Below are 54,930 nucleotides of genomic sequence, written 5' to 3' on the forward strand. Positions count from 1 at the left end.
CCTGGTGCGCGCCCGGGCGCGCGGGGTTCTCGGCGTCCACGCCGTGACATCCCTTCGTCAGCACTACCTGCGTCAGGTTCGACGGGTGTGATCTCAGCCCCTCGCGGGGCACCCCGTGTCACGGGCGAACCTAGCACCGCCGGCGAACCCCACCCCGGGGGCCACCCCGCCCACCCCTCCCCTCTCCTCCCCACCTGCGGTGACCTTGCACGGNCCGCGCAAGGTCACCGCGGGTGGGGGCGGGTCCGGGGGCGGGTCAGGGGACGGGGTCAGGGGACGGGGGCCGGAGCGGGGGACGCGTCGCTGACGACGGTGCTGACGACGGTGGTGTTCCGCCCGGCCTCCTTGCCCTCGTACAGGGCCAGGTCGGCCAGGGCGATCACCTCGGCGGCGCTCAGGCCCGGCTGCCACTGGGCGACGCCGATCGTGCAGGTCTGCCCGCGCGGCACCGCGGCGCGGATGCGGTCGGCGACGGCACGGGCGCCGGCGACGCTGCACCCGGGCAGCGCCAGGACGAACTCCTCCCCGCCCCAACGGGCCAGGGTGTCCACCTCGCGCAGGCACCCGCTCGCGGCGACGGCGAACTCCTGCAGCAGGTCGTCGCCGGCCAGGTGCCCCTGCGTGTCGTTGTAGCGCTTGAAGTGGTCCAGGTCGATGAGGCAGAACGACAGCGGCAGTCCGCTGCGCACGGTGCGGGCGATCTCCTTGGAGGTGGCCTCGTCCCAGCGGCGGCGGTTGGCCAGGCCGGTGAGCGGGTCGCGCTCGGCGGCCACGGCCAGCTGGGCCAGCAGGTCTGCGCGCTCGATGCCGTGCGCGGCCTCCTGGGCCAGGGTCGCCAGGACGACGCGGGCCTGTGCGGGCAGCTCCTGCACCCGGGTGCGCCAGACGCTGGCGAGCAGGCCGGCGGTCTGCCCGTCGGCCGTGGTGATCGGCTGGTAGGCGACCGAGACGGCGCCCAGCGCGTCGCGCAGCCGCGCCGCCGCGCCGGTGCACCCGGCGAGGTCGCTGACGAACAGGGGTTCACCGCGCCGGAACGCGTCGGCGAGCACGGTGGGCTCACCGACGGGGACGCTCACGGGGACCATCCCCTCGCCCCAGACCGCCCGGCTGACCAGGGCGCCGCGGCCGTCGGGCTCGGCGAGGTACACCCCGTCGGCGCCGGTGATGCGGGCCGTGGCCTCGCACAGCGCCTCGCGGGTGTCCGCGGCGGCGTTGAGGGAGCGCAGCGCACCGGTGAGCAGCTCGGCGGTCTCGGCCTGCCGCTGCGCGTCGGCGGCCTGGCGGCGCACCTCCGCCAGGAGCGCGTCGCGCTCGTCGCGGCCGAGCGCGAGCACGAGGCCGATGACGGCGGCCACGGCGGCGTGCCCCTGCACGAGCAGGGCCCGCGCGGTGTGGTCGGCCACCGCCGCGAACGGCCCGTGCCCGTGCAGCGTGAAGACGACGGCGCAGGCGCCGGTGAACAGGCAGTGCAGCACGACGGTGCGGCTGCGCAGGCGCAGCGCCACCCACACGGTGAGCACCGGCAGCAGGAACGTCACGGGCAGGCTGCCCAGCAGCGCGAACTGGGCGGTGTAGGCGGCCCCCGAGACCGCGAAGGCGAGCACGGTCTCCGCGGTGCGCGGGCGGCGGGTGCGCGCCGTCACCAGCCGCAGGCCCGCGCAGCCGACCAGCAGCACGGCCAGGCCGTTGCGCGCCACCCACGTGAGCAGGTCGACCCACCCGGTGCGGTCGGTCTCCCAGGCGGCGGCGGAGGCGGCGAGGACACCGCCGACGCTGACGGCGATGCCGCACGCGGCGAGCAGGCGCGCCAGCTGCAGCACTCCGCGCAGCGGCTGCCCGGGCCCGGCGCCGGGGCACCAGCGACGCAGCAGCGCCGTGAACAGGAGGGTCTGGACGAGGGTGGCCACGGTGGCGGCGACGGCCAGGAGGGGGGTCGCGCCGGTCGCCAGGTGCACGAGGACGCCGGGGACCACGAGCAGGGCGGCGTCGAGCGCGCGACCCGCGACGCTGCGCGGGGCGTTGAACCAGACGGCGGCGACCCCGGCGCAGGGCGAGACGAGCGCCAGCGCGCTGCCCTCGGGGACCGTGTGGCGGCCCACCACCATCGTGGCGGTGAACAGCGCCGCGAACAGGACGCTGGCCCGGGTGGGGTTCGCGAGCGCGCGGAGCGCAGCGGCACCGGGTGCCCGGGCGCCTGGGTGGTGCACGTCCTCCGCCCTCCCGTCTGTTGATCGGCGGAGCGCGACCGGGGCTCACTGCCGAACCGCGCCGTGGTGGTCATCGGCACCGGGGCAGCCGCCTTGAGCCCGGGATGGTGACGGTGCGTGACCGTCCGCCCGTCCGGGGGCGTCGCCGGACGGGCGGACGGACGACGCTTCACCCCAGCGCCACCGCTGCCGATGACTGGGGCGTCAGGTGCACCCGATCGCTGCGGCGGTGGTGCACGGGCCGGTGCGGGGGCGTGACCCCGGCACCGCCGAACCGCCGAAGGAGGACCCGGTCATGGCCAAGGTGCTGGTCGTCGAGGACGACGCGGACATCCGCACGCTGCTCGACCTGCGGCTGCGCGCCGCGGGGCACCGGGTGATCGGGGCGGAGTCGGCGCCGGCGGCCCTGGCGGTCATCGCCGAGCGCGGCGCCCCGGACGTCCTGGTCAGCGACGTGTCCCTGCCGGGCACGACGGGCCTGGAACTGGTCGCGGCCCTGCGCGCCCGGGAGGACTACGCGCACCTGCCGGTGGTCTTCCTCAGCGGCCGGGTGCAGCCGGCGGACATCGAGGCCGGCCGGGCGCTGGGTGCGGTCTACCTCACCAAGCCCGTCGTGCTGACCGCCCTGTGCACCGCCATCGAGCAGGCGCTGGCGACCACCGGCGCCGGCGCCACCTGGTGACCACCGCCCCGCGCGCGACCAGCACCCCGCGCGCACCGCGCACCCGGTCCTCGATCGCGCGGATGCTCACGGCGGGCCTGCTGCTGACGATCACGACGGTCCTCGTCCTCGGCGGCAGCTCGTACGCGCGCATCGAGACGCTGCTGGCCGAGCGCGCCGACGTCGACGCCACCTACGCGGTGCTGGACGACATCAGCGCCCTGCGGGTGCTGGTGCGCGACGCCGAGCGCGGTCAGCGCGGGTACGTCATCACGGGGCGCGAGTACTACCTGGAGCCGTACGAGCAGGCCGTCGGCGACCTCGGCGACCTCGTGGGGGTGCTGGAGGGCGAGACCGGCACGAGCGCCGCGGCCGCGGCCGCGCGGGCCGAGCTGCGCAGCGCCGTGGCGACCAAGCTGTCGGAGATGCAGAACACCATCGCCCTGCGCCGCGGCGCCGGCTTCCCGGCCGCGCAGGCGCTGGTCAGCACCGACGACGGTCGCCGGGCGATGCAGCGCATCACCGCCGCGCTGGACGTCCTGGAGGCCGGCGAGCGCGCCCTGCTCGCCGAGCAGCAGCGCACCGCGACGCTGAACGCCGCCCGCACCCGCGCCCTGATCCTGGCCGGCACCACCTGCCTCGTCCTGCTGCTGGCCGCCGGGGCCCTGTGGGTGGACCGGCGCATCGTGCGGCCCGTGCAGCGCGTGGCCGCCGCCGCCCAGCAGCTCGCCGCCGGGGAGACCACCGAGCCGGCCGCCGTCACCGGCCCGGCCGAGGTCGTCGCCGTGGGCGAGGCCGTGAACACCGCGCTGGCGGTCCTGGTGGACTCCCGCGACAAGGCCGTCGAGGCGGACCGGGCCAAGTCGGCGTTCCTGGCGACGATGAGCCACGAGATCCGCACGCCGATGAACGCCGTGATCGGCATGACCGACCTGCTGCTGGACACGCCCCTGGAACCGCACCAGCGCGAGCTGGCCGAGACGGTCCGCGACAGCGGCGAGACCCTGCTCGTCGTCATCGACGAGGTCCTGGACTTCTCCCAGCTGCAGGCCGGCAGCCTGCGCCTGGCCGACGAGCCGTTCGACGTGCGCGACTGCGTCGCGGGCGCCGTGGCGCTCGTGCGCCACGAGGCGGGCGCCAAGGGCCTGGAGCTGGTCGTCGAGGTCTCCCCCGCCGTCCCCGCGGCGCTGCGCGGCGACGCGCCCCGCCTGCACCAGGTGCTGGCGCACCTGCTGCGCAACGCCGTGACGTTCACCTCCCGCGGCGAGGTGGCGCTGAGCGCCGTCATCGTCCCCGGCGGGCGCGGGACCGTGCAGCTGGTGCGCTTCTCGGTGCGCGACACCGGGACGGGCATCCCCCCCGAGCGCATCGGCCAGCTGTTCCGCTCGTTCGCGCCGCTGGACCCCTTCACCCGCCCGCAGGGCGGTGTGGGCCTGGGCCTGGCGATCTGCTCGGGCCTGGCGGGTGCCATGGGCGGCGACCTGCGGGTCGACAGCACCCCCGGCATCGGCTCCACGTTCACCCTGGACGTCCCGCTGGCCGAGGCCACCGGCGCGGTCGCCGCACCGGCCCGCCCCGTCGACGACCTGACCGGGCGCGACGTCCTCGTCGTCGACGACAACGCCACCAACCGCCGCGTGCTGCAGCTGCAGCTCCAGGGCTGGGGCGCCACCTGCACGGGTGTGGCGTCCGCCGGCGAGGCGCTCGCCCTGGTCGCGGGCGGCCGGGCCTTCGACGCCGCGCTGGTGGACATGCACATGCCCGGCACCGACGGCGAGCAGCTGGCGAACGCGCTGCGGGCGCTGCCCGCCGGCCGCGACCTGCCCCTGGTGCTGCTGAGCAGCGGGCAGCGGCATCCCTCCGCCACGGCGGACGGCGTCGTGGACGCCGTCCTCAGCAAGCCGGTGCGCACCGCCCTGCTGGAGGGTGCGCTGCGCGGGCTGCTCGGCGCCGCGCGACCCGCCACCACCAGCCCCACCACCACCGGCCCCACCACCACGGGCCCCATCACCACGGGCCCCACCACCACGGGCGCGGCCGCGGCGACCGCGGCGCGCGGCACCGCCCTGCGCGTGCTGCTCGCCGAGGACAACGCGGTCAACCAGAAGGTCGCCCAGCTCCTGCTGGCGAAGTTCGGCCACGAGGTCGACACCGTCGACGACGGCCTGCAGGCCGTCGAGGCGGCGCGCGCCTCGCGCTACGACGTCGTCCTGATGGACCTGCACATGCCCGGGATGGACGGCCTGCAGGCCACCCGGCTCATCCGCTCCGAGGTCCCCGCGGAGCTGCAGCCGCGCATCGTCGCGCTGACCGCCAGCGTCCTGTCCGAGGACCGCGAGGCGTGCCGCGAGGCCGGCATGGACGACCACCTCACCAAGCCGGTGCGGGCGCGCGAGCTGGAGAACGCGCTCGCCAGGGTGCTCTCGGCGGTGCGCGACGACCCCGCCGGTGCGTGGTCGTCGCAGGGCACAGGGGCACCGGTCCCGGAGGCCCGGGTCCCGGTGACGGTCCCGCTGGAGGTGGCCGTGCGCGCCCGCATCGCCGACCTCGGCGGCGCGGACACCGACGCCGACCGGGCCCTGTTCGCGCAGCTGCTCACCTCGTTCGTCGAGCGCGCCCCCGCGGCCGTCGCCGACCTGGAGGACGCCCTGGCGGCCGGGGACGCGCGTGAGCTGGAGACCCGCGCGCACAGCCTGAAGGGGTCCGCGGCCAACCTGGGCGCGGAGGTCCTGGCGCAGCTGTGCGCGGACCTGGAGGCGCGGGCGCGCGCCGGCGAGGCGCCGGTCGGCCGGTCCCTGAGCGGGTTGCGCGAGGAGCTGGAGAGCACGTGCCGCACCTTCAGCGCCATCGCCGGGGAGTTCACCGCCGCCCTGCGGAGCACCACCGGGGCGGTGCCGGTCGACGAGAGCGCGGGGTGGTGAGCCGGGTGAGCGGACAGGTGGGCACCGGGCCCGCGCAGACAGGACACGGGCGGACAGGACACGGGAAGGTGGTTGGAGCGGACGTGCAGGAGGGTTCCGCGGTGGTCCCGCGCACCGCTGCCGGCCCGGGGCGGGCGCTGGCCGGCACCGAGCGGGCGGAGCTGGAGGCGCTGCGGCAGGCGCTGGCCTGCGCCCCGGACGCGTTCGTCTCCATCGACGACGACGGGTCGCTCACCGACTGGAACCAGGCGGCCGCCGACCTGCTGGGCTGGGAACGCACCGAGGTGCTGGGCCTGCCGATGACGCAGGTCGTCGTCCCGCCGGAGCTGCGCGGAGCGCACCGGGCGGGCCTGGCCCGCTACCGCGCCACCGGCGAGCGGACGGTGTCCGGGCGCCCCGTGGAGGTCGAGGCGCTGCACCGCGACGGGACCCGCGTGCCGGTGGAGATCACCGTCTGGCCGACCTGGGTGGCCGGTGAGCGGCGCTGCCACGCGTTCCTGCGCGACCTGCGCCCGCGCCGCGCCGCCGAGCAGGCGCTGGCCCGCAGCGAGGAGCTGGCGCGCGCCGAGCAGGAGCGGACCCGCCGCCGCAGCCGCGTGCTGCTGACGACGGTGCAGGTGCAGCAGGCGGTCGCCGCCGCCGGCACCGACCGCGCCGCGGTGCTGCAGGCCGTCGCCGACGGTGCGGTGGCCGCGTTCGAGGCCGCCGACGGGGCCGTCGTGGAGCTGCTCGAGACCGGGCAGCTGCGCTACGCCGCCACCGCCGGCGCGCTGGTCGCCCACGCGGGGCTGCGGCTGCCGGCCGCCGGGTCGCTGTCGGGCACCGCGATCGAGCAGGGGCTCCCCGTGCTGTGCGAGGACACCGCGACCGACCCGCGGGTGGACGCCGAGGCGTGCGAGCGCATCGGCGTCCGCGCCACGTGCACCGCCCCGCTGGTCAGCGGAACCCGGACGGTGGGCGTGCTGAAGGTCTCCAGCGGCACCACCGGCGCCTTCACCGCGGAGGACGCCCAGCTGCTGCAGCTGCTCGCCGGCAGCCTGGCCGCGGGGCTGCGCCACGCCGACGACGCCGCGCGCAACGCCACCCTGCTGGCCGAGTGCACCGCCGCGCTGGAGGCGCTGGAGATGAGCGAGCAGCGCTTCCGCATGATGTTCGACGGCTCCCCGCTGGGCATGGTCCTGACCAGCCTGGACGCGGCCGACGCGGGCGACCTCCTGCAGGCCAACGCGGCCATGGCCGAGATCACCGGCCACTCCCCCCAGCGCCTGTCGCGCATGGGGCTGCGCGACCTGCAGCACCCCTGGGACGCGGCCGACAGCGCCGAGCTCACCGCCCGCCTCGTCGCCGGGGAGCTGGACACCGCGACGACCGAGACGCGCTTCGTGCACGCCGACGGGCGCACCCTCTGGGTGCGTCTGCGCAGCGCCGTGGTCCGCGACGAGCACGGGGCACCGCTGTACCTGGTCGCGCAGGTGGAGGACGTCACGCAGCGGCTGGCCGAGCAGGCGCAGCTGGCCGAGCGCAACCGGGAGCTGGAGGCCGCCAACCAGCTCAAGCTGGACCTCATCGGCATGCTCGGGCACGAGATCGCCAACCCGCTCGCCTCGATCCAGGGGTACTCGGAACTGGCCGTGCAGTGCTGGGACCAGCTGGAGGAGGCCGACCGGCGCAGCAGCGCCGAGGCCGTGCACCGCGGCGCGCAGCGCCTGGACACCATCCTGCGCGAGGTGCTGACGATGGTCAGCGTGGACGCCGGGCAGCTGAGCGCCACCCCGGAGCGGGTGCGCGTGCGCGCCGTCGTCGAGGCCGCCCTGGCCAGCGTGCCGGGCGCGGCCCCGGGCGTCCACTGCCCGCCGGGCCTGGCGGCGTCCGTGCAACCGGGCCACCTGGAGCAGGTGCTCGTGAACCTGCTGTCCAACGCGGCGAAGTACGGCGGGGGTGCCACCGCGGTGCGCGCCGGGACGGTCGGCGACCGGGTGCTCGTGAGCGTGGAGGACGCCGGCCCCGGCGTGCCGGAGGAGTTCCGCGACCGGCTGTTCGAGCGGCTGGCCCGCGCCGACGCCACCGCCGGCACGGTGCGCGGCACCGGCCTGGGGCTGTACATCGTGCGCGAGCTGCTGCGCGCCAACGGCGGGGACGTGCGCCACGCCCCGCGCCCCGACGGCGGCTCGGTGTTCACCGTCGAGCTGCCGGCCGCGCCTCTCGGCTGAGCGAGGGGGCGGTTTCAGCCGGGGCCGGGCGGGGCACCTGTCCTGCATGAGCCTGAACATGGCGGGGAAGGTGTCCGTGGAGCGCCCGCGCACCACCGCGGGGCAGCACCTGTCGCTCCTGGTCGGCGCCCTGCTGATCGTCCTGGGCCTGGCGGGGTTCGTGGTGACCGGCTTCGGCGACTTCACCGGCGGTACCCACGAGCAGCAGGTGATCGGTTTCGCGGTGAACCCGCTGGCGAACGTGCTGCACCTGGTGCTGGGCGCGCTCGGGCTGCTGGCGCGCACCGGTGCGCGCCGGGCGCGCTGGTACGGCGTCCTGCTGGTCGCCGCCGGGGCCGGGTTGTTCGCGTACTCCAACAACGCCGACGTGAACGTGCTGAACGCGAACTGGCCCACCAGCGCGCTGCACCTGGTGATGGCGTTCGCCGGCCTGGTGATCGCGTTCGTGCCGGTGCGGGCGGGGAAGCGCCCCGACACCGCGGAGCTGCGCTGACCCGAGCGGTCCCGGCCCGTCCCGGCCGGGTGCCCGTGCGGGGCGCCCGGCCGGGACGGTGCGCCGTCAGGACGCCGTGTCGCCCGCCTGCCGGGCCTGCGCCCACAGGTCGACGCCGGAGTCGACCGCGAACTCGTCGATCGCGCGCAGCTCCTCGTCGGTGAAGTCGAGCTTCGCGACGGCGGCGACGTTGTCCTCCACCTGCTGCACGCTGCTGGCCCCGATGAGGGTGGTGGTGACCCGGCGGTCGCGCAGCACCCACGACAGCGCCAGCTGCGCCAGGGTCTGCCCGCGGCCGGCGGCGATCTCGTTCAGGCCGCGGATGCGGCGCAGGTTCTCCTCGGTGAGGATCCCCGGGTCCAGGGACTTGCCCTGCGCGGCGCGCGAGTCCGCCGGGACGCCGTCGAGGTAGCGGTCGGTGAGCAGCCCCTGGGCCAGCGCGGTGAACGGGATGCAGCCGACACCCTCGGCCTCCAGCACGTCCAGCAGCCCGGACTCGATCCAGCGGTTGAACATCGAGTACGACGGCTGGTGGATCAGCAGCGGCGTGCCGAGGTCGCGCAGGATCCGCGCCGCCTCCAGGGTGCGCTCGGGGCCGTAGGAGGAGATCCCCACGTACCGGGCCCGCCCGGAGCGCACGATGGTGTCCAGCGCACCCATCGTCTCCTCCAGCGGCGTCCCGGGGTCGGGCCGGTGGTGGTAGAAGATGTCGACGTGGTCGAGGTTCATGCGCTCCAGCGAGGCGTCGAGCGAGGCCATCAGGTACTTGCGCGAACCGCGGTCTCCGTACGGCCCGGGCCACATGTCCCACCCCGCCTTGGAGGAGATCACCAGCTCGTCCCGGTAGGGGGCGAGGTCCTCCTTCACCAGCCGGCCGAAGTTCGTCTCGGCCGCGCCGTAGGGCGGCCCGTAGTTGTTCGCGAGGTCCATGTGCGTGATGCCGAGGTCGAACGCGCGCCGGACGATGTCGCGCTGCGTCTGGAACGGCTTGTCGTCGCCGAAGTTGTGCCAGAAACCCAGCGAGAGCGCGGGCAGTTCCAGGCCGCTGCGGCCGCAGCGGCGGTAGGGCATGGAGTCGTAACGTCCAGCGTCTGCGGTGTAGGTCACGACCGGCGACTCTAGGGCAACGGCTGAGGCGTCGCGCGGTGCCCGGGCGGGGAGTTCCGCCGGGGGCCCGGCGCAGCTCGTGGCGGCGGCGCGCGGTGGACGCTCAGGCGGTGGTCGTGGCGGTCGGCTCGGCGGTCGGGCTGGCGGTCGGCTCAGCGGTCGGCTCAGCGGTGGGCTCAGCGGTGGGCTCAGCGGTGGGTTCGCCACCCTCCTCCCCGTCGCCCTCGCCGCTGTCGGCGCTGACGCGGGTGGCGGTGGGGCCGTCGGTGCCGCGGGTGCCCTTGAGGTTGACGTGGTCGCCGACGGCGATCCCGGCCAGTTCGGCCGGGGCGTCGTCGCGGACGATCTTCGCGCCCTCGGCGACGGTCACGGTGAACTCCGTGCCGCGCAGGTCCTTGGCGCGGCCGCCGCGCACGGTGATCGTCAGGGTGCGCGCGGCGGTGTCGACGGCGCTGACCGTGCCGTGGACGACGAGGACGTTCTTGGCGCCGCGGGAGCCGCGGGTGATGCGCGGGGCCGGGGCGCTGGTGCTCGTGGCGGTCGGCGTGGCGGTGGGGGCGCCGGTCGGGGTCGCCGTGGGCTCCGCGGTGGCGGTGGGCTCCGCGGTGGCGGTGGGCTCCGCGGTGGCGGTGGGCTCCGCGGTGGCGGTGGCCGTCGCGGTGGGGCTCGCCGTCGGCTTCGCCTTGGGTGCCGCGAGCGCGGCGCCGGTGGTGGGCACGGCCAGGGCCGCGGCGAGGACGGCGGTGAGGGTGAGGGTGGTGGTGCGGCGCAACGTTCTTCCTCCTGGGTAGCCGGGCCGCCTCAGCGGGTGAGGCCCCTGTGCTTTGCGTCCCCGCCTCGCGGCGGGTTTGCCCTTGTCCGGTGGGCACGTGGAGGTGCCCACCGCCCACCGTGCGGGACGGGAGGGGGTGGTGTCGAGCGGCCTCACCCGGTCGGGGGTGCGTCGTGCTCCGGGGGCACCGCGTCGCCGCTGCCGGTGGCCGCGCGCACGGCGGCGGCGCGGCGGACGGGGTCGACGAGCACGTCGACGGCGTCGACCCACTGCTCGACGGCCCCCACGCCCGGCGGCAGCGCCCGCGCGGCCGCGTCGCGCACCGCGCCCAGCACCGCGGGGACCAGGCCGGGGTCGACGCACCGGAACGGGCGGTCGTGGAAGGGGACGGTCGCGGTGGGGGTGGTGGGCAGGCCTGTGGTGCGCTGCAGGTGCAGCAGGTGCTCCAGCGCTTCGCACAGCGCGGCCTGCCGCTGCGGCCAGTCGCCGGCGGCGAGGGCCGCCGCCAGCGCGGGTACGGCGACGGACGCGCGGGGCAGCGCCGTGAACGCGGTGCCGGCCCACTTGGGGTACGGCGGCCAGCGCTGTTCGAGGAGGAAACCCAGGTGGACGGCGGTGCGCACCAGCCGGGCGGTGACCACGCGGGAACCGAGGTCGTCGCCGACCTGCCCGGTGCGGCCGACGAACGGCAGTTCCTGGTCGAGCCGCTGCCAGTCGCAGGCCACGACGTGGTGCTGCACGTCGTCCGGGTAGCGGGCGAGGCGTTCGCGCAACCGGGTGGTGCGCCCGTCGGTGTCGGCGAACAGCGGGCCCGCGGTCAGTTCCAGGACGGACTGGCCGGTGGGGACGAGCCAGTCGGCCGGGCTCCAGGGGCGGGTGACGTCCACGCCGAGGCGTGCGGTGGCGAACGCGTCGGGGTCGGCGACCTCGACGCGGTGCGCGGGGCGCGGGTCCCAGGTGGTGGGGAACCGGGTGGGCAGGCCGGCGAACTCCTCGGGGAGCTCCGCCGCGAGGAACTCGTCCACCTCGGCGACGCGGGCGGCGGGCACCAGCAGCGTCAGCCGCAACCCCCAGTCGTGGTCGCGGGAGGTGGCGTCGTCCAGGCCGAGGACGTCGGAACCGGTGCCGAGGCGGCCCGCGGCGTGCGGCAGGCCGGGGAACGAGCGGTGCAGCAGGGGGCCGACGGCCCGCTCCCAGTAGGCGCGGGCGAGGTCGGCCCCGTTCGCGACGGTCACGCCGGGCGGGGCGGCGGGTCGAAGCGGCCCAGCCAGCGCCCCACGACCCGACTCATCCCGCCCTCCTGCGGGGAGAACCCCAAGCCCCCGTAGAACTCCCCCGCGTCGTCGGTGAACAGGGCGACGTGCTGCCCGGGCACGGTCTGCACCAGCCGCCGCACCACCTCCGAGCCGATCCCGCGGTGCCGGTGCGCGGTGGCGGTCCACACGTCGACGAGGTAGGCGTTGCCGACCCCGTCGCTGAGCAGGCGGCCCATCGCCACGACGCGCCCGCCGTCGAGGGCGAACACCGTCGCGTGGGAGTTCTCGCACGAGCGCCGCAGCTCGTCGGGGGTGCGGCCGTTGTGGAAGCCGTCCTCGCGCAGCGCCGCGTCCAGGGCGCCGAAGTCGACGCGGGCGAGGTCGGCGGTGAGCTCCGGGTCGGTCACGACGCGAGCGTGGCGGCCGCGCGGCGGGGTGGCAACCGGGTTTCCCACCCCGGGTGCCGGGCCGCGTCACCCCGCGGCCACCACCCGCACCACCCCGGTCATGTGCGGGTGGACGCTGCACACGTAGGGGTGCTCACCGGCCGCGGTGAAGGTGTGGCGGAAGGTGCCGCCCCCGACGATGCCGCTGTCGAAGCCGTCACCCCGCACCTGGTGCAGGATCCCCCCGTCGTCGAAGACCCACTCGACCGCGTCGCCGCTGCGGACCTCGACCTCGGCGGGGTCGAAGGCGATGTCCCGCACCACGACGCTGACCGCCGGCGGTGCCGGCGCCGCCGCGCTCCCCCGCCCGCAGGACGCGGCGGCGGCCGCGCCCGGGGCCGTCAGCAGCGCTCCCAGCAGCGCCCGGCGCCTCACCCCTCGACGGTGACCGTGCCGGTCATGTCCGGGTGGGGGGTGCAGTGGTAGCCGAACTCCCCCGCCTCGGTGAACGTGTACGTGTAGGTGCCGCTGGTCAGCAGTTCGCTCTCCAGGCCGGGCAGGTCGTCGCCCACGACGTCGTGCGGCATGCCGCCGTCGTCGAAGACCCACTCGACGGTCTGGCCCTCCTGCACGGTGATCTCCGCGGGCGTGAACCGCATGTCCTTCACCTCCACGCGCACCACCGGCTGGCCGTCGCCGTCGGCCACGGCGTCGCTGCCGCCGCAGGCGGTCAGGGACGCGGCCAGCAGCAGGGCGGGGAGGAGGACGGGCTTCTTCACGTGGGGACCTCTCATCGGACGTAGCGCATGTTGGCCGTCATGCCGGCCTCGAAGTGGTAGACGTTGTGGCAGTGGAACATCCACTCACCGGGGTTGTCGGCGTCGAAGTCGATGCTCATCGACTGCCCCGGCAGCACGAGGGCGGTGTCCTTGCGCAGCCCGCCGTACTCGGGGATCGCGAAGGTGTGCCCGTGGGTGTGCATCGGGTGCCACATGGACGTGGTGTTGTTCATGGTGATGCGGACGCGCTCGCCCTCGCGCATGACGAGGTTCCCGGCGTCGGCTCCCGCCATGCCCCAGGCGTACCGGCCCTCGACCTCGATGAGGTCGATCGAGTAGGAGCGGTCGGGTTCGCGCTGCTCCAGCACGGACCGGGCGGCGGGGCGCATCGCGCTCTCCAGCACCAGCCGGCCGGACAGTTCCGGCAGGTCCGGCACCGTGGCGAGGGAACCGGCGGAGCCGGTGGCGTCCCGGGTGCGCAGGACGGCGGCGGCGTGCCCGCTGCGGCCCTCGACCACCGCCACGACGGGCCAGGCGCCCGAGCGCGCCGTGACGAGCACGTCGTAGCGCTGCGCCGACCCGATGACGAGGGCGTCGGTGACCACGGGTTCCACGTCGAAGCCGTCCGCCGCGATCACGGTCATCTCGTGCCCGGCCACCGCGACGCGGTAGGCGGTCTCGGCGGCGGCGTTGACCAGGCGCAGGCGCACGCGGGCGCCCGGTGCGGCCTCCAGGACGGCGGGGTCCTCGGGGGGACGGCCGTTGACCAGGTGCAGCGGGTAGGTGATGTGCCCCGTCATGCCGCCGAGCGCGTCGGAACGGCCGTGGTCGCCCGCGACGAGGCCGGCGGCGGTCGCGGCCTCGCTCGCCGAGGGGGTGGCCGGCGCGGCGGCGCCGTGACCGGCGTGGCCGGCGTGGCCGCCGTGCCCGCCCGTGAGCGCGGGGTTCAGCGCCTGCAGGACGGCGTCCGGGGTGGTCCCCAGCCCGTCGACCCAGTCGTCGAGGACGACGACGAACTCCTCGTCGGCACCGGAGGAGTCCTCGGGGTCCTCCACGACCAGCGGGCCGAGCATCGCCCGGTCGGACTGCATCCCGGAGTGCGAGTGGTACCAGTAGGTCCCCGGGTCGGGGACGATGAAGTCGTACGTGAACTCCGCGCCGGGGGCGATCGCCTCCTGGGTCGCGGGCGCGGCGCCGTCCATGTCGTTGCGGCAGGCGATGCCGTGCCAGTGCACCGTGGTGCTCTCGGCGAGCTCGTTGCGGACGACGGCCCGCAACCGGTCACCGCGCCCGACGCGGATCTCCGGGGCGGCCAGGCCGTCGCCGTACACCCACGTGTCCACGGCGCGTCCGGCGAGGTCCACGGTCGCCGCCCGCGCGACGAGGCCGACCTCGACGGTGCGCCCGGAGGCGCTGCGGCGGGCCTCGGCGGCGGCGACCTCGGGGTCGGTCGCGGCCACGAGGTCCAGGGCGGGTGCGCTGGGGCCGGGATCGGCCCGTCCCTCGCTGCCGCAGCCAGCGAGCGCGACCCCGGTGCCGGCCGCCCCGGCGAGCAGCAGGCCGCGACGGCCCACGAGGGGTCCTGCCGGCAGCAGCGGGGAGCGTCCCCACCGCTGCCGGCGGGCGGCTGCCCTCATCCGCGGGCCTCGGGCGCGAGCAGGCCGGACACGTCGTCGACGTTGCCGGTGACCTCGACCGAGCTCTTCTCGGTGCCGGTGGCGGCGTCGAACCCCTTGAGCAGGGTCGGTGCCTCCCCGTCGGCCTCGGGGCCCTCCCCCAGCACGTAGAGGGTGGTGCCGGCGGTGTCGAACGCGAAGGAGTCCAGGGAGCTCATCCCCAGGGACTCCAGCGTCAGGGTCGCCACCGGGTCCAGGCCGGCCGCGTCGCGCAGCTGCACCTGCACGACGTCGCCGCCGCGGGCGGAGTGCGGGTGGACGGCGCTGTCGGTGTAGGCGACGGCGATGCGCGTGGCGTCCGCGTTCACGGCCGTGTCCGCGAACCGGCCGGAGTCGACGCCGACGTTGCCCAGGGGCGCCTGGGGCTGCTCGGGCAGACCCCGGGAGAAGTCGAACAGGTAGGCGTCGCCGTTCGCGCCCACCAGCAGCCCGGCGTCCACGGCCCCGGCGGTGCTGGCCTCCCGGTTGCTGACGAAGTCCTCGGGCAGGACCTCGGCGCGGCCGGCTTCGACGGGCACGCCGTCCTCGCCGATGGTGATGCGCACGAGTTCCCGGGAACCCTCGCAGACGGAGTAGACGTCGTGGCCCACGACCCACGTGAAGGGGCCGCACCCGACGAGCGGCAGCATGCCGCTCTGCTCACCGGCCGCCAGGTCCACGACGCGCAGGCCGTACATGCCGTCGTCCCAGGTCACGAAGTACTGGCGGTCGGCCGTGACGGCGTGCGAACCGTCGCGGGAGTGGACCCGCGCGGTGTCGGGCAGCTCGATCTCCTGCGGGTCCAGGAGGTCCCCGGAGTAGCGCGAGACGACGAAGTCGGCCTGCCCGCGGTTCCCGCGGGGTCGCCACACCTCGGCGGCCAGCACCGCGGGCTCGTCGGAGGACTCGGTGACGAAGGCGTGCACGACCGGGTCCCAGATCCCGGGGCCGGTGGCGATGCGCGACTCCACGACACCGGTGGCCGGGTCGACGACGTCCCACACGTACTCCAGACCGCCGGAGCCGCTCTCCCGGGTGACCATGCGGTCGGCGGGGACCGGGGGGATCTCGCTGACGTGCAGCGGTTCGGGGATCGTGTCGCCGATCTCCTGGTCGTTCGCGCCGAGGGAGATCCCCTCCCCCGGCGTGGTGTACGGCGGCGGGCTGAACGTCGGTTCGCCGGCGGCCGGCGCGGCCGCCGCGGCGGATCCGGCCGGTTCGTCGTCGCCGGTGCAGCCGGTCGCCAGGACCACCGCCACCAGGGGCGCGGCCAGCGCCGCGGCGCGTGCTCTGCTGAGCTTCACGTGGGGGACACCTTTCGTCGGTCGAGGGGCCGCGGCCGGCGGGTGGTCGCCCGCCGGCCGCGGTTCACAGCACCGCTGCCGCTGCGGCGCCGGCCAGCAGCGCCAGGGCCGCCCCGCCCAGCAGGCGGGCGGGGTTGTCCAGCAGGAGCGTGCGCCCCAGGTGCCGGTCGAGCTCCCCGCGGCGGGCGCTGGGGAGCGCCGCCCAGGAGGAGACCGTGCGCCCCAGGGCCATCAGGGCCCAGCCCAGGGCTCCCCACCACGGGGAGCCGGCGAGCAGGACGGCGAGGGTGAGCAGGTAGAAGGCGGTGGTGCGGATGAAGATGAGGTACCCGGGGCCGATGAGGGCACCGAACCCGAGGGCGACCAGGCGCGGCTGGTACCGGCGCCGCCACCCCGCCGGGACCTGCCGGGAGCGCTGCGGGTGGGGCAGGGTGACCAGGCGCATCTCGTGCAGCGCGTACGCGGCGGCGACCGCGGCCCAGCCGAGGAAGCCCCACGACGTCGGGACGCGCGCGACGAGGTCCTGCAGGACCCCGCCGAGCGCACCGACCGCGGCTCCCGTGGGGATCGCCGTGAGCAGCAGTCCCAGCGTGTACCAGAGGATCCGTCGTGCGGGTGTCGAGCGCCCGCGGACCGCGGGCTTGGGCGCCACCGTGGTGGCGACCAGCGAGTAGCCTCAAGGCGACCAGCTGGCCCCGATCCCCGAGAGCAGCGCGGCGGGCAGGACGAGCAGTCCCCACGAGGGGTGCGGCTCCACCAGCGCCGCCAGGACCAGCCCCGCCACCAGCGCCGACGCCCACGCACCGAGCCTGGCCCGGCGGCCGTACGCCGCCGCGACGGGGGGTTTCGAGAACGCCTGCGCCGGGCGCGTGCCGGAGGGGATCACGCCCCGGCACCGACCTTGGGCCGGGCCGCCGGCCGGGGGGTGCAGTCCTCACCGATGATCGGCGCCATGGTGCAGGTGTAGGACTGCGACTCGTCGGAGACGCACCAGATGATCTCCTGGTCGTAGCTGCCGGAGACCGGGTTGTACATGACGGCCTGCGCGTCGGGTTCACCGCAGTAGTTCGTCGAGCACGAGGAGGCGCCGCAGCAGTCGTAGTAGGCGATGAGGTACGTCTTGCCGGTGGTGGGCTCGGTGCAGCACCCCACCCAGAACTCCGCGCCCGGCTTGCTGCCGGGGGCGCAGGTGGTCACCCCCCCGCCCGTGCAGGAGGAGCACGGGCGGCCGTCCATGTTGCACCAGCGCCAGTACTCGCACTCGGCGGGGTTGCCGCCGTCGTAGACGGGCAGCAGGGGCTCGGTGCCCGGTGCGGCCGGTGCCCCCGGTGCCGCCTGCGCGGACCGGGTGACGGGCAGCGCACCGATCATCGCCACCCCCGTCAGGCCCATCGTCCAGGCGCCCAGCTTGCCCAGGGCCGAGCGGCGCGAGACGCGCTCGGACAACCGCCGGGCCACCCTGCTGGTGCGGGTGCCGCCCTGGCCCGCCAGCCAGTCCGCCTGCTCCTGCACGGTCCTCTCGTCGACGGCGAACTTCTTCTCGTGGGTCTCGTCGGGGTCTCGCACGGTTCTCCTCTCATCGGTCCTGCCGCTGGTCCCCGCGGGAGCGCGGGTGTCGCCGGGTTCAGCCGGCGAGCTCCACCCGGGCGTCGCGGTGCAGGTGCTGCACGGAGGGGGTGCCGGTCTCCAGGGCGTTGAGCAGGCTCTCCACCTGCTGCAGGTGGTTGCACAGGCCCTTGGCCCGGATGACTCCGTGCTCGTCGAGGACGACGCCGTAGGGGGTGGTGCCCACCTGGTAGGCGACGCCCACGTCGCGGGCGTCGACGTAGCTGAGCTCGTCGGAGATCCTCCCGGCGGCGAGGAACGCGGCGTGCTCCTCGGGCGTGCCGTCGGAGACCATGACGACCTCCAGGTCCCGCTCGGCCCGCGCCAGGGCGCGGATCCCCGGCAGCAGGCTCTTGCAGGTCGAGCAGTTGGGCCCGGTGAACATCAGCAGCTGCGACTTGCCGCGGTGACCGCCGACGCTCACGGTGCGGCCGAGGTGGTCGGTCAGCCCGCTGAACGCCGGGCCGGTCTCCTCGACCTTCGGGCCGGAGTCCATCATCCGGGCGCCGAGCGGCCCCAGGCGAACCTGCACCCGGCCGACCTCGCGGGCCAGCGCGAGCACCATCAGCAGCAGCCCGGTCACCGCCAGGGTCAGCACGCCGGTCATCACGAGCAGGAACGTGGTCATCGGGGTCTTCCTCGTCTCGTCGCGCCCGCCGAACGGGCCGGGGAGTGGGGTTTCGGGAACCTCAGCGGGCGGTGCGGGCCAGGGCGGCGCGGTAGCGCACCGACGCGTCGGCGAGGTGGGTGTCCGCACGGGTGGGCCGGCGGTCCACGACGCGGGCGACGCGGGCCACCACCAGCGCCAGCAGCAGGACCACCACCGCCAGGCACGCGCCCTGGAACCTGTCGGCCGCCGCGGGGGCGGTGGGGGCTGCCAGCAGCAGAGCCGCGGAGGCCGCTGCGAGGGCAGCGGCGCGCAGGGCGTGCCACGGGCCGATGCGAGCCACCTCACCGGCGGGCGGGTCCGTGAAACCGAAGCAACCGCAGTCGATGTCACGACGCCCGCGGGCGAGGTTCACGACCAGCCCGGCGGTGAACGCCGCGAACAGGGCGGTGGCGGCCGCCGCGGCCGCCGGGGCGGCGACGCCGGCGACGAGGGCCGTTCCGGCGAGCACCTCTGCGACGGGCACGACGCGCGCCACGGGGCGGGTGAGGGCGCCCGGCAGGACGCGGAAACCCCGCACGACGCGCGAGAAGGCCCGCGGTGCGAGGAGTTTCGGGGTTCCGGCGAGGACGAGCACCAACCCCACGAAGGCGCTCACAGCGCTCCAGGCCACGGCTGCCCTCCTCTTCTTGAGCGATCGCTCAACACGCGGAACTCTCACGGCCCGGGGTTTCCCGACAGTGTCCCGTGTGTAAGGCCTGTGTTAACACCCGGAGCCGTCGTAGGATCCGGTGGTGCCCCGCGCGGTGGACCGGCAGCAGCGCCGTGACGAGTTCGTCGACGCGTTCCTGGCGATCGTCGCCGACGGCGGTCTCGAGGCGGCGACCTCCCGCGCGGTGGCTGCGCGCGTGGGGGTTTCGGTCGGGGCGCTGTGGCACTACTTCGGCACCTTCGACGAGCTCCTCGCCGAGGCCGCCCAGCGGGTCAGCCGCCGGGCGGGGCAGCGGCGCGACGCCCGGGTGGCGGGCAGGCGCGGCCTCACCGCTCTGCAGGTCCTGCTGGAGGAGTTCTTCCCCCTCGATAGGACCACGCAGGACGAGGCGAGGGTCCTCATCGCCTTCTGGGGGCGCGTCGCCCACCACGAGCACCTGCGCGACGTCTACGAGGCGGACTCCGACGAGTGGTTCGGGTGCGTGCGCAGGTGCCTGCGCGAAGCCGTGGAGGACGGCGAGCTCGTGGCCTCCGCCCCCGTCGACGAGCTCACCGCCGTGGTGTGGCACCTGGGCGTCGCCGGCCAGACGGACTCCGTGGTGTTCCACCCGGACGCGGACCCCGTCCAGCGCCTGCGGGTCGTGCGGACCGTCCTGGCCCCCCACCGTCCGGGCCCGGGTCCCGCCGGCGGAGCCCTCACCCGTGCCGCCCGCCCGCGCGGGCCCCGTTCCACGCGGTGACACCGGCGGGACCGAACAGCCGCGCGGTGGGCCCGTCGCGCCCCAGCAGTTCCGCGGGGGTCCCCGTCTCGGCGACCCTGCCACCGGCCAGGCACCAGACCTGGTCGGCGCGCTCGACGAGCGCGCGGCGGTGGGTGACGACGACGGCGGTGCCGCGGTGGTCGGCCAGGACGCGGTCCACCACGTCGGCGGCGGCGGCGTCCAGGTGGGCGTCGGCCTCGTCCAGCACGAGCAGCGGCGGGCGGCCCAGCGCGGCGCGGGCGATGACGACGCGGGCACGCTGCCCGGCGGACAGGCGGGAACCGCCCTCGCCGACGTCACCGTCCCAGCCGCCCGGCAGCTCGGCGGCCAGCGCGTCCAGGTCGCACAACCGCGCCACCCGCCGCAGTTCCGCGTCCTCGCAGCGCGGCAGCCGGTAGGTGACGTTGCGGCGCAGGCTGCCGCGCAGCGGCGGCAGGTCGGTCGCGGCCGTGCCGACGGCGCGGCGCACCGAGGCGGGGTCCACGTCGCGCAGGTCCTGGCCGTCGACGAGGACGGCGCCGGTGTCGGGGTCGGCGAGGCGGGCGAGCAGCGCCACGAGGGTGGACTTGCCGGCGCCGTTGGGGCCGACCACGGCTGTGAACACGCCGGGCGCGGCCCGCAGCGTGACGTCCCGCAGGGCGCCGCGAACGCCGATGCGTTCCAGGCGCACCTCCCCCGCGGTGACCTCCAGGTCGCGGGCACCGCGGGCGACGGGGAGCGTCGGCACGGCCAGGAACCGCAGCGCCGCCTCGCGCGCCACCCGGGCGCCGGTGGCGAGCTCGGCGACCCGGCCGAGGTCACGCAGGTGCCCGGCGAGCAGGCCGGCGACGGTGGTGGCGGCCACGACGCTGCCCGGTGTGGTGTCGCCGGCGCGCACCGCGAGCGCGCCGGCGCCCAGGGCGGCCACGGTCGCGAGGGCCGCGGTGGCCTCGGCGGTGCCGCGGGCGGCGCCGACCGCCGCGGCCCGGCCGGTGGCGGCGTCCACGGCCCGCTCCCCCAGGCGCCGCACGCGACGCTCCTCGCGCCGCTCCTGCCCGGCGGCCTGGACGACGGCGATGCGCCCCAGGCGCTCGGCGACCTCCCCGGTGAGCTTGGCCCGCCGGTCCCGGGCGGTGCGGGTGGCCGCCGTCAGGCGCGGCTGCACCCACCGCGTGCCGGCGGCCCCGACGAGCAGGACGGCGCCGACGGCGACGCCGAGGCGCCGGTCCAGCACGCACAGCGCCGCGGTGGACAGCACGACGACGCAGCCGCCGACGAGCAGGCGCGCCAGCCCCAGGCTGACCCAGCTGCGCAACGCGGACAGGTCGCCGACGAACCGCAGCAGCATGCCGCCGCGGCCCAGCCGGCCCACCTCGCGGGCCGGGACCCGCACGAGGTGGGCGAACAGGGCATCGCGCACGTGCAGGGCGTAGTCCTGCCCGAGACGCTCGGCGGTGACGCGCTCGGCGGCGCGCAGCACCCCGGCGGTCACCGCGCACAGCACCAGCCCGGCGAGGAGGACGAGCACGGCCGCGGGCCGCACGGGCACGGCGGCCTGGTGGACGAGCACGTCGAACGCCCGGCGCACCAGCAGGGCCGTCGAGATCGTGCACGCCGCCTGCCCGACGCCGACGGCGAGCAGTTGCGCGAACAGGCGCCGGCGGGCGCCGGTGACCAGCGGGGGCAGGACGGGGGTGCTGCTCACGCCGGGACCGGGAGGGACGCGGCCGCCGCCTCCGCGCGCTGGAGCGGGGCCGGGTTCCGGGCCGGGTCCGAGGCCGAGTCCGAGGCCGGGTCCGGCACCAGGTGCGGGACCAGGCGCGCGGCGGTCGCGAGCGCCTCGGCGGGGTCGGTGAGGTGCGCGAGGTCCCACACGGGCACGCCGGTGGCCACGCGCGCCTCGCGCACCGCGAGCGGGCTCGCGGTCAGCACCCCGGAGACGGCGAGCGGCGGCAGGGCGTGCCGGCGCATCCACTCCACGCCGGCCACGGCGCCGAGCGCGTCACCGGCGGCGAAGACGACGGCGCCGACGCGCTCGCGGAAGAGGGGGTCGGTCACCAGTCGGGCGGTCTCGTCCTGGAAGACGCCGTCGGCGATCTCCACGACGCCGAGGTCGCAGCCGGCGAGGGCGTCGGTGACCTCGGTGAACACGCGCAGCACCTCGGGGTGCCCGGCGCGGTAGGTGCTGGGCAGGCCGGCGTCGGTGAAGTCCACCACGGGCCGGGCCCCGGAGTCGGTGAGCAGCCACAGGTCCCCGCCGGCGCCGGTGCCGGTGGCCTTGGCGGCGCCGACGCGCAGGTCGGCGGCGGTCAGCCCGCGCACGAGCGCTGCCGCGGTGGTGGTCTTGCCGGAGTTCATGGACGCGCCGACGACGGCGATGAGCGGCGGCAGCGCGCCGGTGCCCGCCGGGCGCGGGGGCCGGTGCCCGCGCAGGTTCAGCACGTGCCCGCCGGCGTCGGCGAGCAGGCCCACCGGTTCCAGGGAGGTGGCCGGCTGCACGGAGGTGTGCGCGCACTGCACGCGGGCGGCGAGACCACCGGCGGCGACGAGTTCGCAGGGGCCGAGGTCGCTCGGGACGACGGCCTCGAACTGGTCGGGGGCGTAGCGGTGGCCGTAGGCGACGACGACCTCGTCGCCGGGGAACAGGACCGCGCGGCGGCCGTGCGGGCTCTCCAGGCGCTTGTGCTGGCCGACGGCGCTGACGCGGGCGAGGACGACGTCGCCGGGGAGCGGGCCGGTGTCGCCGACGACGCGGTGGGCGGCGGTGAGGTCGACGTGGCGGGTGCTGAACGCCCGCTTGGCGTGCAGCAGCCGCTCGGCGAGGGCGCCGGCGGGACGTTCGGTGAGAGCGGTCACGGGGTCCTCCTGGTGGGTGGGGGCCGGCGGTCCTGCCGGCACCGACCACGTTGCCCGGGCCGCGTGAGAGGCCCGTGAGGCGCGGGTGAGGGCGTTCCCACGTTCCGCTCCCCGGGGGTTCACCCGTGGTTCAGCGGTGCGTCACCCCGGCTCGGGGAGGGGTGGCGAGGTCCCGCGCGTAGCAGACGGACAGCGGTTCGCCCGCGTACGGGCCGAACCCCTCGATGCGCTCGTACCCCTCGCGCTCGTAGAAGCGCACCGCCTCGGGTTGCGCGGTGCCGGTCTCCAGCAGCAGGCGCGTGACGCGCAGGCCGGTGGCGGCGCGTTCCAGTTCGCGCAGCACGGCGGTGGCGACGCCGCTGCCGCGGTGCTCGGGGCGCACGTACATCCGCTTGACCTCGGCGGAACCCGGCGCGAGGGGGCGCAGGCCGCCGCAGGCGATCGCGGTCCCGCGCTCGTCGCGGGCGACGAGGAACACCGCGACGTCCGCGGCGGTGGGGGCGGTTCCGGGTTCGTGGTCGTCCGAGCCGTAGCGCGCGTCCAGCTCGGCGCGCTGCGCGGCGCGCAGGGCGGCGCCGTCCGGTGCGTCCCAGTCCTCCACGTCGATCCGCCAGCTCCCCACGGGAACTCCTCCGCTCAGTCCGCTCGTAACGGTCGTTACGGTAACACCCGTTCCGGTACGGTGGGCCGGTGCCCAGGCGACGCGACGTGGACTCCCAGCGCGAGATGCTCTCCGAGGCCGTGTGGTCGGTGCTGGCCGAGCAGGGCCTGGACGGGTTCACGGTGCGCGCCGTCGCCGAGCGGGCCGGTTGCACCACCGGCCTGGTCATGCACGCCTTCGCCGGCAAGCGCGAACTCCTCGTCCACGCCCGCCGCCTGCTGCACGAGCGCGCCGCCGCGGCCTTCGACGCCGCCGAGGCCTCGGCGGACGCGCCGGCGGAACGGCTGCGCGCCGTCCTGCGCCGGGCCGCCTGCCTGACGCCGGCCGAGCGCGACGGCGCCCGCGTGTGGGTGGCGTTCCTCGCCGCCGCGGCCGCCGACGAGGAACTGGCCCGCGTGCACCGGGAGAACAACCGCGCGTTCGTCCGCCGCGTCGAGCGGCTGCTGGGGCGGGTGGCCCCGGACCTGCCCCGGGCGCAGCGCGCGGTGCGCGCCCGCGGCCTGGTCGCGCTCGTCGAGGGCTTCAACGCGCTCGCGGCCGCGGACCCCACCACCTACCCCGCGCGCACGCAGGGGACGGCGATCGACGACGCGGTGCGCGCCGCCGCGCTGTGAGGTGCGGCCCGGGTGCGCCATCGCCGGTGCGGAGGCAGGCTGGGCACGACCGCATCCGCGAAGCAGGAGGAGGAAGACACGTGCAGATCCCCAAGGAGATGGTCCTCCAGCTCATCCGGGAGAAGTTCAACGACGACGGCAAGGCGCAGGAGGCCGACTCCCAGCTCCCGGGCCAGGTCGACACCGAGCAGCACTCCGGCCTGCTGGAGAAGTTCGGCATCAACCCCTCCGAGCTGATCGCCAAGTTCACCGGCGGTGGCGGTGGTGGGGGCGGCGGCCTGGGCGGCATCGCCGGCAAGATCGGCCTGTAGCGGCACCGCGACCCCCGCACCCCGGCGCACGTCCGCCCGGGGTGCGGGGGTCGCGCCGTCCAGCCGGGCCCAGCCGGGTCCGGAAGGGCTCAGCCGGGTTGTTCAGCCGAGTTCCGCGGACGTGGCCAGCACCGACCCGCGCAGCGCGACGCCGTCGTCGGTGACCGCGAGGTCCTGCACCCGCACCTGACCGGGCAGCTCGTCCAGGGTCACGGTCCACCCGTCCAGGACGTCCACGCCGGCCGAGCCCAGCAGCTGGCGCGCCCGGCTCAGCGGCACCTCGCGCCCGGCGGCCTCCGCGGACACCGGCACCAGCCGCACCTCCTCGCCCGCCAGGCGGGGCTCGACGGTCAGCCCCACCTCGACGCCGAAGCCGAGCACGCCCACCGTGGTCACCGCCCGCACGTCGTCACCGTCGCGCGTCAGCGTCACGTCCAGCGACCCGGCGTCCACCCGGGTGACGAGCTCGTCGAAACCCACCTCGGCGCGGAAGGTGCCCGCCGCCACGTCCACGGTGCCCGCCCCGCCGGCCAGCGCACCCAGGGGAGCCCGCACGGCGGGCAGGTGCACCCGCACGTCGTCGAGGACGAGGTCGTCGGTGGGCACCTGCTGCGCGGTGACGGTGACGTCCTCGTAGCGGCCGCGCAGCGCCTGCCACAGGAAGGAACCGCCCGCCAGACCCACCTCCGGCGGCTGCGGCAGCGCCAGGCGCTCCTGCAGCTCCCGCTCGGCCCGGCCCACGGCCCAGCTGCGGGCGGCGAGGTCGGCGGCGACGAGGACCACCGCCAGCGCCACGAGCGTGACGACGACGCGAACGAGGGTGCTCCGGGACCGCGCCACACCCCCACTGTGCCGCAGGCGGGCACGCGCCGGGCCGCCTACCCTGCCCGGGTGGGCGGCGGAGCCGGGGCGCGCGAGCGCACGCTGGTGGTGTGCGCCGCCTTCGACGCCCCCCTGGGCGCCGCGCTGGAGCAGGTGCGCCGGCGGTTGCGCGCCGCCGGGGTGCGCGCTCCGGCGGCCCCCCGGCACCGCCCGCACCTGACCGTCCTCGGCGCCCCCTGCCCGCCCGGGGGCACGGCGGCGTTCGCGGACGCGGTGGCGCGGGCCGCCGCGGAGGTGCCCGCGGTGGACGTGGTCCTGGACGAGGCGGGCACGTTCGGGCGCGGCGCCGTGCTGTGGGCGGGCTGCCGCGAACCCGGCCCCCTGCGCGACTGGCACGCCACCGCGAGCGCCGCCCTGGCGTCGGCCGGACTGGTCAACACCTTCGCCACGGCCGCGCCGGGGCGCTGGGTGCCGCACTGCACGCTGGCGCGGCGGGTGCGGCCCGCGGCAGCGGTGGCGGCGCTGCGCGAGCACCTGCCGGTGGCCGGGCGGGTCGAGGCGCTGGCGGTCGTGGAGGTCGGCGGTGCGGGCGACGTGGCGCTGGCACCGCTGCGCGACCGGCCGCCCGGATGAGAGTCCTCTCACGCTCGCCTCACGTCCGGTTCACGCTCGGGTGCGAGCCTCCCGGCATGCGAACTCCACTGGTCGTGACCGCGCTCACGGTCAGCGCCGCGGGTGTCGCCGCCCTGGGGCTGTCGATGGCCTGGGCGGATCGGCCCGGCGAGGACCTCGGCGACGCCGTCGTCGTCGCCTCGCCCAGCGCGCCCGCGAGCACCCCGCCCCCGGAGCCGTCCGCGTCGCCGTCGCCGTCGGACGTCCCCGCGACCGGCACCGCCCCTCCCCCGGCGCCCGCCCCGCCCGCGCCCGCTCCCGCCGGCGGCGGCAGCAGCGGTGGCGGTGGCAGTGGCGGTGGCGCTCCCGCCGGTGGCGGCGGCGACGTACCGTCGGTCCCGGACCCCGCCCCGCGCGCGGGAGGCGGCGAGAGCGTGGTCCCGGTGGCTCCGCCGGGCCCGGTCGTCGTCGGTGGCGACGACCGGCAGGACGACGACGGGGACGACGCGGGTGACGACCAGGACGACGACGGGGACGACGGGAACGACGACGGCGGCGGGGACGACGACGGCGACGACGGCTGAGGGGGCGCCGCACCGGCGCGCGCCGCTGCACCGGGCCCGGGCACTGCTGCGCCCGGTGCGGGCGAAGGTGGTGCTCGCCGTGGTCGGGGCGACCGCCCTGGGCCTGGGCCTGACCGGTGTCGTCTCGCACGTCGTGCAGCGCGACGCCACCGAGGCGCGCGTGCACGCCTCGATGCGCCAGGAGGTCGCCGAGCTGCGCGAACTGGCCGCCCGCGGCTTCAACGGGCAGCAGTTCACGTCCGTGGACACCCTGCTGGCGGCGAGCATCCGCAACGACATCGCCGACGCGCACGAGTCCGCCGTGGGGATCGTCGTGGGTGGCAACACCTACGTGCCCGGTCGGCGGCCGCCGTTCGCGCTGCAGGAGAACCCCCGCGTGCAGGAGCTGGTGCGGTCCACCACGCCGGACAGCGCCCCGGTGCAGGAGACCGTGGAGACCGAGGCGGGCCCCACCCGGATCATCGCGGTGCCCGTCTCGCTGCCCGGCGCGGCACCCGGCGAACCGGCGCTCGGCCTGTACGTGGTGGGTCACGCGCTGGACCCGGAGTTCGCGGTCGTCGACGAGAACGCCCGCACGTTCGCGGTGCTGAGCCTGGCCGCGCTGCTGGTGGTGGGCACCGCCGGGTGGCTGACCGCGGTGCGGCTGCTGCGCCCCCTGGACGACCTGCACGCCACGGCCGTCGGCGTCGGCGCCACGGAGCTGTCGCGGCGGGTCCCCGTCCACGGCGACGACGACGTGGCGGACGTGGCGCGCAGCTTCAACGCGATGCTGGAGCGCCTGGAGACGTCCTTCGACACGCAGCGCCGGTTCCTCGACGACGTCGGCCACGAGCTGCGCACACCGCTGACGATCGTGCAGGGCCACCTGGAGCTGGTGGACGACACTGACCCGCGCGACGTCGCGGAGACCCGCGCGCTGGTGCTGGACGAGCTGACGCGCATGACGCGCCTGGTGGACGACCTGACGCTGCTGGCGAAGGCGCGCCAGCCGGACTTCGTGCACCCGCAACCCGTGGACGCCGGCCGGCTGCTGGACGACGCGTTCGACAAGGTGGTGCCGCTGGGCGACCGGGGGTGGCGGGTGGACGCGCGTGCCGACGTGGAGGTCGTGGCCGACCCGCAACGGGTGCAGCAGGCCCTCATCCAGCTGGTGTCCAACGCCGTGAAGTTCTCCGCCGCCGGTGACGTCATCGCCCTGGGCAGCGCCGTCCACGACGGCGAACTGCTGCTGTGGGTGCGCGACAGCGGGCCCGGCATCGCCCCCGAGGACGTCGAGCGCGTCTTCGAGCGGTTCGGCCGGGCGGACTCCGGCCGGGGCGTGGAGGGCTCCGGTCTGGGGCTGTCCATCGTGGCCGCCATCGCCGAGGCGCACGGGGGGCGGGTGGAGGTGGCGAGCCTGCCGGGCGCGGGCGCCACCTTCACCCTGGCGCTACCGCTACCGCTGCCCGTGGAGGAACTCCCCGGCGACCCCGAGGCGGCCGGCCCGATCCCCGCCGCACCACCCACCGAGCACGCCCGGGAGGGCCGTTGACCAGCATCCTGATCGCCGAGGACGAGGCGCGCATCGCGGCGTTCGTCGAGAAGGGCCTGCGCGCCGGCGGGTACGCCACGACCATCGCGTCCGACGGGCGCACCGCGCTGGACCTGGCGGGCAGCGGCGCGTTCGACCTGCTGCTGCTGGACGTGGGGCTGCCGGAGCTGGACGGTTTCTCGGTGCTGCGCCGGTTGCGGCAGGCCCGCAACTCCCTGCCGGTCATCATGCTCACCGCCCGCGACGACGTCACCGACACCGTGGCCGGCCTGGAGGGCGGTGCGGACGACTACGTCACCAAGCCGTTCCGGTTCGAGGAGCTGCTGGCGCGCGTGCGGTTGCGGCTGCGCCCGGGCGAGGACCGCAGCGGGGAGGTGACGGTGCTGGCGTCCGGCGAGCTCCAGCTGGACCTGCTGACCCGTACCGTCGCGGTGGCGGGGCGCTCGGTCAGCCTGTCCAGCCGGGAGTTCTCCCTCGCCGAGGCGTTCCTGCGCCACCCCGGCCAGGTGCTCTCCCGCGAGCAGCTGCTGAGCTCGGTGTGGGGGTACGACTTCGACCCCGGTTCGAACGTGGTGGACGTGTACGTGCGCTACCTGCGCAAGAAGCTGGGCGCGGAGCGGTTCGAGACGGTGCGCGGCATGGGCTACCGCCTGCGCACCGGCTGACGGCACCCTGGGCCGGTGCGTGCGGCCCGGTTGCTGACGATGGCGATGCTCCTGCAGACGCGACCGCTGGTGACGGCGCGGGAGCTGGCCGAGCACCTGGAGGTGTCCGAGCGCACCGTGCAGCGCGACGTCGCCGAGCTCGTCGCGGCGGGGATCCCCGTGGTGTCGGTGCGCGGCACGGCGGGCGGCTACCGCATCGCCGACGGCTACCGGCACCGGACCAGCGGGCTGTCGGCGGCGGAGGCGGAGGCGGTGACGTTCCTCGGCCTGGGCGGCGTCGCGCAGGACCTGGGGTTCGCCGACGTGGTGGGCGGGGCGCAGCTGAAGCTGCTGGCGGGCACCACCCCGGAGGGCCGCGAGCGCGCCCGGCGGGTCGCGTCCCGGTTCCACCTGGACACCGACCGGTGGTTCGGCACGGCCGAGCCGGCGCCGGCGCTGGTGGCGCTGGCGCGGGCGGTGTGGGACGACCGCCGGGTGCGGGTGCGCCACCACCGCCGCACCGGGGAGACCACCGAACGCGTCCTGGACCCGCTGGGTCTGGTGCTGAAGGGCGAGTGGTACCTGCTGGCGCAGCGGGAGGGGGAACTGCGCACCTACCGGGTGTCGCGGCTGGACGCGGTGCGGGTGCTGGACGAACCGGTGCGGCGGCCGGCGGGTTTCGACCTGGACCGGGCCTGGCGCGAGCACCTGGCGCGGGCCGAGGCGGCGCGCGAAGCGCTGGAGGTGACGGTGCGCGCGCACCCGTGGGCGCTGCCCGGCCTGCGGCGGGTCGCGTCGGCGGCGGCGCAGCCGCACCTGCCGGTGGTGGCGGACGGCCTGCCGCTCGACGCGGCGGGCCGGGTGGAGCTGCGGGTGGCCTTCGACGCGCGCGAGTGGGCGCTGACGACGCTGCTGGGTTTCGGTCCCGACGTGGAGGTCCTGGCACCCGCGGACGTGCGGGAGGCCGTCGCCGCGAGAGCGCGGGCGACGGCCTGCCTGTACGAGCAGGGCCCCTCACCGCTGCTGCGGTGAGGGGCCCTGGCGGCGTGGATCAGCTGCGGGCGGCGCGGTCCATCCCGGGGCGGACGTCGACGGTGTCGTCGTCACCCTCGACCTCCTTGGCGAGCAGACCGGAGCCGATGGCCCAGATCGCCGCACCGAGGATGCCGACGTAGACGCCGATCTCCGGGGTGAGGGCGTCACCGCGCTCCAGCCCACCCATGGGGTGCACGGCGAAGGCGATGCACTGCAGGGTCGTGGCCAGCGCCACGGCCATGGAGGCCAGGGTCAGGCCGCGGTGCTGACCGCGGCGGGCGCGCTTGTGGGCGTACGCCAGCGCCAGCAGGAAGCCGATGCCGAGGTAGGCGGTGAAGGGCACGAGGGAGTCGGTCTCGTAGCCGACGCGCCCCTGGGCGGTGCCCTCGAACTGCACCCAGTCCAGGAACGGGGAGATGTTGAGGACGACGACGCCGAGGGCGGCGACACCGAGGCCCTTGCCGCTGGCGCGGCGGGTGTCGCGGGCGAGGTCGTTCGGTCCAGTCGTTGCCATGTGGTCTCCCGTGGTTCGTCGTGCGGAGCCCTCGTCTGCTGACGGGGGTCTTTCGTCAGTGGGGAGCGCGTTCCCGCGGCGCGGTGGGCGCCGTGGGCCGTCAGCCCGGCGTTTCGACTACGGCGGTGCGCGGCGAGTGAGCCGCCCGGCGCGGCACCTGCTCGACCGCGGGCGGGAACGCTCGCTCCGGGGACAGTCGATCACCGCACGGGCGGGTCGGCAACTCAGGATCCGGCCGGTGCGTCGGCGGGACCCGTCCCGAAGCCCGACACGCCCTGACGCCTTTCGTCCCTAGCGTGGCGATCACCGCACTGCGGAGCACCCCATCGACGAGGAGGACACCGTGACCGGGACGACCACCCCCCAGACCACCACCGCCCCCGCGGGCACCGACGAGCGCACCGTCTTCGTGCTGGCGGACGAGGCGCTGCTGGCCGTGGTCCGGCAGGTCCGCGAGGACCAGTGGGACCTGCGCACCCGGGGCACCGTGACGACAAGCGACCCCGACGGCGACCCGACGCTGCGCGAGCTCGTGAACTACCACGCCTACGACGACGCGTGGGTGCCGGCGATGCTGGCCGGGCGCACGATGGCGGAGGTCGGCCAGGACGCGCACACCGGCGACCTGCTGGGCGCGGACCCGGTGGCGGCCTTCGAGCGGATCGCGCAGGACGCGATCGCCGCCGCCCAGGGCCTGGACGACCTGGACCGCACCGTGCACTGCTCCTTCGGCGACTACAGCGCCCGCGACTACCTGTGGCAGGTCATCGCGTTCCGCGCGCTGCGGGCGGTGGAGATCGCCCGGCTCATCGGCGTGGACGACCGGCTGGAGCCGGAGCTGGTGGAGCCGCTGCTGGCGCACCTGCGGGTGCACGCCGAGGAGTGGCGCTCCTACGGCGTCTTCGGTCCCGCGCTGCCCGCCCCGGACGGTGCGACACCGCAGGAGGAGCTGCTCGCGCTGACCGGGCGCCGCCCCCGCTGAGGGGCGCCGGGAAGGTCTCCGGCGGCGCCGTGGTTGGGTGCAGGCATGAGCACTCAGGCGCTGACCCTGGAGACGCACGACGAGACCGTCAAGGACGGCATCGTCCTGATCGACTTCTGGGCGGAGTGGTGCGGGCCGTGCCGCCAGTTCGGCCCGGTCTTCGAGCGCGCGTCGGAGAAGCACACCGACATCGCGTTCACGAAGGTGGACACCGAGGACCAGCAGCAGCTCGCCGCCCGGTACGGCATCACGTCGATCCCGACGCTGGTGGCCTACCGCGACGGCATCCCCGTGTTCGGTCAGCCCGGCGCCCTGCCGGAGACCGCGCTGGAGCAGCTGATCGAGCAGGTCCGCGGGCTCGACATGGACACCGTGAAGCAGCAGTACGCCCAGGCGCTGCAGCAGCAGCAGGCCCAGCAGCAGGCGCAGGCCGCCCGCGGGGCGCAGACCCAGCGCACCGGCACCGCGGTGCGCGCGGGCACCGACCCGGCCGCCTTCTGAGCCCACCGCTCCGCGACACGATGACGGCCCCGTCCCTCTGCGCGAGGGGCGGGGCCGTCGTCGTCCCGGTGGAACGCCGGGCCGGGTCAGCGGCCGGCGCGGGCCCGCTGGTCGGCGGGCACGGCGCGGCGGGCCACCGCGTACAGCAGCGCGCCGACGGCGAGGAGGATCGCGGCGCGCAGCCACACGCCGGCCTCCTGCTGGGTCAGCAGCGCCACGCAGGCGACGACGCCGAGCACCGGCAGGACGGTGGGGGCCCGGTAGTGCCGGTGACCGACGCGGTCGCGGCGCAGGACCAGCACGGCGACGTTCGTGCTGATGAACACGAACAGCAGCAGCAGCACGACGGTCGCGGCGAGGTCGGCGAGGTCGCCGGTGAGGACCAGCGCCATCGACACCAGGGTGGTCACGACGATCGCCACCCACGGGGTGCGGCGGTTCGGCAGGACGCGGCCCAGCACGCGCGGCAGCAGCCCCTCCTCGGCCATGCCGTAGGTGAGGCGGCTGCACATGATCGCGGTCAGCAGGGCGCCGTTGGCGACGGCGATGAGCGCGATCAGCGAGTACAGCCACCCGGGCAGGCCGACGTCGGCGACGCGCACGACCTCCAGCAGGGGCCCCGAGGACGAGGCGATCCGGTCCGGCGCCACCGCGGTGGAGACCGCCAGGCCGACGAGCACGTACACGACGCCGGCGACGGCCAGGCCGCCGAACAGGGCGCGCGGGTAGGTGCGCGAGGGGTCCACGGCCTCCTCGGCGACGTTCGCGGAGGTCTCGAAGCCGACGAAGGAGTAGAAGGCCAGCACCGAGGCGGCGAGGATCCCTGCGACGGCCGACTGACCGGGCGCGAACTCCAGGGTGCGGCCCGGGTCGCCGTCACCGCGGCCCAGGATCACGGCGGCGAGCGCCACGATGAGCAGCAGACCGCCGACCTCGATCACCGTCATGGCGACGTTGGCGCGCAGCGAGTCCTTGATGCCGCGCATGTTGAGCAGCGCCACCAGGGTCAGGAAGACCAGCGCGGCCGGCAGGGCCGGCACGTCCACGAGCGCACCGAGGTAGTCGCCGGAGAACGCGATCGCCAGCCCGGCGACGCTGGTGACACCCGCGGCGAGCATGGAGAAGCCGACGAGGAAGGAGACGACCGGCCGCTTGAAGGCGCGCTGCGCGAAGACCGCCGCTCCCCCGGCCTTCGGGTACTTGGTGACCAGCTCCGCGTAGGAGGTGGCCGTCAGCGTCGCCAGGACCAGGGCCACGGCGAACGGCACCCAGATCGCGCCGCCGACCTCCCCGGCCAGCACGCCGACGAGGGCGTAGATGCCGGCGCCGAGGACGTCGCCGAGGATGAAGAGGAACAGCAGCTTGCCGCTGATCGCGCGTCTGAGGCCCGTGGTCTGGACCTCCGGGGTGGTCCCCGCCTGTGTGCTCACCCCAGATCCCTACCCCACGGCCGCGGGCGCGGCACGTCGGCGCGTCCTCCCGGGCGCGGGGCGTTCACAGCTTGAAGGCCTCCCGTGGGCGGGCGAGGACGAGGTCGACGGCCGTCTCCGCTGCCTCGTCCAGAGTGAGGCGGTGCTGGGCGACGAGTTCGGCGAGGTAGCCGCACTCGACCCGGCGGTTGGTGTCGTGCCGGGCGGGGATGGACAGGAAGGCGCGCGTGTCGTCGATGAAGCCGGAGGTGCGGGCGAACCCGGCCGTCTCGGTGACCGCCCGGCGGAAGCGGGTGATCGCGTCGGGGGCGTCGATGAACCACCAGGGCGCCCCGACGTACACGGACGGGTAGAAACCGGCCAGCGGCGCCAGTTCCCGCGAGTACGCCGTCTCGTCGATCGTGAAGAGGACGAGCTGGAAACCCGGTGAGGCGCCGAAGGCGTCGAGCACCGGGCGCAGGGCGCGGGTGAACTCCACGGTGGTGGGGATGTCGGCGCCGACGTCGGTGCCGTACCGCTGCGCGGTGGCGCCGTGGTGGTCGCGGCACACCGCCGGGTGCAGCGTCATGACCATGCCGTCGTCGGCGGCGAGACGGGCCTGCTCGAACAGCAGGTGCCGGCGCAGCGCGTCCCCCTCGGCCGGGGTGACCCGCCCCGCGCGGGCCGCGGCGTAGAGGCGTTCCGCCTCGTGGGGCTCGAGCGGTTCGACGCGGGCGTCGGCGTGCGCGTGGTCGCTGGAGACGGCGCCGTGGGCGCGGAAGTGGGCGCGGCGCTCGGCCATCGCGGCCACCCAGCCGGCGAGGGTGCCGGTGTCCACACCGGCGGAGGCGCCGAGCGCCTCGACGCGCTCTCCCCAGCCGGGGCGGCCCGCTTCGAGGTACGCGTCGGGCCTGAAGGTGGGGACGACCCGCCCGCGCCAGTCCGGGTCGTCGAGGAGGGCGCGGTGGTGGCGCAGGCCGTCGCACGGGTCGTCGGTGGTGGCGAGCACGTCGATGCCGAAGCGCTCGAAGAGCGCCCGCGGGCGGAACTCGGGGGTGCGCAGCCGCTCGGCGATCGCGTCGTACACGTCGTCCGCGGTCCGGGCGGAGGGGACGACGTCGATGCCGAAGACCTCGACGAGCTGCGCCTCCAGCCACGTCTTGACCGCCGTGCCGCGGAAGACCGGCCAGTGCGCGCACAGCAACCGGAACGCCTCCCGCCGCTGCTGCGGCGTCGGGTCCGCCACCCCCACCCCCAGGTCGCCCAGGCTCACGCCCTGCGCGTGCAGGAGCCGGGTGACGTAGTGGTCGGGCGTCAGCAGCAGCGACGTCGGGTCCTCGAACGCGGCGTCCTCGGCCAGCCACCGCGCCGGCACGTGACCGTGCGGGGAGGTGATCGGCAGGTCCCGGACCTGCTGGTACAGCTCGCGCGCGATGCCGCGCGTCGTCGGGTCGGCCGGCAGCAGGCGGTCCGGGTGCAGGGTGAGCGCGGTCACGCGGCCATCCTGGGCGGGGCACCGAGGCCGAGCAAGCGTTTACCGGGCGGGCCGACCGGGCGCCACCGTCCCGGTGGGGCGGCTAGGCTGCCCGGTGCGGGCGACCGCGAGGGCCTCTAGCTCAACTGGCAGAGCAGCGGACTTTTAATCCGCGGGTTCAGGGTTCGAGCCCCTGGGGGCCCACCTGCTGCGGCAACGCATCCGTCACCTCGCCCCTCGACGAGTTGATGCCCTCCACCTGAGGGGCGTACCGCCGTGTGGGTGACCCTCTACCGCATGCGTCCGCTGTGGGCAACCGGTCCGCAGCGGACCATGGGGGGAACCATCGTGAACAGGAAGGCCTGTGCCGCCGTCGCCGGCGGCGCACTGCTCGGCAGCCTCGCACTCACGGGCCCGTCGCAGGCCGCGACACCGCGCCCGGACCTGGCGGTGACGTCGGTGGGTTGGGGGACCCAGTCCGTCGTCGCCGGCCAACCGCTGACGTTCCAGGCGACCATCACCAACAAGGGGACCGCCGCCACACCGGAGGGCACCATCCACGGTGTCGGCTTCCGCGTGGGCGGCAGGACCGTCACTTGGCACGACGCGTCCACCACCAGCCTGGAGCCCGGCGAGTCCCGCACCGTCCGCGCCAACTGGGGACCCACCGGTGTCGCGCAGTGGCCAGCGCAGACCGCCACCGTCACCGCCTACGTCGACGACGCCAAGCGGATCACCGAGTCCAACGAGAGCAACAACACCCGTGACGTCAAGGTCACGGCCCAGCCGAGCCTGTCCGCCAGGCTCTTCGGCGACGCCACCGTCGCCGTGTACGCCACCCCGATGAACCAGGACACGGGTGTGTCGAACCTCGTCACCGGGGACGTGTACGGCGCCTGCACCGACGGCCCCGCGGTGGTCGTCGGAACGGAGCAGTACCTCGGCACCTGGTCCGCCGGCGGCAGCACCTACGACGACGGTGGCCCGTTCACCGGGGCCGGCGACACGTTCGTCCCCGCGTCCGGGGCGGCGACCCGCACTCTTCGAACGTCATCGACGTCAACGAGATCATGAAGTGGAACTACTACGAGGCCCTCAACATGCCGTGCCCCGGCGGCAACGGTGGCGTCTTCACCCACATCAACGTGAAGGAACTCACCACCGCCCGCTACGACATGGCAGGCAAGCACCTGGCCACCGTCAAGACCCCGGTGGACATCGACCTGCCCTTCAACTGACACCGGCAGCCCCCGTCCTCCCCGGAGGGCGGGGGCGCTGTCGTCGTCCACCGCTCGGCCGGGCATCCTCCGGGCATCGCGCGACCGACAGCCGCCACGCCCTGTCGGGCTGGTCCCGGTGCCAGGTCCACCACTCCGACCGCTCGCCGTCGGCGCACGTGCCGCCGCGCTCGAGCCCCGGTCGAGTCAGTCCTGGTCGTCCTGCTCCTGCACGAGGACCTTCAGACCCAGGTCCTGGGCCGCGTCGGACTCGGCCAACCGCACCCGCAGCGCCTCCTGCGCGGCCGTCATCTCCTCGATGCCCACCTGCATGCTGGCGACCACGTGGTCGAGCCCCAACGCCCTCGCCTTCTCCTGCAGCTCGACCATCTGCTGCAGAAGCGCAGCTCGTCGAGGGTCGTCGAGATCAGCCTGCCCACCCGCGCTGCTCGCCTTAGCCTCCCGCAGGACACGTTGGAGGCGCTCCCGGGTCGCTTCATCGCTCACAGCTCGATGTTCGCAGATCGGGCTTCGGAGGTCGTGGCCCTGCTCGGCGCCCCGCTGGTCGACGACCTGGGCACCGGCCTGCGCCGTGTCAGCAACACCGGCAACCGCCTCACCTTCGCTCCAGCCACGGTGAGGCGCTCTTCAGCCGTCTCGCTGCGCCAACCGGGGGGACGGGGACAGGCTGGGGGCATGACCAGCACGGTTCACCCCGAGGACGAGGGTTGCTTCGTCGGCATCGACCTGGGCTGGGTCGAGAACTCCCCCACCGGCCGGACCGGCCTGGCTGCCGTGGACGGCAGCGGCCGGCTCCTCGCCTGCGACCGCGTCAAGAGGGACGAGGAGATCGCCGCGTGGCTGGACGCGCAACCGGGGCGCCTGGTGGTGGCAGCGGTGGACGCGCCGCTCGTCGTGCCCAACGCGACCGGCTCGCGGCCGGCCGAGAAGCTCGTGGGTACGCACTTCGGCAGCTTCGGCGCCTCCGCCTACCCGTCCAACCACCGCCTGGTGGGTGAGCGCCCGCGCGCGCAGGGGCTGGCGGAGCGGTTCAGCTGGGCGGTCGATCCGTCCACTCCCACCGGCGGTGCGCAGGGCGTGTGCATCGAGGTCTACCCCCACCCCGCCATGATCGGACTGTTCGCGCTGAACTACCGGCTGGACTACAAGAAGGGCGGCACCGAGCGACGCGCACCGGCGTTCGCCGAGCTGGCCAGGCACCTGGAGTCGATCGCTGTGCTGCAGCTGGCCGAGCACCCGAGGTGGCAACAGATCCGGCAGACGATCGCTGCCCCCGGACCCGGCGACCTCAACCGCATCGAGGACGAGATGGACGCTGTCCTGTGCGCCCACCTCGCCTGGCTCTGGCACCACCAGCCCCAAGCCCTGCACGTGTACGGCAACGTGGACGAGGGGTACATCGTCGCCCCGCCGCCCCCGTCGCACCGGCCGGTACGCCCCGCGTCCGAGCAGCGCCCGCCAACTCCCTCCAGCCGACGGCACAGCTTCCGGCGCGTGGTCGTCGGCCGACCGACCGGGTTCACCGGAGAGCGGAACGAGCAGGAGTGGAAGAGGGCCGTGGCGTCGGCGTTCACGGGGTGCGTCCTGCCGGCGGACGCGCGCGTGCAGGTCGAGGTGGACTTCCTCCTCGGCCCCGGGCAGAGCGGCAACGACGAGCCCGACCTGGACAACCTCCTCAAGTCCACCATCGACGCGCTCGTCGACGTCATCGGAGCGCGCCCGCTCAAGGGGCCGAGGCAGGCGGACGACGTCCGCGTGGACCGCATCGTCGCCACCAAACGGTTCGCCAGTGACGGTGAACCCGCCGGCGCTGATGTACGGGTGTCGGCGCTCGCGTGATCGCTGGGTCGCAGCAGGTGGCCTCCACCGTCCCGAGGCCACCACGTCCGCGGGACGACGACCCACACGGTGCCGGCGGCCCCTTCAGTCGTCGGACGCACCACTGCCTGCGAGGAGGAGCCGCGCGAGGGCGAGCGCGTCGAACGGGGCACGAGCGGCCATGGTGTTGTCGAAGTAGACGAACACGTCGCGCTCGCCCGCCGACCACGCCTGGACCCGCGTCGCCCAGTCCTCGAGCGCCGCGTCGCCGTAGCCGCTGACGTACAGCTCGGGTGATCCGTGCAGCCGCACGTAGGAGAAGTCGGCGGTCTGCTCCAGCAGCAGCGGCCAGCGGCCGCCGGTGTCGGCGGTGACGAGCGCGACGCCGTGCGCGCGCAGCACGTCGGCGAGCTCCGGGCTCTCGTGGCTGCGGTGGCGCACCTCCACGGCGTGCCGCAGCGGGCGCTCCTCGACGGTTCCGGGCGACGTCGCCGTGCCGGGTGCGATCGCGCGGGAGGCGGCGAGTTCCGCGGCGGCGGTCGTGGTGCGCGGCAGCAGGGCGCAGAAGCGCGCCATCACCTCGGGGTCGAAGCGCAGGCTCGGCGGCAGCTGCCACAGCACCGCACCGAGCTTCTCGCCCAGGGCCAGCACCCCGGAGCCGAAGAAGCCCGCGAGCGCTCCCTGCACGTCGACGAGGCGGCGTTCGTGGGTGACGGCCCGCCAGCCCTTGACGCTGAAGCGGAAACCCGGCGGGGTGCGCTGCGCCCACGACAGGTAGCTCTGCGGGCGTTGCAGCGCGTAGAACGAGGCGTTCAGCTCGACGGTCGGCAGCCGGGCGGCGACGTGCTCCGGTTCCAGGCGTTGCGGCAGACCGGGCGGGTAGAAGACCCCGCGCCACTCGGCGTAGGTCCAACCGGACGTGCCGACACGAACGCGTCCCACGAGTTCGCCCACCTGGCTCCGGTCAGGGGGCGGTGAGCACCACGGGACCGTCCTCGGTGACGGCGACGGTGTGCTCGGCGTGCGCGGCGCGGCGCTTGTCGAGGGTGACGACCGACCAGCCGTCGCGGGCGGTGCGGTAGCCCTCGCCGCCGGCCAGCAGCATCGGCTCGATCGCCAGGGTGCTGCCGGGTTCCAGGCGCACCTCGGCGGCGCCGGGCATCGGGCGGTTGGGCACGAACGGCGCCTCGTGCATGCTGCGCCCGATGCCGTGACCGCCGTGGTCGGGCAGGTGGGAGTAGCCGTGGCGGCGGGCCACCTCGTCGACGGCGCTCGCCACGTCCAGCAGGGTCGCGCCGGGGCGGGCGGCGGCGATGCCCGCCGCGAGGGCCTCCTCGGTGGCCCGCACCAGCCGCACGTCGTCCTCCTCCCGGTGCCCGACGTGGACGGTGATCGCCGAGTCGCCGTTCCAGCCGTCCAGGATCGCGCCGGCGTCGATGCTGAGCAGGTCCCCGTCGTCGAGGCGGCGGCCGGTGGGGCGGCCGTGGACGACGACCTCGTTGACGGACAGGCACAGCACGCCGTTGAACGGCCGCGGCGCCCAGGAGGGGGCGTAGCCGAGGAAGGACGGCAGGGCGCCGGCCTCGCGGATGCTCGTCTGCGCGATCTCGTCGAGGTCGCGCAGCTTCGCGCCGGGCACGGCCGCGGCGCGCACCGCCTGCAGCGTGCGGGCCACGACGCGACCGGCCTCGCGCATCGCGTCCAGTTCGGTGGCGGTCCGGACGGGGAAGGCGGGTGCGTCACTCACCGGACGAGTATGGCGCCGCGCCGGGTCCGGCTGCGGCCGGTCACCCCGGTGGACGACGTGCCGGGTGGGCACGGGTGGGAGCCTCGCCCGGGGCGGCGCTCCGGAGGCGCTGCCGCGTCGCGTCGGGCACCGCGGGGCGCGCGTGCCGGGGCATACCCGCCACCACGAGCGCGTAGGCGTCCAGCACGAGTTCCTCGACCAGCTGCGCGGTGACACCGGGGCCGCCGGCCACGGAGATCCAGTGCCGCTTGTTCACGTGGTAGCCGGCGGTGACGGCGGGCAGCTCCATCGCCACCCCGGCCGCGACCTCCTGCACCGCGGCGCCGTCCAGGGGCGCACCGTCCGGGGTGGAGGGGGTGGGGCCGCTCACCCGTCCACCGTGCCGCCCCGGGCGGGCGCGGAGCAACGCACCCCGGCCGGCCGGCGGGGACCTTCGGTGAGGCGCGGTGGGTAGGATGCGGTTCGCCTCCGGCGGCACCGTCCTCCGGGTGATCCGCACCGTTGAAGGGCTGACCTCGTGATCTTCCTCTCCGTCCAGTCGGCGGTGGCCTTCGGTCACGTCGGCAACTCGGCCGCGGTGTTCCCGCTGCAGCGCATCGGCGTGGAGGTCGTCCCCGTCCACACGGTGAACTTCTCCAACCACACCGGGTACGGCGCCTGGCGGGGTCCCGTCATGGCCGCGGACGACGTCCGGGACGTCATCACCGGCGTGGAGGAGCGGGGGATCTTCCCGCAGGTCGACGTCGTCCTGTCCGGTTACCAGGGGGGCACCGGCATCGGTGACGTGATCGTCGACGCCGTCCGCCGGGTGAAGGCCGCCAACCCCTCGGCCGTCTACGCGTGCGACCCCGTGATGGGCAACGCGAAGTCCGGGTGCTTCGTCGCCCCCGAGATCCCGCACCTGCTCCGGGACCGGGTCGTCCCCGTCGCCGACATCATCACGCCCAACCAGTTCGAGCTCGGCTTCCTGACGGGCACCGAGCCGACGACGCTGGAGTCCACCCTCGCCTCCGTGGACCTCGCCCGCGCGATGGGCCCGTCGACGGTGCTCGTCACGAGCGTGGAGCGGCCCGAGCTGGGCGACGACAGCATCGAGATGCTCGCCACCGACGACGCCGGCTCCTGGATCGTGCGCACGCCGCGCCTGCCGTTCAAGGCGAACGGTTCGGGGGACGTCACCGCGGCCCTGTTCGCGGCGCACTACCGGTCCACCGGGAACGCCGCGACCGCGCTGGAGCGCACCGCCTCCAGCGTGTTCGACCTCATCGAGCTCACGTACCGCTCCGGGGAGCGGGAACTGCAGATCGTCCGCGCGCAGGACTCCTTCGCCGACCCGAAGATGCAGTTCACCGCCGAACGCGTCCGCTGAGCCCCGCGGGCCCCTCAGCGCCCGGGCCGGGTCACACCTCGACCTGCACACGGGGTTCTGGGCCCGGTGCACGCTCGTCGCGCTGCGCGAGGGCGACGACGAGCACCAGGACCAGCAGGACGGCGGCGAGCCCGTCGAAACCGGCCCGAGCCAGGACGGGCCCGGCGAGCGCACCCCCGGCGGCCCCGGCGTAGCCCATGAGCGAGTCGGACACCCCCTGCAGGCGGGGCCGCTGCACGGGCGCGACCGCGGAACCGACCAGCGTGGAACCGGCCACGATCGACGCCGACCACCCCAGCCCCAGCAGGATCAGGCTGATCGTCACGAACGTCGCGTCCTGCGACCCCAGCAGGGCCAGCAGCAGCGCGGCCAGGTACAGCGCCTGCCCCGTGAGGACGACACCGCGGGCGCAGACGCGGTCGCTGAGGGCGCCGAAGACGGGCGACAGGGCGTACATGCCGGCCACGTGCAGGCTGATCGTCAACCCCACCAGGCTCAGTGAGGCGCCGTGCCCGGTCAGGTGCACCGGGGTCATCGACATCAGCGCCACCATGGCCGCGTGGCTGCCGGCGACGGTGAGCACGGCGCGGCGCGCGGTGGGGTTCGAGCGCAGGACGCTCAGCCCACCGGGGTGGCGCCCGACGGCCGTGCTGCTGCCGGGGCTGTCCGGCCCCGCACCGGCGAGCGCGGTCGCCGTCAGGAGCGGGTCGGGACGCAACCCCAGGAGCAGGACGACGGCGCCGAGACCCTGCGCGCACGCGGAGACGACGAAACCGCCGCTGAGCGGCGGCAGGCCCAGGGCCCGCCCGACGGCCTCACCGGGTTCGAGGAGGTTCGGCCCGGTGACCGCCCCGACCGTGGTGGCCCAGACGACCAGGGAGAGGTCGCGTCCGCGGGTGTCCGCGTCCGCCAGGTCGGTGGCGGCGAAACGGGCCTGGAGGTTCAGCGCCTGCGCCGACCCCATGAGCAGGATGCCCGCCAGCAGCAGCCCCAGGCTGCCCAGCACGGCGGCGGAGACGACCACCACCCCGCCCAGCACGGCGATGAGCGCACCGGTGCTCAGCGAGGTGCGCCGCCCCCGGGCCTGCGCGAGCCGGGCCAGCGGCACCGCGAGCAGGGCCGCGCCCAGGGTGGCCGTGGTGGCGGCCATCCCGGACCAGGCCGAGGAGCCGGACACCTCGGTGATGAGCAGCGCACCCAGGCTGAGGGTGGCGCCGGTACCCAGCCCGCCCAGGACCTGGCCCGCGGCCAGGACGCGCAGGACGCGCCGTTGCAGGTCGCGGCGCTCCGGGGCGCTGCTCCCGGGGCTGCCCGGGGTGGTGTTCACGGACACGTGCGGCCTCTGATCGTCTCTGCTCGGTCGACGGGCGGGGGGCTGTGCTGGAGTGTGCCGCTCCCGGGGCTCAGAAGCTCAGGGTTTCACCGTCCTGGGGCACGAGCACCTGCTCGCCGGTGCCGTTCTCGCGGGCCAGGGTCCGCACCTGCTCACGAGTGACGGTGCAGTGGTTGAGGGCTTCCGTGTGCACCGCGACGATGCGCGCGTCCGGGGCGGCCCGGTGCTCGGTGAGGACGTCGTCGCCCATCTCACCGCCCTGCGCGTGCACGTGCGTGAGGTCTTCGCCGCCGTGGAGGATCGGGCACCGGCGCCCTCCGCGGTCGAGGCGCTCAACCACGCCCTGACGCGCACCCCCACCGCGCACCTGCTGACCCGGGAGGCGACCGCCGGTTTCCGCAGCGAGGCCACCCACCCCACCACGCGCGTCGTGGAGCACGCCCTGGCCGCTCTGGCCGCCGACACCGTGGCGCTGCTGACCGGCCCGGACGCCGTGCTGCTGGCCGCCTGCGCCGCCGAACCGTGCAACCGGTACCTGCTGCGCACCCACGCGCGCCGGCACTGGTGCTCCACCCGTTGCGGTGACCGCGTGCGCGCGGCGCGCTCCTACGCGCGCCGCAACCAGCGGACCGCCTGAGGACCGGGAGCGCGATCAGCGCTGGGGCGCCACCGCCTCCCGGCCCGCGTCCCCGGCGTCGCGCCGCGGGCGAACCGTCGTCGCCCACCACGACGCCGTGCGTGCGTGCGACGTCAGGGGCACACCGTCGAGCGGATCGCGTCCACGAGCTCCTGAGCCTGCTGCTCGGTGAGCTGCCCGACGTCGCCGCCGCTGAAGAGCTGCTGGGTGTTCGAGGTGACCGTCGCCTCGTCCGTGCCCTGCTCGATGTCCGCGCAGACCTCCTCTGCGCGCTGCTGCAGCTGCTCCGCGTCGGCCGCCAGCTCCGGCTGCACCGCCGCCGCCAGGCCCGCGAGGCGGTCACCCGCGCCCTCCGCCGCCTCCGTGGCCGCGTCCAGCGCGGCGTCGGCCTCCCCGCTCGCCGAGGCGATCGCGCTGCTCGCCTCCGACGGCACGCTGATCGTGACGTCGGGCGACGACACGTCCTCCGTGGTGGCGCTGCAGCCGGCCAGCAGGCCGATCAGCGCGGCAGCGGTCAGGCCGGCGGCTGTGGTGCGCACGGGGTCCTCCAGGTCGGGTGACGACGGTTCGCGGTCGTGCGGGGACGGTCGAGCGCTACCCCCCGCCCCCTCGCTCCAGCCTGCCACCCGACCCGGCTCCACGCACCGGCGCGCCCGGTGCACCCGGACGGCCGCCCGCGTCCTCGGGGGTTCCCCGATCAGCCTCGACCCGCGGCGCGGGCGGCGCAGTCGCGCAACCCGGCCAGCAGCCGCTCCACGTCGGCGGACGGCCGGACGATCCTCGCCGTGAGCGCCGGGTCGGCGACCACGGGACCGAACCGGGTGCCGTGCAGCCCGAAGTTCCCGCCCGGGCTCTTGAGCACGACGACGTCGTGCCGCACCGCGACCTCGGCGGCGACCGAGCACTCCGGTTCGGCGTCCACGAGGTCGAGGAAGGACTCGTCGACCTCGACCAGGTCCAGGTCGTGCAGCTCGTCCAGCATCCGCACGGTGCGCTCGCGGACGAAGCGCACGTGGTCGTCGACGTCGAGGGCGGAGCCGTCCTCCTCGCGCAGCCGGTGCGCGTCCACGCGCTCGCCGGCCGCCAGCAGGTGGTCGATCCAGGTGACCAGCTCGGTCGAGCCGTTCGCCATCGCCACCGCCTGCGGGTTCAGGCCGAGCAGGCGCGCCAGCCGGCGCGTCGTCGCAGAACTGTCGCTCGGGTAGCGCTTCAACAGGGTCGGCAGTTCCCGGGAGAGCTGCTCGAACGTCCCGGGCGTGGGGAGACAGCTGTTGGTGGGGGTGCAGAAAGCCCCGACGGCCAGCAGGTTCTCCCCCGCCGCGCGCAGCAGTGCGACGGCGTCAGCCTGCAGGAGGTGGACGGCGCCCAGAAGGCCACCGCGGTCGAGATGGCGAAGATCCGCGACCACGGGAAGTCGCTGCTGGCGCTGGACCTCGCGCTGGACCACTGAGCCCCCTCGACCGCTCCGCGCCCGTCCGCACGTCCCGGGACCCACGTAGCATCGTCGCCGGAGTCCGCCCGGAGAACCGCGACGCCCCCGGAGGAGGAGCACGGATGAGCAGTGGCCGCGGCTGCTGCGGCCCCACCGCCCCGGCCGGCCCGCACCGGGCGACGGGGGCCGTGGCGTGAGCCGGCAGGCACGAGGCGACGCGGAGGAGCGCACCCGTTTCCCCGCGTCGGTCTACCGGCACGGGTCCGAACCGGACCCGCGCTTCTCCCTGGCCAACGAGCGCACCTTCCTGGCGTGGATCCGCACCTCGCTGGCCCTGCTGGCCGCCGGGGTCGCCCTGGAAGGGCTGGCCCTGCCGCTGCAGCCGCACCTGCGCCTGGCCGCCTCCGTCGTCCTGATCGCCCTCGGGCTGCTGGCCCCCCTGCAGGCCTGGCGCGGCTGGGCGCGCGACGAGCGCGCCATGCGGCTGGGCCGGCCGCTGGCCGCTCCGGCGCTGGCCGCACCGCTGACCGCCGGCACCGCCGTGGCGGGGGTCCTGGTGCTGCTCGGGCTGCTGCTGCGGTGAGCGGCGCACCCGCCGACGACCCCGGCGGCGGCCCGGCGGAGCCGCAGCGGATCTTCGACGCCGGCCTGCAGCCGGAACGCACCGCCCTGGCCTGGCGGCGCACCGCGCTCTCGCTCGTGGTGGCCGGGCTGGGCGCCGCCCGGCTGCTGCTGCCGCAGCTGGGCGCGGGGGCGGTGGTGCTGGGGCTGTTCACGGCCGCCACCGGGGCGGTGGTGCACGTGCTGGCCTCCCGGCGGGCGCGACGCACCACCGCCCGGCTGCTGGCCAGCGGTGACCTGGACCACCCGGCAGCCTCGGCGCACCTGATCGCCACCACCGCCGCGGCGTGCGCGCTGATCGGCCTGGGGGGCCTGGCGCTCGTCGTCTCCCAGGGCCTCGCCGCCCTGGGCTGAGACCGCAGGACCGGGCGGCGGCACCGGGGCCGCCGCCCGGGTGCCGGCTACTTCACGGTGATGCTGCCCACGAGGTCGACGTCGGCCGCGGAACGGCCCACGTACACGGGGACCTCACCGGTCGGGGTGACCCACCGGTCGGCGTCCTCGTCCCAGTAGGAGAGGGCCCGGCGGTCCAGCTCGATGCGCACGTCGCGCTTCTCCCCCGGCCGCAGCGCGACCTTCGCGAAACCGGCCAACGCCTTCTCCGGCGTGTCCACCGCGTCGGTGGGCAGGTGCCCGACGTACACCTGCACCACGTCCGAGCCTGCGCGCTGACCGGTGTTGCGCACCCGAACGCGGACGGACGCGGTCTCGTGCTCGCCCTTGCGGGTGTCCAGCTTGCCGGTGCGCAGGTTGCGGTGCTCGAAGGTCGTGTAGGACAGGCCGTGCCCGAAGGCGAACAGGGGTTCCTCGTCCTGCTGGTCGTACCACTTGTAGCCGACGTGGATCCCCTCGTCGTACTCGACGCTGGCGCCGGTGTCGTGGGTCGGTCCCTGCCCCTCGGCTGCGGGGAACGTCACGGGCAGCCGCCCGCCGGGCTCCGCGTCGCCGTACAGGACGTCCGCGGTCGCGGTGCCCACCGCCGCACCCTGGTACCAGCTCTGCACGACACCCTCGACGTCGTCCAGCCACGGCATCAGCACGGGCCCGGGGGTGTTCAGCACGACGATCGTGCGCGGGTTCACCGCGGCGACGGCCTCGATGAGCGCGTCCTGGTCGCCGGGCAGGCGCAGGCCCAGCCGGTCGACCGCCTCACCGGTCAGCTCGTTCACCACGACCACCGCGGTCTCGGCCTCCCTCGCCGCCTCCACCGCGGCCGGGATGAGCGATTCGGGCTGCCAGCCGAGCGTCAGTCGCGGGCCGAAGAACCCGGCCTCGCGGGTCGAGTACTCCACGGTGATCGGTACCGGCTCCCCCGCGGTGAGCGGGACGGTGCCGCCCAGGGTGTACTCCTGCGGGGCGAAGAAGAAGTCCCAGATGAAACGCGATCCGTCGAAGACCGTCTCGCCGCCGATCGTGACCTTCGCCGATCCGGACAGCAGCGACGAGAACCGCGCCAGCCCGGTGGCGGTGGGGGTGATCGTCCCGCTGAAGCGCGCCGACCACTGCGCGGGCAGGCCGTCGACGGGAGCGGCGCCGCTGAAGTCGACGTTCGGGGTGGTCGTGGTGGCGACGGGAGCACCCTGGAAGTCGGGGTTGGCGAAGAACTCGGCCTGCAGGCCCTGCTCCCCGCCGGGCGCGGTGAACGCGGACGCGGGGACGGTGGGCAGCGCCACGTCGCCGAGCGACCCCTGGGAGACCGTCGTGCGCTCGGCGCCGACCTTCTCCCGCACCGCCTCGGCGAGGGTGGTGAAGTCGCCCGGGTCCACGTAGGAGGAACCCTCGATGCCGGTGATCGCGTCGCTGCCCGCGGGACCGATGACGGCGACGCTGTCCCGCTTCGACAGCGGCAGCGCACCGGAGTTCTTCAGCAGGACGCTGGCGGCGGCCCCGGTCTCGCGGGCGAGGCGCTGGTGCTCGTCGGTGGTGACGACGTCGGGGATCGCGGTGGGCAGCGGGTTGTCGTAGGCGCCGGAGTCGAACAGGGCGACGAGGATGCGGCGCGCCGCGTCGTCGGTCCGCTCCTGGGGGATCCGGCCGTCGAAGAACGCCTCGCGGGGCGTGCCGGGGAACAGGGACTGCGAGTCCACGCCCGCGTTGACGCCCGCCACCGGGTCCGTGCGGGGGTTGAAGTCGGTGGCGACGTACCCCTCGAGGCCGAGGTCCTGCTTGAGGTCGGCGAGCAGTTCCTCGTTCTGGCAGACGAACTCGCCGTTGACCTTCGGGTAGGCGCACATCACCGAGTCCGCGCCGCCCTCGCGGATCGCCTTCTCGAACGCCGGGTAGTGGACCTCGCGCAGCGCCCGCTCGGAGACGTCGACCGCGAGGGTCTCGCGCGGGCCGCTCTCCTGGTTGTACACGGTGAAGTGCTTGAGCATGGCGATCACGTCGTTGCTCTCCAGGCCGCGGGCCACCGCAGCGCCCATCTCGCCGTTGACGAGGGTGTCCTCGCCGTACCCCTCGGCGGCCCGGCCGGAGAGGCCGTTGCGGTCGACGTCCACGGTGGGGCCGAGCACGACGTTCCACCCCTTGGCGCGGGCCTCGGCGCCGACGGCCTGCCCGTAGCGCTCGGCCAGGGCGGTGTCGAACGTGGCTCCCAGGGCGTTGGGGGCGGGGAACGCGGTCACCCCGGTGTCCCCGCGCAGCCCGCCGGAGGCGTCCACGCGCCGCATCTGCGGGATCCCCAGGTGGGCCAGCGGGTCGAAGTCCTCGTCGTTCGTGGCCAGGACGAGGGTGACCTTCTCGTCCATCGTCATGGCGCGCAGCAGCGCGTCCGCGCGCCACGCCGGGGACCGCGTCGCGTCGCGCCAGGGCTGGGCGCGCTCGCCCGGGTGCGTTCCCGTGGACGCCTCGGCCGGCGGCTGCGCGGCGTGGGCGGCGGTGCAGGGCGTCAGGGCGGCNCGGCGGCGCACAGCGCCGCCGCGGCGGCCCGGCGTCGGGCGGTGTGGTGGGTCGTCACGGCAGTTCCTCCTCGAACCGGCGGGGGCGGGGAGCCGTCGAGGGCTCCTTCGCCGCATCGAACGGCGGTGTCGCTTGAAGCGCTTCAGGCCGCCGGTGACGAGTCAACCGCAAACCCACAGCGACGGCAAGGGTCGAAACCGGTCACCGTCACCGCCCGACGGCCGTGCCTCGGCGGAACGCACGCGGGGCGGATCGCGCAGCGCGCGACCCGCCCCGCGGTCGACCGGAGGATCAGGGGTAGTCGAGGACGTAGCTCGGCTGGCCGGCCTCCTTCGCGGTCACGGGTGCTCCGACGCCGTTCACGACGCTGTCGAGCGTGCCGGCGGTGAGGTTCACGGTGTACAGGTGGCGCAGGCGCACCCCTTCCGTGCGGGGCACCTCGAACCCGTGGGAGGCGTGCAGGGACGGGTCCACGTTGGTGAAGACGTAGGAACCGGCGCCGGCCAGCTCGTGGCGGCGGACGTGGTCGGCGACCTTGTACGCCGCCCACCCCAGCGTCCCGTCGTGCTGCCAGGCCGCCTGGTTCGGCGGGTCGTAGGGCAGCTCGTTCTGGAAGAGGAAGGTCCGGCCGCGCTCACCGTTCCACACGACGTTGTACTGCTGGTAGTGCTCGACGAACAGGCCCGTGGCGCTGACGTCGTCGCCGTCGACGACGACGCCGTTGCGGCCGGTGCTGACGTCCCAGCCGTAGGTCCCCGGCAGCCCGTGGTCGGCGCGCCAGGCCCAGATGTGGTCCAGCAGCACGTGGTCGCTGTTCACCTCCAGGCTGACCTCCGCCCGACCCGTCTGCGGTCCGCCGACACGGAAGTACACGTCGCTGAGGGTCACGGGGTCGGCCGGGTCGCTCTTGCGGGCGTTCTTCGTGCCCACCCGCAGCAGGACCGACGACTCCTGGGCACCGGCGTCGACGGTCAGCCCCGCGACCACGGCACCGGGCACGTCCCCCACGGTCCGCGGGACGGCGCCGCGCCGGGAGCTGAGGGTGGCGTGCCCCACCCCGAGGACGACGGTGCGAGCGCGCTCGACCGCGATGCTGCGCTCGACGTCGTACACGCCCGGGGTGAGCAGCAGGTGCTTGCCGCGCGCGAGCTGGGAGTTGATCCGCGCCACCGAGTCGGTGGGGCGAGCGACGTAGAAGTCGCTGAGCGGCACCGTCCGCCCCGGCGCCTGCCCCCCGTCCCAGGTGACGCCGCGGGAACCCCGCTGGGCCGCCGGGACGCGGACCTGGTGGTCGCCGGCGCTGTCCACGAACAGGTAGGGCTTCTCCCGGCTCAACGGCGTCCGGTCCTGGACGGTGTAGGGCGGGGCGTCGCCGGCCTCGGTGGCCGGTGCCCCCTCGACCCCGGAGAAGGCCTGGTTCCAGACACCGTTGGACCAGCCGGCCACCTCGCTGTCACGCGTGAGCCACTGCTGCTGGGAGCCGCTCACGACGTTCGGCAGCTTCGAGTCGGCGATGAAGCCCCCGCTGGCCAGGGACGGACCCGCGGAGCAGTAGTCCATCAGGGACAGCTGCCCACCCGTGACCTCCACCCGGCGCATCGAGACCGCTTGCGAGACCGCCCAGAAGTTCGTCCCGGCGCGGCAACCCTCCTGCCCCGCCGAGTCCACCTCGATCCGCAGGTTCGACACGGTGCGCCAGAAGTTGGTCAGCGCGTTGCACGACGTCTGGGCGCCGGAGCCGAAGCAGCGGTCGAACACCTCCACCTTGCCGTGGACCGTCACGTCGGAGGGCGACTCCCCCAGACCGGCGACCTCGGTGTAGTAACCCACTCGCAGCTGCAGGGGGTCCTCGGCGCTGCCGTAGGTCCCGGGCTGGAACAGGAACGCGTACCGCTCACGCCCCATCTCGTTGCCGGCCTGCGCGTCGGCGACACGGTTGACCGCGTCCTCGATCTGCCGGGTCGGCGTCTGCGGCGTGAAGACGGTGACGGCGGGCCCGAGGTCGGCTTCCGGCCCACCGCTCGCGGGTGGGGCCGCGGCGGCGGGCCCGGCCAGTGACGCGCTCAGCAGCGCCGCACCCCAGGGGGGCAGCCGCCGCGCGCGGCGACCGGGGTCCGGAACCCGCGGGCGCGTGGAGGGACAGGTGTGTTCACGGTTTCCTCTTCCTCGAGGGTGTGAACCGTCCGGAGGGCATCGCTCAGCGGCCTGGTCGCACGAGGGTGGCCGAGGAGAGCGGCGGTGACGGTGTGCTCACAGCTTTGGAGCAGCGGGTTCCGGGTGTCAACCCCCGGAGCGCTCGCGCGCGGGTCCCACCGCGCGGCGGGCGGGCAGGACGCGGTCGCTGGTGCGCCGTGCCAGGAGCGTCGGCTGCAGCACGACGCGCTCGTGCTCGTGCCCGGCGCCGTCGCCGTCCTCCCGCAGCAGCAGTTCGGTGGCGCACCGGCCCATCTCCCGCTGCGGCTGCGACACCGTGCTGAGCGAGACGGCGGCGGAACGGGTGAACGGCATGTCGTCGTACCCCACGACCGCCACCTGCTCCGGCACCGCCAGACCGCGCTGCACGCACTCCGCCAGGGCCTCCAGGGCGATGAGGTCGTTCGCGCAGGCGATCGCGGTCGGACGCCGCCGGGGCGGTGCGTCCAGCAGTTCCCCGAGCGCCGGCAACCCACCGCCCGGCTGCCACCCGGAGACGTCGACCGCCTGCACGTCGGCGTCCGGCAGGGTTTCCGCCATGCCCGCGCACCGCTCGTGCACGTGGTGCGCGGACAGCGGCGCCCCCGCGAAGACGACGCGCCGGTGCCCCGCCCGGGCCAGGTGGGCGCCCACCTGACGGCCACCGGAACGCTCGTCGATGGAGACCGAGCAGAACGGGTGCTCGCCGAACACCGGACCCACGAGCACCAGCGGGGTCCCCCGCTCCTGCAGCGCCCGCACGCCCTCCAGCGACGCGTCGACGGCGGGGCTGAGCAGGACGCCCCGGACCCGGCGCTGCTCCAGGGTCTCGAGCTGCCGGTGCTCGCGCTGCACGTCGTGCTCGCTGCTGGCGACCATGACCTCGAGCCCGTGCAGGGCCGCGGCCTGCTGGGCGCCGTGGACGACGTCGAGGAAGAACGGGTCGGTGGTGGTGGGCAGGACCACGGCGATGAGCTCGCTGCGGCCCCGCAGCGCGAGCTGGCGCGCCGGCTCGTTGCGCACGTACCCCAGCTGCCGCATCGCCTCGCGCACCCGCTCGGCCGTCTCCGAGGACACGAGCTGGGGGTGGTTGAGGACGTGGCTGACGGTGCCGACGGAGACGCCGGCCAGCCGTGCGACGTCCTTGATGCCCGTGCGCATGCCACCTCCGTGCCCCGACCGCGCAGCGGTGAACACTACGTCACCCCGGTCCGGCCGCGCAGGTCGCGCTCACCCCACCGGGTCCGCGGTGAGGACGCCGCTGGTGAAGCGGTGGGTGCCCGCGGGCACGTCCTCGGTGCTCCCGTCGGGCAGCACCAGGCGGCCGGTCGCCCCCGTGGGCACCTGCACCGTCACGGCGAGCTCGCCCCCCTGCAGCGTCCACTCGATCGAGGCGGTGCCGTAGGGGGTGAGGTGCCGGGCGGCGGCGGAGGTCAGGCCCCCGCCGGGCCGGGGGTGGAAGAGGATCGAGCGGTACCCGGGCTCGTCGGGCGCCAGACCGGCCACGACGCGGTGCAGCCAGTCGGCGACCGCCCCGAGGGCGTAGTGGTTGAAGGAGGTCATCTCCCCGGGGTTGACGGTGCCGTCCGGGAGCATGGAGTCCCACCGCTCCCAGATCGTCGTGGCACCCATCGTCACCGGGTACAGCCACGAGGGGCAGCCGCGCTCGAGCAGCAGGAGGTACGCCTCGTCCAGGTGCCCCGTCTGGGTGAGGGCGTCGCAGATGACGGGGGTGCCGGCGAAGCCGGTGGCGATGCGGCCGTCCGCCTCGCGCACCAGTTCCGCCAGCCGCTCGCCGGCGGTCCGCTGCTGCTCCCCGGACAGCAGCCCGAAGCGGATCGCCAGGGCGTAGGCGGTCTGCGCGTCGGAACTGAGCCGGCCGTCCTCACGCAGGTGCGCGGCGAGGAAGGCGTCGCGGACCTCGTCGGCCAGCGCCGCGTAGCGCTGCGCGTCGTCGCCGCGGCCGATGACGCGCGCGGTCTCGGCCAGGTGGCGGGCGGACCAGGCGAAGTAGGCGGTGGCGACGAGGTAGCGGTCGGTGCGGGCGTCGGCCGGTGACTCCGGCGGGGCGGCCGGGTCCAGCCAGTCACCGAGCTGGGTGCCGGTGTTCCACAACCTGTCCGGCCCGGCGAGGCGCTCCACCAGGTCGACCCAGCGCCGGGCGCTGTCGTACTGCGCGGCGAGCACCCCGGTGTCCCCGGTGCGCTCGTAGAGCGTCCACGGGGTCAGCACGGCGACGTCGCCCCAGACGGCCCCGGGCTTCGGCGGGGTCCAGAAGTCACCCGGGATGACGGGCACGTACCAGGGAACCGTGCCGTCCTCGAGCTGCTCGGCCTCCACGTCGCACAACCAGGAGGCGAGGAAGCCGCTGACGTCGTAGAGGAAGGCGGCCGTGGGGGCGAACACCTGGATGTCGCCGGTCCAGCCGAGGCGCTCGTCGCGCTGGGGGCAGTCGGTGGGGATGTCGACGAAGTTGCTGCGCATGCTCCACACGACGTTCTCGTGCAGGCGCTCCACCAGCGGGTCGGAGCAGGAGAACTCCCCGGTGCGCTCCAGGTCCGAGTGCAACACGCGGAAGACGACGTCACCGGGCTCGATCGTCGCCGCCGGCCAGCCCTCCACCTGCGCGTAGCGGAAGCCGTGGATCGTGAAGGCGGGTTCCCACTCCTCCACCCCGCCCCCGGCGAGGGTGAAGGTGTCGCGCGACTCCGCGCCGCGCAGCGGTCGGGTGTACAGCTCCCCGTCCTGCAGCACCTCGGCGTGGGTGAGGGTCACGGTCCTGCCGGCCTCCCCGCGCACCCGGATGCGCAGCCGGCCGGCGGCGTTCTGCCCGAAGTCGAGCAGGAAGCGCCCGCCGCCCTTGGCCTCCACGCTGACGGGCAGCAGTTCCTCGGTGCAGCGGATCGGCGGGCCCTGGGGGGTGACGAAGCGCGTGGCGTCGACCGGTGCGGTGCGCACCGGGCTCCACGCGGCGTCGTCGAAGCCGGGCTCGGACCAGCCGCGCGGCAGCTCGCGGGCGTCGTGGCGCTCGCCCTCGTACAGGCCGGTGAACAGGATCGGCCCGAACCCGGCGCGCCACTCCTCGTCGGTGGCGACGACCGCTTCGGTGCCGTCCTCGAACACGACGTGCAGCTGGGCGACGAGTGCGAGATCGGTGCCGTAGAGGTTGCGGTGCCCGCCGTGGAAGCCGAGCCTGCCGCGGTACCAGCCGTCGGCGAGCCACGACCCGATGGCGTTGGGACCGGTCCGCAGCAGGTCGGTGACGTCGTAGGTGGAGCAGCGCAGCCGCTCACCGTAGACGGTCCAGCCGGGCGCCAGCTCGTCCGTGCCGACGCGCTGCCCGTTGACCTCGAGGCGGAAGACGCCGTGGGCGGTGGCGTGCACTCGTGCGGAGCGGACGGGGCGGTCCACGCGGAACTCGCGGCGCAGCAGCGCCGGTCGGCGATCGGAATCGGGGTCCTCGTCCCACGCCGGGCCCACCGCCAGGGCGGTCCAGTCCTCCGGGTGCAGCAGGCCGGTCTCCACGGTGGCCGGCTCCGACCAGGGCGAGGGCTCCTGCTCGCCCTCCCCCCACACCCGCACCCGCACGCTCGCCGCCTCCCGGGAACGCAGCGGCTCCCACGGCCAGGCCAGCAGGACCGAGTCGGGCGAGGAGACGTGGCCGGTGCTCGCCACCGCGCCGTCGCGGGTGACCTCCAGCTCGTGGCCGGCCGGCACCCACCCGGCCGGTGCGGTGGTCCGCCAGGAGATCCGCGGCGCGGCCTCACCGATGCCCAGGGCATCGCGGTGGTGCTCGAACGTCGGGCTGGTGGGAACGGCGCTCATGCGCTTCGGATCCTCACGTGTGTCGGGGTGGAGCGCGGGCGGCGTCCGTCGTCGGTCGCCGCCCGCGTGGAGTGGTTCAGCCCTTGACGGCGCCGGAGGTCATGCCGGCGACGAGCTGACGGTTGAAGAACAGGTACAGCAGCAGCATCGGGATCGTGATCAGCAGGATGTCCATGAACAACAGGTTGTAGCTGGACAGGTTCTGGCTCTGGAAGTTGAACAACGTCAGCTGCACCGTCGCCCCCGCGTCCCCCGGCAGGAAGTACAACGGGGTCTGGAAGTCGTTGAACACCGCCACCGACTGCACCAGCACCACCGTCACCAGCACCGGACGCAGCAGCGGCAGGATCACCCGGAAGAACAACCGCACCGGCCCCGCACCGTCCAGCACCGCCGCCTCGTCCAGCTCACGCGGGATCGTGGAGATGAACGCCCGGAACAACAGCACCGTGAAGGAGATCCCGAAGGCCACCTCCACCAGGATCAGCCCCGGCATCGTGGCGAACAACCCCAGCCGCTGCAGCACCCAGATCGTCGGCACCACCGCCGGCGGCATGATCAACCCAGCCAGCACCAGGAAGTTGATCAACCCGTTGAAGCGGGTGACGCGCCGCTGCAGCACGAACGCGACCATCGAGCCGAACACCACCATCAACGTCACACTGGCCACCGTCAGCACGATGGAGTTGATGAACGCGATGACGAGGATGTAGTCGCGCGTCTGCACGACCTCCACCAGGTTCTGCCACCCCTGGAACCGGCGCGGCAGCGCGAAGCGGAACTCACCGGCCTGCTGCGCGTCCATCACCGCCGTCAGCACGATGAACACGAACGGCACGATGAACACCACGACGCTGAGCACGATCGCCAAGGCCCCGACCCCGTAGCGGTACAGCGCCGCGCGCGGGCCACCGACGCGCCCACCACCCGGCGCCGGGCCCTGCGGGTCCACCCCACCCCTGCGCCGGGACCAGGACCGGGAGCGGGAGCGGGGGTTCAACGGCCCGGCGGGACTGATCGTGGAGCTCACAGCTCGACCTCCTTGCGGGCCAGGAACCGCGTCAGCGGCAGCACCAGAGCGGTCACCGCGAGGAACAGGATCACGTTGCCGGCGGTGGACAGGCCGTAGAAGCCGGCCTGGTACTGCTTGTAGATCACCGAGGCGATCACGTCGGAGGTGAAACCGGGCCCCCCGCGCGTCATCGCCCAGATCAGGTCGAACGAGCGCAGGCCCCCGATCAGCGACAGGGTGATCACCGTGGAGGTCGCCGGCCACGACAACGGGAAGATGACGTTGCGGAACAGCGTCCACGACCCGGCCCCGTCGACCTTGGCCGCCTCGTAGTACTCCTTCGGGATCGAGACGATCCCGGCCATGTAGATCAAGGTGGCCAGCCCCACGCCCTTCCACACGTCCACCAGCGCCACCGACAGCAGCGCCAGCTGCGGATCGACCAGCCAGCCGGGCCCGTCGATGCCGAACACCCCCAGCGCGGAGTTGATCGCCCCGCGCGAGGGGTGCATCAGCACCTGGAAGGTGATGCCCACCCCGACGGAGGAGACCAGCACGGGGAAGAAGACCACCGCGCGCAGGTAGCCGCGCCCCACGATCTGGCTGGTCAGCAGCATGCCCAGCCCCAGCCCGAGCACGACCTTGGCGCCGGAGGTGACCACCGCGTAGACGAAGGTGTTGGTGAAGCCCTTCACCAGGGCCGGTTCCTGGAAGAACTGCACGAAGTTCGCCAGACCGATGAACTCGCTGTCGAAGATCGTCCAGCGGGTCAGCGCGAAGTAGAACGACGCGAACGTCGGCACCAGGAACAGCACGCCGTAGACCACGGCGGCGGGCAGGTAGAACCACCCCGGGTAGGGGCTG

56 protein-coding genes, 1 tRNA gene and 2 riboswitches are annotated in these 54,930 nt (G+C 75.0%); of the genes, 22 read left to right on the top strand and 35 right to left on the bottom strand.

What is annotated here, in order from left to right; all coding sequences use genetic code 11:
• Nucleotides 1-32: 32 nt before the first annotated feature.
• Nucleotides 33-126, bottom strand: a riboswitch (TPP riboswitch).
• A 143-nt stretch (nucleotides 127-269) separates the two neighbouring features.
• Entirely contained in the window at nucleotides 270-2,207 is a 1,938-nt protein-coding gene (locus tag MN205_RS09075) for a diguanylate cyclase domain-containing protein (protein WP_242126450.1), read from the bottom strand.
• Nucleotides 2,208-2,502: 295 nt separating this feature from the next.
• On the opposite strand from MN205_RS09075, the gene MN205_RS09080 reads away from it, so the two are divergent.
• The 4 genes from MN205_RS09080 to MN205_RS09095 all read left to right on the top strand — a co-directional run bounded on the left by MN205_RS09080 (nucleotide 2,503) and on the right by MN205_RS09095 (nucleotide 8,492).
• Nucleotides 2,503-2,889, top strand: coding sequence for a response regulator (locus tag MN205_RS09080; protein ID WP_242126452.1), 387 nt, complete (start codon nucleotides 2,503-2,505; stop codon nucleotides 2,887-2,889).
• Nucleotides 2,886-5,789 (top strand): response regulator, encoded by a 2,904-nt coding sequence (locus tag MN205_RS09085; RefSeq protein ID WP_242126453.1) that lies wholly within the window; start codon nucleotides 2,886-2,888, stop codon nucleotides 5,787-5,789. The genes MN205_RS09080 and MN205_RS09085 overlap by 4 nt, the downstream gene beginning before the upstream one ends.
• A gap of 68 nt (nucleotides 5,790-5,857) precedes the next feature.
• Nucleotides 5,858-7,999, top strand: a complete 2,142-nt coding sequence (locus MN205_RS09090) for a PAS domain S-box protein (protein ID WP_242126455.1) — start codon at nucleotides 5,858-5,860, stop codon at nucleotides 7,997-7,999.
• A 46-nt stretch (nucleotides 8,000-8,045) separates the two neighbouring features.
• Entirely contained in the window at nucleotides 8,046-8,492 is a 447-nt protein-coding gene (locus MN205_RS09095) for a DUF4383 domain-containing protein (RefSeq protein WP_242126457.1), read from the top strand.
• A 66-nt stretch (nucleotides 8,493-8,558) separates the two neighbouring features.
• On the opposite strand, the gene mgrA is transcribed toward MN205_RS09095, so the two are convergent.
• The 13 genes from mgrA to MN205_RS09160 all read right to left on the bottom strand — a co-directional run bounded on the left by mgrA (nucleotide 8,559) and on the right by MN205_RS09160 (nucleotide 18,636).
• Nucleotides 8,559-9,599: an L-glyceraldehyde 3-phosphate reductase gene (gene mgrA, locus MN205_RS09100; protein WP_242126460.1), complete on the bottom strand. Its 1,041-nt coding sequence runs from the start codon at nucleotides 9,597-9,599 to the stop codon at nucleotides 8,559-8,561.
• A 103-nt stretch (nucleotides 9,600-9,702) separates the two neighbouring features.
• A complete protein-coding gene (locus tag MN205_RS09105) occupies nucleotides 9,703-10,371 on the bottom strand; it encodes a PT domain-containing protein (protein ID WP_242126462.1) in 669 nt (222 codons plus the stop codon).
• An 11-nt stretch (nucleotides 10,372-10,382) separates the two neighbouring features.
• Nucleotides 10,383-10,462: riboswitch (cyclic di-GMP riboswitch) on the bottom strand.
• Nucleotides 10,463-10,523: 61 nt separating this feature from the next.
• Nucleotides 10,524-11,606 (bottom strand): DUF4037 domain-containing protein, encoded by a 1,083-nt coding sequence (locus tag MN205_RS09110; protein ID WP_242126464.1) that lies wholly within the window; start codon nucleotides 11,604-11,606, stop codon nucleotides 10,524-10,526.
• Complete coding sequence (locus MN205_RS09115) at nucleotides 11,603-12,034, bottom strand: GNAT family N-acetyltransferase (RefSeq protein WP_242126466.1); 432 nt, start codon at nucleotides 12,032-12,034, stop codon at nucleotides 11,603-11,605. Before MN205_RS09115 ends, MN205_RS09110 begins: the two co-directional genes overlap by 4 nt.
• 66 nt (nucleotides 12,035-12,100) lie before the next feature.
• A complete protein-coding gene (locus tag MN205_RS09120; RefSeq protein ID WP_242126468.1) occupies nucleotides 12,101-12,448 on the bottom strand; it encodes a hypothetical protein in 348 nt (115 codons plus the stop codon).
• Complete coding sequence (locus tag MN205_RS09125) at nucleotides 12,445-12,792, bottom strand: plastocyanin/azurin family copper-binding protein (protein WP_242126470.1); 348 nt, start codon at nucleotides 12,790-12,792, stop codon at nucleotides 12,445-12,447. The genes MN205_RS09120 and MN205_RS09125 overlap by 4 nt, the downstream gene beginning before the upstream one ends.
• A gap of 11 nt (nucleotides 12,793-12,803) precedes the next feature.
• A complete protein-coding gene (locus tag MN205_RS09130; RefSeq protein ID WP_242126472.1) occupies nucleotides 12,804-14,429 on the bottom strand; it encodes a multicopper oxidase family protein in 1,626 nt (541 codons plus the stop codon).
• Nucleotides 14,426-15,751, bottom strand: a complete 1,326-nt coding sequence (locus tag MN205_RS09135) for a hypothetical protein (protein ID WP_242126474.1) — start codon at nucleotides 15,749-15,751, stop codon at nucleotides 14,426-14,428. Before MN205_RS09135 ends, MN205_RS09130 begins: the two co-directional genes overlap by 4 nt.
• 64 nt (nucleotides 15,752-15,815) lie before the next feature.
• A complete protein-coding gene (locus tag MN205_RS09140; protein WP_242126476.1) occupies nucleotides 15,816-16,403 on the bottom strand; it encodes a hypothetical protein in 588 nt (195 codons plus the stop codon).
• Nucleotides 16,404-16,427: 24 nt separating this feature from the next.
• Nucleotides 16,428-16,637 (bottom strand): hypothetical protein, encoded by a 210-nt coding sequence (locus MN205_RS09145; protein ID WP_242126478.1) that lies wholly within the window; start codon nucleotides 16,635-16,637, stop codon nucleotides 16,428-16,430.
• The gene (locus MN205_RS09150) at nucleotides 16,634-17,317 is read right to left on the bottom strand and encodes a methylamine dehydrogenase light chain (RefSeq protein ID WP_242126480.1); all 684 of its coding nucleotides are present in this window, start codon (nucleotides 17,315-17,317) and stop codon (nucleotides 16,634-16,636) included. The genes MN205_RS09145 and MN205_RS09150 overlap by 4 nt, the downstream gene beginning before the upstream one ends.
• 58 nt (nucleotides 17,318-17,375) lie before the next feature.
• Nucleotides 17,376-17,984, bottom strand: a complete 609-nt coding sequence (locus tag MN205_RS09155) for a redoxin domain-containing protein (RefSeq protein ID WP_242126481.1) — start codon at nucleotides 17,982-17,984, stop codon at nucleotides 17,376-17,378.
• A gap of 61 nt (nucleotides 17,985-18,045) precedes the next feature.
• Nucleotides 18,046-18,636, bottom strand: coding sequence for a MauE/DoxX family redox-associated membrane protein (locus tag MN205_RS09160; protein WP_242126483.1), 591 nt, complete (start codon nucleotides 18,634-18,636; stop codon nucleotides 18,046-18,048).
• Nucleotides 18,637-18,757: 121 nt separating this feature from the next.
• On the opposite strand from MN205_RS09160, the gene MN205_RS09165 reads away from it, so the two are divergent.
• Nucleotides 18,758-19,414: a TetR/AcrR family transcriptional regulator gene (locus tag MN205_RS09165; RefSeq protein WP_242126485.1), complete on the top strand. Its 657-nt coding sequence runs from the start codon at nucleotides 18,758-18,760 to the stop codon at nucleotides 19,412-19,414.
• Here MN205_RS09165 and MN205_RS09170 read toward each other — a convergent pair.
• From MN205_RS09170 to MN205_RS09180, 3 genes are all read right to left on the bottom strand, one after another.
• Complete coding sequence (locus tag MN205_RS09170) at nucleotides 19,371-21,119, bottom strand: ABC transporter ATP-binding protein (protein WP_242126487.1); 1,749 nt, start codon at nucleotides 21,117-21,119, stop codon at nucleotides 19,371-19,373. The genes MN205_RS09165 and MN205_RS09170 overlap by 44 nt on opposite strands.
• Nucleotides 21,116-22,270, bottom strand: coding sequence for a hypothetical protein (locus MN205_RS09175; RefSeq protein ID WP_242126488.1), 1,155 nt, complete (start codon nucleotides 22,268-22,270; stop codon nucleotides 21,116-21,118). Before MN205_RS09175 ends, MN205_RS09170 begins: the two co-directional genes overlap by 4 nt.
• 130 nt (nucleotides 22,271-22,400) lie before the next feature.
• Entirely contained in the window at nucleotides 22,401-22,892 is a 492-nt protein-coding gene (locus MN205_RS09180) for a GNAT family N-acetyltransferase (protein ID WP_242126489.1), read from the bottom strand.
• A 68-nt stretch (nucleotides 22,893-22,960) separates the two neighbouring features.
• On the opposite strand from MN205_RS09180, the gene MN205_RS09185 reads away from it, so the two are divergent.
• Together MN205_RS09185 and MN205_RS09190 are read left to right on the top strand one after the other, a co-directional pair.
• Nucleotides 22,961-23,545 (top strand): TetR/AcrR family transcriptional regulator, encoded by a 585-nt coding sequence (locus tag MN205_RS09185; RefSeq protein ID WP_242126490.1) that lies wholly within the window; start codon nucleotides 22,961-22,963, stop codon nucleotides 23,543-23,545.
• 80 nt (nucleotides 23,546-23,625) lie between these two features.
• Nucleotides 23,626-23,856, top strand: a complete 231-nt coding sequence (locus tag MN205_RS09190; RefSeq protein ID WP_242126492.1) for a hypothetical protein — start codon at nucleotides 23,626-23,628, stop codon at nucleotides 23,854-23,856.
• Nucleotides 23,857-23,958: 102 nt separating this feature from the next.
• Here MN205_RS09190 and MN205_RS09195 read toward each other — a convergent pair whose 3' ends face one another.
• Entirely contained in the window at nucleotides 23,959-24,696 is a 738-nt protein-coding gene (locus MN205_RS09195) for a DUF2993 domain-containing protein (RefSeq protein ID WP_242126494.1), read from the bottom strand.
• Between the two features lie 51 nt (nucleotides 24,697-24,747).
• Here MN205_RS09195 and MN205_RS09200 point away from each other — a divergent pair, with 51 nt between their 5' ends.
• Genes MN205_RS09200 through MN205_RS09220 form a run of 5 tightly spaced genes read left to right on the top strand, consistent with a single transcriptional unit; the run spans nucleotide 24,748 to nucleotide 29,081 of the window.
• Nucleotides 24,748-25,311, top strand: a complete 564-nt coding sequence (locus MN205_RS09200) for a 2'-5' RNA ligase family protein (protein WP_242126495.1) — start codon at nucleotides 24,748-24,750, stop codon at nucleotides 25,309-25,311.
• Between the two features lie 56 nt (nucleotides 25,312-25,367).
• Nucleotides 25,368-25,874, top strand: a complete 507-nt coding sequence (locus MN205_RS09205; protein WP_242126497.1) for a hypothetical protein — start codon at nucleotides 25,368-25,370, stop codon at nucleotides 25,872-25,874.
• Nucleotides 25,801-27,405, top strand: coding sequence for a HAMP domain-containing sensor histidine kinase (locus tag MN205_RS09210; protein WP_242126499.1), 1,605 nt, complete (start codon nucleotides 25,801-25,803; stop codon nucleotides 27,403-27,405). The genes MN205_RS09205 and MN205_RS09210 overlap by 74 nt, the downstream gene beginning before the upstream one ends.
• On the top strand, nucleotides 27,402-28,070 hold the full coding sequence (locus MN205_RS09215) for a response regulator transcription factor (RefSeq protein WP_242126500.1): 669 nt from the start codon (nucleotides 27,402-27,404) through the stop codon (nucleotides 28,068-28,070). Before MN205_RS09210 ends, MN205_RS09215 begins: the two co-directional genes overlap by 4 nt.
• Before the next feature lie 15 nt (nucleotides 28,071-28,085).
• Nucleotides 28,086-29,081, top strand: a complete 996-nt coding sequence (locus MN205_RS09220; RefSeq protein WP_242126502.1) for a YafY family protein — start codon at nucleotides 28,086-28,088, stop codon at nucleotides 29,079-29,081.
• A gap of 19 nt (nucleotides 29,082-29,100) precedes the next feature.
• Here the strand turns inward: MN205_RS09220 and MN205_RS09225 are convergent, their stop codons facing one another.
• Nucleotides 29,101-29,598, bottom strand: coding sequence for a hypothetical protein (locus MN205_RS09225; RefSeq protein WP_242126504.1), 498 nt, complete (start codon nucleotides 29,596-29,598; stop codon nucleotides 29,101-29,103).
• Nucleotides 29,599-29,941: 343 nt separating this feature from the next.
• Between MN205_RS09225 and MN205_RS09230 the strand changes: the two genes are divergently transcribed.
• Together MN205_RS09230 and trxA are read left to right on the top strand one after the other, a co-directional pair.
• The gene (locus MN205_RS09230; protein ID WP_242126506.1) at nucleotides 29,942-30,580 is read left to right on the top strand and encodes a hypothetical protein; all 639 of its coding nucleotides are present in this window, start codon (nucleotides 29,942-29,944) and stop codon (nucleotides 30,578-30,580) included.
• Nucleotides 30,581-30,625: 45 nt separating this feature from the next.
• Complete coding sequence (gene trxA, locus MN205_RS09235; RefSeq protein ID WP_242126508.1) at nucleotides 30,626-31,081, top strand: thioredoxin; 456 nt, start codon at nucleotides 30,626-30,628, stop codon at nucleotides 31,079-31,081.
• Nucleotides 31,082-31,167: 86 nt separating this feature from the next.
• Here the strand turns inward: trxA and MN205_RS09240 are convergent, their stop codons facing one another.
• Together MN205_RS09240 and uxaC are read right to left on the bottom strand one after the other, a co-directional pair.
• Nucleotides 31,168-32,511, bottom strand: a complete 1,344-nt coding sequence (locus MN205_RS09240; protein WP_242126510.1) for an APC family permease — start codon at nucleotides 32,509-32,511, stop codon at nucleotides 31,168-31,170.
• A 64-nt stretch (nucleotides 32,512-32,575) separates the two neighbouring features.
• Complete coding sequence (gene uxaC / locus MN205_RS09245) at nucleotides 32,576-33,985, bottom strand: glucuronate isomerase (RefSeq protein WP_242126512.1); 1,410 nt, start codon at nucleotides 33,983-33,985, stop codon at nucleotides 32,576-32,578.
• Nucleotides 33,986-34,095: 110 nt separating this feature from the next.
• Between uxaC and MN205_RS09250 the strand changes: the two genes are divergently transcribed.
• From MN205_RS09250 to MN205_RS09260, 3 genes are all read left to right on the top strand, one after another.
• Nucleotides 34,096-34,168 (top strand) — tRNA-Lys (locus tag MN205_RS09250).
• Nucleotides 34,169-34,297: 129 nt separating this feature from the next.
• On the top strand, nucleotides 34,298-35,038 hold the full coding sequence (locus MN205_RS09255) for a CARDB domain-containing protein (RefSeq protein ID WP_255818567.1): 741 nt from the start codon (nucleotides 34,298-34,300) through the stop codon (nucleotides 35,036-35,038).
• On the top strand, nucleotides 35,035-35,202 hold the full coding sequence (locus MN205_RS09260; RefSeq protein ID WP_242126517.1) for a hypothetical protein: 168 nt from the start codon (nucleotides 35,035-35,037) through the stop codon (nucleotides 35,200-35,202). Before MN205_RS09255 ends, MN205_RS09260 begins: the two co-directional genes overlap by 4 nt.
• A gap of 186 nt (nucleotides 35,203-35,388) precedes the next feature.
• On the opposite strand, the gene MN205_RS09265 is transcribed toward MN205_RS09260, so the two are convergent.
• Complete coding sequence (locus tag MN205_RS09265) at nucleotides 35,389-35,571, bottom strand: hypothetical protein (RefSeq protein ID WP_242126519.1); 183 nt, start codon at nucleotides 35,569-35,571, stop codon at nucleotides 35,389-35,391.
• Nucleotides 35,572-35,877: 306 nt separating this feature from the next.
• Here MN205_RS09265 and MN205_RS09270 point away from each other — a divergent pair, with 306 nt between their 5' ends.
• Nucleotides 35,878-37,041 carry a DUF429 domain-containing protein gene (locus MN205_RS09270; protein WP_242126521.1) on the top strand — a complete coding sequence of 388 codons (1,164 nt, stop codon included), beginning with the start codon at nucleotides 35,878-35,880 and terminating at the stop codon, nucleotides 37,039-37,041.
• Between the two features lie 84 nt (nucleotides 37,042-37,125).
• Here the strand turns inward: MN205_RS09270 and MN205_RS09275 are convergent, their stop codons facing one another.
• The 3 genes from MN205_RS09275 to MN205_RS09285 all read right to left on the bottom strand — a co-directional run bounded on the left by MN205_RS09275 (nucleotide 37,126) and on the right by MN205_RS09285 (nucleotide 39,137).
• The gene (locus MN205_RS09275) at nucleotides 37,126-37,962 is read right to left on the bottom strand and encodes a DUF72 domain-containing protein (RefSeq protein ID WP_242126522.1); all 837 of its coding nucleotides are present in this window, start codon (nucleotides 37,960-37,962) and stop codon (nucleotides 37,126-37,128) included.
• Between the two features lie 22 nt (nucleotides 37,963-37,984).
• The gene (gene map / locus MN205_RS09280) at nucleotides 37,985-38,716 is read right to left on the bottom strand and encodes a type I methionyl aminopeptidase (protein WP_374115898.1); all 732 of its coding nucleotides are present in this window, start codon (nucleotides 38,714-38,716) and stop codon (nucleotides 37,985-37,987) included.
• Between the two features lie 91 nt (nucleotides 38,717-38,807).
• A complete protein-coding gene (locus MN205_RS09285) occupies nucleotides 38,808-39,137 on the bottom strand; it encodes an MmcQ/YjbR family DNA-binding protein (RefSeq protein ID WP_242126527.1) in 330 nt (109 codons plus the stop codon).
• Nucleotides 39,138-39,284: 147 nt separating this feature from the next.
• Between MN205_RS09285 and pdxY the strand changes: the two genes are divergently transcribed.
• Nucleotides 39,285-40,136, top strand: a complete 852-nt coding sequence (gene pdxY, locus MN205_RS09290) for a pyridoxal kinase PdxY (RefSeq protein ID WP_242126529.1) — start codon at nucleotides 39,285-39,287, stop codon at nucleotides 40,134-40,136.
• 31 nt (nucleotides 40,137-40,167) lie between these two features.
• On the opposite strand, the gene MN205_RS09295 is transcribed toward pdxY, so the two are convergent.
• Entirely contained in the window at nucleotides 40,168-41,469 is a 1,302-nt protein-coding gene (locus MN205_RS09295; RefSeq protein ID WP_374115894.1) for an MFS transporter, read from the bottom strand.
• Nucleotides 41,470-41,539: 70 nt separating this feature from the next.
• The gene (locus MN205_RS21775) at nucleotides 41,540-41,740 is read right to left on the bottom strand and encodes a hypothetical protein (protein WP_242126555.1); all 201 of its coding nucleotides are present in this window, start codon (nucleotides 41,738-41,740) and stop codon (nucleotides 41,540-41,542) included.
• On the opposite strand from MN205_RS21775, the gene MN205_RS09305 reads away from it, so the two are divergent.
• Nucleotides 41,657-42,106, top strand: a complete 450-nt coding sequence (locus tag MN205_RS09305; RefSeq protein ID WP_374115895.1) for an ABATE domain-containing protein — start codon at nucleotides 41,657-41,659, stop codon at nucleotides 42,104-42,106. The genes MN205_RS21775 and MN205_RS09305 overlap by 84 nt on opposite strands.
• Before the next feature lie 113 nt (nucleotides 42,107-42,219).
• On the opposite strand, the gene MN205_RS09310 is transcribed toward MN205_RS09305, so the two are convergent.
• Together MN205_RS09310 and MN205_RS09315 are read right to left on the bottom strand one after the other, a co-directional pair.
• Nucleotides 42,220-42,645, bottom strand: coding sequence for a hypothetical protein (locus MN205_RS09310; RefSeq protein ID WP_242126535.1), 426 nt, complete (start codon nucleotides 42,643-42,645; stop codon nucleotides 42,220-42,222).
• Between the two features lie 158 nt (nucleotides 42,646-42,803).
• Nucleotides 42,804-43,319, bottom strand: a complete 516-nt coding sequence (locus MN205_RS09315) for a hypothetical protein (RefSeq protein ID WP_242126537.1) — start codon at nucleotides 43,317-43,319, stop codon at nucleotides 42,804-42,806.
• A gap of 412 nt (nucleotides 43,320-43,731) precedes the next feature.
• Between MN205_RS09315 and MN205_RS20540 the strand changes: the two genes are divergently transcribed.
• Entirely contained in the window at nucleotides 43,732-44,121 is a 390-nt protein-coding gene (locus tag MN205_RS20540; RefSeq protein WP_308220258.1) for a DUF202 domain-containing protein, read from the top strand.
• A complete protein-coding gene (locus MN205_RS09325; RefSeq protein ID WP_242126539.1) occupies nucleotides 44,118-44,513 on the top strand; it encodes a DUF202 domain-containing protein in 396 nt (131 codons plus the stop codon). The genes MN205_RS20540 and MN205_RS09325 overlap by 4 nt, the downstream gene beginning before the upstream one ends.
• 47 nt (nucleotides 44,514-44,560) lie before the next feature.
• Here the strand turns inward: MN205_RS09325 and MN205_RS09330 are convergent, their stop codons facing one another.
• The 6 genes from MN205_RS09330 to MN205_RS09355 all read right to left on the bottom strand — a co-directional run.
• Complete coding sequence (locus tag MN205_RS09330; protein ID WP_242126541.1) at nucleotides 44,561-47,068, bottom strand: glycoside hydrolase family 3 protein; 2,508 nt, start codon at nucleotides 47,066-47,068, stop codon at nucleotides 44,561-44,563.
• A gap of 280 nt (nucleotides 47,069-47,348) precedes the next feature.
• Entirely contained in the window at nucleotides 47,349-48,962 is a 1,614-nt protein-coding gene (locus MN205_RS09335) for an adenylyl cyclase (RefSeq protein ID WP_242126543.1), read from the bottom strand.
• A gap of 375 nt (nucleotides 48,963-49,337) precedes the next feature.
• A complete protein-coding gene (locus MN205_RS09340; RefSeq protein ID WP_242126545.1) occupies nucleotides 49,338-50,390 on the bottom strand; it encodes a LacI family DNA-binding transcriptional regulator in 1,053 nt (350 codons plus the stop codon).
• 69 nt (nucleotides 50,391-50,459) lie between these two features.
• On the bottom strand, nucleotides 50,460-53,054 hold the full coding sequence (locus MN205_RS09345) for an alpha-L-rhamnosidase (protein WP_242126547.1): 2,595 nt from the start codon (nucleotides 53,052-53,054) through the stop codon (nucleotides 50,460-50,462).
• A 76-nt stretch (nucleotides 53,055-53,130) separates the two neighbouring features.
• Complete coding sequence (locus MN205_RS09350; RefSeq protein ID WP_374115899.1) at nucleotides 53,131-53,949, bottom strand: carbohydrate ABC transporter permease; 819 nt, start codon at nucleotides 53,947-53,949, stop codon at nucleotides 53,131-53,133.
• A gap of 131 nt (nucleotides 53,950-54,080) precedes the next feature.
• Nucleotides 54,081-54,930 (bottom strand): carbohydrate ABC transporter permease (locus MN205_RS09355; protein WP_242123780.1); only part of this gene is annotated, 850 nt, incomplete at its 5' end.

The organism is Kineococcus sp. TRM81007, from assembly GCF_022669155.1.
Classification (GTDB): Bacteria; Actinomycetota; Actinomycetes; order Actinomycetales; family Kineococcaceae; genus Kineococcus.

Bases quoted from the DNA above. Each gene is read 5' to 3' on its own strand.
- MN205_RS09080 (WP_242126452.1), top strand. From the start codon at position 2,503: ATGGCCAAGGTGCTGGTCGTCGAGGACGACGCGGACATCCGCACGCTG.
- MN205_RS09095 (WP_242126457.1), top strand. From the start codon at position 8,046: ATGAGCCTGAACATGGCGGGGAAGGTGTCCGTGGAGCGCCCGCGCACC.
- MN205_RS09130 (WP_242126472.1), bottom strand. From the start codon at position 14,429: ATGAGGGCAGCCGCCCGCCGGCAGCGGTGGGGACGCTCCCCGCTGCTG.
- MN205_RS09155 (WP_242126481.1), bottom strand. From the start codon at position 17,984: ATGACCACGTTCCTGCTCGTGATGACCGGCGTGCTGACCCTGGCGGTG.
- MN205_RS09205 (WP_242126497.1), top strand. From the start codon at position 25,368: ATGCGAACTCCACTGGTCGTGACCGCGCTCACGGTCAGCGCCGCGGGT.
- MN205_RS09225 (WP_242126504.1), bottom strand. From the start codon at position 29,598: ATGGCAACGACTGGACCGAACGACCTCGCCCGCGACACCCGCCGCGCC.
- trxA (WP_242126508.1), top strand. From the start codon at position 30,626: ATGAGCACTCAGGCGCTGACCCTGGAGACGCACGACGAGACCGTCAAG.
- MN205_RS09255 (WP_255818567.1), top strand. From the start codon at position 34,298: ATGGGGGGAACCATCGTGAACAGGAAGGCCTGTGCCGCCGTCGCCGGC.
- MN205_RS09260 (WP_242126517.1), top strand. From the start codon at position 35,035: ATGAAGTGGAACTACTACGAGGCCCTCAACATGCCGTGCCCCGGCGGC.
- MN205_RS09265 (WP_242126519.1), bottom strand. From the start codon at position 35,571: ATGGTCGAGCTGCAGGAGAAGGCGAGGGCGTTGGGGCTCGACCACGTG.
- MN205_RS09270 (WP_242126521.1), top strand. From the start codon at position 35,878: ATGACCAGCACGGTTCACCCCGAGGACGAGGGTTGCTTCGTCGGCATC.
- map (WP_374115898.1), bottom strand. From the start codon at position 38,716: ATGCGCGAGGCCGGTCGCGTCGTGGCCCGCACGCTGCAGGCGGTGCGC.
- MN205_RS09335 (WP_242126543.1), bottom strand. From the start codon at position 48,962: ATGGGGCGTGAGCGGTACGCGTTCCTGTTCCAGCCCGGGACCTACGGC.
- MN205_RS09340 (WP_242126545.1), bottom strand. From the start codon at position 50,390: ATGCGCACGGGCATCAAGGACGTCGCACGGCTGGCCGGCGTCTCCGTC.
- MN205_RS09345 (WP_242126547.1), bottom strand. From the start codon at position 53,054: ATGAGCGCCGTTCCCACCAGCCCGACGTTCGAGCACCACCGCGATGCC.